This window comes from Paractinoplanes atraurantiacus, from assembly GCF_900215205.1.
GTDB classification, from domain to species: Bacteria; Actinomycetota; Actinomycetes; order Mycobacteriales; family Micromonosporaceae; genus Actinoplanes; species Actinoplanes atraurantiacus.
Window position 1 is genome coordinate 44,348 of sequence record NZ_OBDY01000004.1, and the last position, 56,337, is coordinate 100,684.

The window sequence follows — 56,337 nt, forward strand, 5'->3', positions numbered from 1 at the left end:
TCGGCCCAGGCACCGCCCTCGGCCCCCGCACCACCCTCGGCCCAGGCACCGCCCTCGGCCCCCGCACCACCCTCGACTCTCTCCACAACACCCTCGAGTCCGGCGCCGCCCTGAGCCCTTCCCTCGCCGCCCTCAGCCCTTCCCTCGCCGCGGTCAACCCTTCCCGCGCGGCTCCCAGCCCTTTCCGCGCGGCTCCCAGCCCTTCCCGAGCCGCGCTCAGCCCTTTCCGCGCGGCTCCCAGCCCTTCCCGAGCCGCGCTCAGCCCTTTCCGCGCGGCTCCCAGCCCCTCCCGCGCCGCCTCCAGCCCTTCCGACGCCGCCGAGTCGGGGCCAAAAGCCGCGGCCACGCTCACCGCCCGGCACGAAAAGGATATTTACGGATTTATCGCTTTTGGCACGAGCGAGGGCGGCGAGATCGGACGTGGAGGTGATAGCGCGAGCAGAGGTGGACGTGACAGCGCGAGCAGAGGTGGACGTGACAGCGCGAGCAGAGGTGGACGTGACAGCGCCAGCAGAGGTGGACGTGACAGCGCCAGCAGAGGTCGATGTGACAGCGCCAGCAGAGGTGGCGTCGAGAGCGCCGGAAGCGGGCGCGCCGGGGAGGCAGGACAGGACCTCGCGGGCGTGCGGGGCCACCGGGGACGTCCAGTCCTTCCAGCGGATCGGGCCGAGCTCGGGCATCAGGCGGGCTCCATTTCGCGCAGGAGGCCGTCGACGGCCCGGAGGTAGTCGAGGTGGTCCACTTCGAACCAATGGCGGCGGGACGGCACCACGCGGCGGCGCGACCACGACGTCAGCGGGCGGGCCGACTCCTTCTGTTGCACGGCGGCGGCCCGGGCCGGGTCGTCGATGCGCAGGCGCAGCCAGCGGGCCACCGCGACGCTCTGCCAGTGGGCCAGCGGGAACAGGCCCGCGTCGGCCTGGAGCAGGCCCACCACCGCCAGCGTCGGGTGCTTGCGGGCGAAGGCGTGCAGGTGCAGGTCGGGGCGGCCGGCGGCGTCGGTGTCGATCAGGCCGGGGTCGAGGAAGTCGAAACGCGGGCGGTAGCCGGTCGCCGTGATCACCAGGTCGGGTTCGATCGTGGTGCCGTCGGCCAGGCAGACCGCCTTGCCGTCGTACGCGGTCACGTCCGGCACGGGAGTGATCCGGCCGTGGGCCAGGTAGTACGGGAGCTGACTGTTGACGACCGGATGGCTCTCGTACGGCTTGTGATCGGGGACCGGGAGGCCGTACCGGGTCAGGTCGCCGACCGTGAGGGTCAGGATGCGGCGGTACAGCCATTGGCGTACGCGAAAAGGGACCTTGAATTTGATCTGATCGGCCGGGCGCCCCAGGACGTATTTCGGCCCCACCCAATAGCCGCGCCTCGTCGAATGCCAGACCGTCGTGGCCTGCTGGGCCGCCTCGACCGCGATGTCGCAGCCGGTGTTGCCCCCGCCGATCACCAGCACCTTCTTGCCGCGGAGCTGAGCGGGGTCCTTGTACGCGGCCGAGTGGATCACCTGGCCGCGGAAGTCGCCGGGGATCGCGGGTTTCGCGGGCGACCAGTTGTGGCCGTTGGCCACGACCAGTCCGGCGTACCGCTGAATCCTCTCCTCGGACCCGCCGCCGGTCGACCTGGTCGTCACGTCCCAGCGCCCGTCCCCGACGGGGACGGCCTTGACCACCTCGGTGCCGAACCAGACGTCGCCGGTGACCCCGAAATGCTCGGCGTAACGCTCCAGATAGGACAGGACCTGGCTGTGGTGGGGGTAGTCGGGCCAGGTGTCGGGCATCGGGAAGTCGGGGAACTCGGTGAGCGGCCGCGACGTGATCAGATGGGTGCCGGAGGAGACCGGGCTGCGGTCGTGACGCCAGTTCCAGGCGCCGCCGACGGCCGTCTCCCGCTCGTAGCAGTCGACCTCGAAGCCCTGCTCACGCAGGTTTTTGACGGCGGACAGGCCGCTGGCGCCGGCACCGACGACGCAGACGGCGTCTCGACGGTCGGCGATCTCGGTGTCGGGCACGGCCGAGATATTGCCAGACCGATGTGCCTACTCGGAAGGCAGAATCAGGTCGGCGACGACCGGAAGATGATCACTCGCGCGGCGGGCCCGGTCATTCTCGACGATCTCGTACTTGTCGATGGCTATGTCGGGGCTGACGAACAGGCCGTCGATGCGCCGGGCGGGCACGGTGGCCGGGAAGGTGGGCACGTTGCCGGCCGAGGTGACCAGTCCGTCCTCGACCGTGCGCCAGGCGCCGCCGCCCGGGCCCTCGTTGAGGTCGGCCGCGGCGATCAGCGGGCCGTCGACGGCGGTGAGCGCCTCTTTCCAGAGGGCGGCCTGCGCGGGCCGCTCGGCCGGGTCGGTGGCCAGATGGGAGCCGGCGACGGTGAACGTGCCGCCGCGCACCGACCCGCGGGCGAAGACGGCGCCGCGCAGGTGCCGGCCCGGGGTGAGCGGGTAGCGCATCACCCACGTGTCGAGCACCCGCACCCGCAGGTTGACCAGCAGCAGGTTGCCCAGGGCGGGCAGGCCGCCGGCGGCCACCACCATGCCGAGGTCGTCGGCCAGGGCGGCGCAGCGGTGCCGCCACCGGAAACGTCGCGGCGCCTCCTGCACGACCAGGACGTCCGGGGCGAGCTCGCGGACCAGATCCACGAGGGCGCCCCGGTCGTCCTTCAGGCCGTGAACGTTGTAGCTGATGACGCGCAGCGCGGCCCCGGTCATGTGATCAGGGACGCCGGGCCAGGTCGGCGGCGCCGACGACGCCGGCCGTGTTGCCGGTCTCGGCGGCGTGCAGCTCGGCGACCGGGAAGCGGCCGCGCTGCTTGAGCTGGTCGTGATAGGTGGTCAGGGTCGGCGTCATGAGCAGGTCACCGGCGTCGACCACGCCGCCGCCGACGACCAGGATCTCCGGGTCGAAGCTCTGCGCCAGGTCGGCCATGGCCACGCCGAGCCAGTAGCCGATCTGCCCGAACGCGTCACAGGCGACGCCGTCGCCGGCCCGAGCGGCCTCGGTGATCTGCCGTCCGGTGATCGCGAGTGCGTCGCCGCCGGCCAGCTCGAGCAGCTGGGCGGCCCGCTCGGGTTCCTGCCGGGCGCCGGCCCGGGCGAACCGGACGAGGGCGTTGCCGCTGGCGTACTGCTCGAGGCAGCCGAGCCGGCCGCAGCCGCAGGGGTGACCGTCGGGCACGGACTGGATGTGGCCGAGCTCGGCCGCGATGCCGTTGGCGCCGCGCCACAGCTTGCCGTCGAGCACGATGCCGCCGCCGATGCCGGTCCCCACGGTGATCATCACCATGGAGTCGGCGTGCCGGGCCACACCGAAGCGGAACTCGGCCCAGGCGGCCACGTTGGCGTCGTTCTCGAGCACGGTGGGCAGGCCGACGGCCTTGCTCACGTAGTCGCGCAGCGGCTCGTCACGCCAGGCCAGGTTCGGCGCGAACAGCACGGTCGAGCCGGCGGCGTCGATCCAGGCGGCGGCGCCGATGCCGATGGCGGTGGCCTCGGGATGGGCGACGGCGAGCTCGGCGGCGACCTCGACGATCGTGTCCCGGGTGCCGGCCGGGTCGTCGGCGGGCGTGTCCCGGCGGTTCGAAGCCAACACGGTGCCGTGCTCGTCGACCACCCCACCGGCAACCTTGGTGCCGCCGACGTCGACTCCGATGGTCAGCGTCACGCTGCCCGTCCCCTCTGTCCCATCACTCCGCGCCACCGTCCCGGGCGTCGCGGGTCCCACTCTCCGAGGACGCCTCCGCGCCCGCCACATCATGATCCACCGTCGCGCTCGGCGCCACGTCGCCAACACCCGCATCCGCGGTGGCCGCGGCCCATACATCAAACCTTCGGGGTGTACGGCTTTCCCGCCCCACCCCACCCGCAGTGTCGCCGGTCTCCCCGAGCCCGCGCCCACCGCCCCCGGACCGTCCCACACCAGCACGCGCCCCGGCCCCACCGGTCCCCGCGTCCGCGCTCGTTCCGGTCCCAGTGTGTGTGCTCCCGCCGGCCCCAACGTCCGTGCCCGCTCCGGCCCCAGCGTCCGCGCCGCGCCCGGCGGCTGCGGCTTCCCGCGCGGCTTCGGCATCGCGGCGCGCCCGAGCCTGCTCAGCGGCCTCGGCCACCCGCCGGGCCGCCTCGGCCGCCGCGCGCTGGGCGGCCTCCCGGCGAGCTTTGAGCTCTGCCGCGTGCTCAGCAGCGGCCGCCGCCGCACTCGCCGTCGTGGCCGCCGCCCAGGCATCCACCCCGGCTCCAGGAGAGGGCCGCGCGCCCGATCGGGCATCCGCCGCGCCGCCGGTCGCGGTCGATCGGGCGTCGCCCGCGGCCTTCACGTCCTCACCAGTCGAGGGCTGCGTGTTCGTCGTGGCCGACCAGGCCCTGTCCGCGGTGTTCCTGACGTTCGCCGAGCGGGTGGCCGAGGACCACGTCTGGTCGGCGTTGCCGGGGCGGGCCTCCTTCGGGGCCGGGCGGGCCGAAGGTCGGCGCCTCTCCCCCGTCATCGCCGAGACCGCGCGCATCAGATGGGCCACACCCGTAGCGATGTCGCCCGCGCTGCTCGCGAGGCGGGCCGCCGCCATCGGGCTCGGGTCGCGCGTCGCCGCAATCGCCTTGCACACCGGGCACACGCAGCACTCCGGGCTGCCCGTGGCCCAATGGCCGCCGCCGCGTGCATCCCGCTTCGCCCCGGTTTGCGAGCCTTCGGCGAGACCACCCAGGTCGCCGAGGCGGTCGCCCGCCGCGCGGATCGCCGCAGCCAGACCACCGCCGAGCCGCCCCCAGTCCGGCCCACCGCCCGAACCTCCGGCCCATCCACCACCGAAGCCACCGCTGGAGTCATCACCGCGACCGCCGGCCGAGCCACGCCCGGAGCCGCCGGCCCAGTCGCCACCACGGCCGCCGGTCGAGCCGCCGGAATCGCCGGCCCGGTCGTTGCCGTGGCCGCTGGTCGAGGCACCCGAGTCGCCGCTCGAGCCGCTGCCGTGGCCGCTGGGCGAGGCACCCGAGTCGCCGGCGCTCGTCGAGCCGGTGCCGGAGTCGTGCGGCGCTGCGGTGCCTGCGGGCGAGCCGATCGCGGTGGACAAGGCGGCCAGGGCCGTGGCGACCAGGCGCTCGGCCTCCTCTCGGGCGGAACCGGACATGTGGCGCTCCTCGGGTGGTGCCTCAGCTCGGCGGGAGGCTCTCGACGCGGCGCTTGAGCTGCTTCAGCGCCGTGTCCATGATCATCTTTTCCGCCTTGCGGCGGAACATGCCGAGCATGCCGATGGAGAGCTCCACCTCAAGTGTGTACGTCACCGTGGTGGTGCCGTCGCCACCGTCGGCAAGGTCATAGGAGCCGCGCTGGGATTTCTGCGTCTTCGAGGGCCGGACCAGATGCCACTCGATGCGCGAGAGGTCGTCGGAGTACGCGTATTCCAGGGTGTAGTCGTCAGCCATCACCCCGGCGTCGATCACGAACCGGACCGTTGCCGCATAACCGTCCTCGTACTCCTCGAGGACCTCCACCGTCTTCATCGCCTCGGCCCACTCGGGGTAGCGCGGGAAGTCGCTGATCACCGCGGCCACGCGGTCGAGGGGCGCATGGACCTGGATCGACTGCGTCGAGGTGTCCGCCATGCACGGGAGGCTACCCGCTCGGTACGACATTCCCGGCGACGGGCCCGCGCCGCGAGCCGCCCCGGGCCGGGGCGGCTACCATCCGTCAGGTGCCGGTCCTAGCCAGCGTCTCCGCGCGCGTCCAACCGCTTGCGGTGGCCGCGCGCATCGTCATGCTCGCGCTGGTCGCGGCGCTCACCCTGATCGCCACCGGCGAGGTTCGGCAGCTCGGCTGGATAGCCCTGCTCGTGGTCGCCGCCCTGCCCGCGTTCCTCGCCCCCGAACACCACCTGTTCGCGCCGCTCGGCCGGTTCGCCGAGGTCACGATCACCGGCCTGGCCGCGGGCTCGATCGCCGCGGCGGCCGACGCGCACGGCACTTTGGACGCGGGCTTCGGCGCCGAGGTCGTGTTGCCGTACCTCACGGTCCCGCTCTTGACCGCCGCCCTGCGCCGCCGCCCCACCGAGGGCGCCGCGCTGCTGGGTGTCGCGGCCGTCTCGCTGGTGGTCGGCGGCACCCTGATCGGCGAGGTCAGCCCGATCACCCAGCCGGGCTTCCTCGCGGCCGGTGGCCAGTGGCTGGTGCTCGGCGCGATCATCACGTTCGCGGCCGACACCATGCGGCAGCTGATGCAGCCCACGGAGCCCACCCCGCAGCCGTACGCCGAGGCCACCCGCCTGCTGACCCAGCTGCGCAGCGTGGCCCGCTCGCTTCCCGGCGCCACCCTCGACCCCGGTGGCATCTCCGAGCACCTGCTCGAGGAGCTGCGCCTGGTCACTCCCTCCGACCGGTCGGCCGTGCTGTCGGCCAGTGGCGGCGGCCGTCTCGTCGTGCTGGCGCAGACCGGCGCCGAGCGGGTCGACTGGGAGACCACGCTCGACGCCGACTCGGCCATCGCCGACGCCTGGGCCAGCCAGCAGCCGATGACCGCCAACCGGTCGCAGGCCCGTTCCGGCCGGCGTGGCGACACCTCGTCGCTGGTCGTGCCGCTCGTCGCCGGGGTGCGGACGATCGGGCTCGTCATCCTCGAGACGGATGTCGCAAATGCGTACCCCTCCAGCCTCGTCAGTGAAATCACCTGGGTGACCGACCCCGCCGCCTTGCGGCTGGAAGCCGCCCTTCTCTTCGACGACGTGCGGTCGCTGGCCACCAATGAGGAGCGTCAGCGCCTCGCCCGTGAGATCCACGACGGGGTCGCGCAGGAACTCGTCATGGTCGGATACGGGATTGACAACGCGCAGGCCACCCTGCCCGAGGGCGCCGACGAGACGGCCGAGGAGCTGCGGTCGCTGCGCAGCGAGGTCACGCGGGTGATCACCGAGCTGCGGCTGAGCCTGTTCGAGCTGCGCTCCGAGGTGGACCGCAACGGCGGTCTGGCCGCGGCGATCGCCGAGTACGCCCGGACGCTGGGCACCTCGGCCGGCCTGCGGGTGCACTTCACCTTCGACGAGTCGACGGCCCGGCTGCCCGCCGCGACCGAGGCCGAACTGCTGCGTATCGCCCAGGAGGCGATCACCAACGCGCGCAAGCACGCCGGAGCCTCTAATCTGTGGGTTACCTGCACCGTCGACCCCCCGTACGCCGAGATCGAGGTCTCCGACGACGGACGGGGCTTCGCGGACGACCGCCCGGACGGTCGTTATGGTCTGACCATCATGGCCGAGCGGGCGGAACGGATCCGGGGCCGACTCAAGATCACGCCGCGACACCCCAGCGGGACAACCGTTGCCGTAGTGCTCGGTTCTCCGGCCAGGCGCGATAGCGTGCGGGATAGCGTTTCCGCTCCAGAAGGGGAGTAACCCGAGCATGTCGACCAGTCCGGCGCCGACGACGCGCACCAAGGTCCTCCTTGTTGACGATCATGACTTGATTCGTAAGGGGCTGCGACACGCATTCGAGCGCGACCGTCAGTTCGAGGTCGTGGGTGAGGCGGCCACAGCCGCCGAGGCGGTCCGCCAGGCCGGTGCTCTGCAGCCGGACGTCGTGATCATGGACCTCCGCCTGCCCGACGGCAGCGGCCTCGAGGCCACCAAGGCCCTCCGCAAGAACAACGCCAACATGGGCATCGTCGTCCTCACCATGTACGCGGGTGACGACCAGCTCTTCGGCGCTCTCGAGGCGGGCGCCAGCGCGTTCGTCCCCAAGACGGCACCGGCCGACGAGGTCGTGGCGGCGGCCCGGCACGCCGCGTCGGCGCCGAGCGCGTTCACCGCGGCCGACCTGGCCGAGGCGATGAAGCGGCGCCTCGCCCCGTCCGGCCCGCAGCTGTCCCCGCGCGAGGGCCAGGTGCTGCGCCTGCTGGCCGACGGCATGAGCGTCGCCGGCATCGCCAAGCAGCTGTTCGTGTCCGAGTCGACCGCGAAGACCCACATCTCGAAGCTCTACGAGAAGCTGGGCGCGGCCAACCGGGCGCAGGCGCTGATGACGGCGCTGCGGCTGGGCCTGCTCGAGGCTCCGGACGCACCGAAGTTCTGAGTTCTTTCGTACGTATGCAGCCCGGTTCCCCCGCCGGGCTTTATGCGTTTCTGGCCGTGACTCGGCGGATCGCCACGTAGGCCTCGCAGCCCAAGCACAGGCCGAAGGCGGCATTGAGGAAGGCCGCGAGCAAGCCGAAGGCCGCGAAGACGACGCCCACCATGGTCACCCCGCTGAGGTAGCCGACACTCGCGACAGCCAAAAAGCTAAATCCGACTAACTGGGCAAATCGCACGGGCGCGGCCGGCTCCCGCTCCTTCGGCGGCCCGATCCGGGGCAGAATCAAGGCCCGATAGACGTACGAGTAAGGGCCGCGCCGCGGGTCGGCGGCGGTGACCGCGAAGATCACCGTCTGGACGAGCGCCAGCCATCCCCACCCGGTCGCCAGCACGACGGCGAGAACGATGCTGGTCAGCGTGGCCGCGAATCGCTGGCCACGGGGGTCGAGCTCCATGACCCGAAGCTTCGCACCCTCGGGGGCCGTCGGCCTCCGTGAGTAGCATCACCCACTAATCCGATCAACTTTCCAGATCGAGCAGCACCTTGCGGAGCAGGGCGTTCAACTGAACCAGCTCCTCGTGCGACAGGGCGCCCAGCGCCTTCTGATCGCGGGCCATCCCCTCGAAGATGTACTTGTTCCACGCCGCCCGCCCGGCCGCCGTGGGCCGGATGATCACCCGCCGCCGATCGGCGTCGTCGTGCTGCCGGGTGACCAGCTCGGCGGTCACCAACCGGTCGAGCCGGCTGGTCATCGCGGCCCGGGTCACGTTGGACGCCTCGGCGAGCTGGGCCGGCGTGGCCTCCACCGGCCACGGCTGAACCATCAGCACATGCAGCGTCTTGTAGTCCTCGAAGGTCAGCTCCTTGGACTCGGCGAACGCGGCCGCGTCGGCCCGGCGGATCTCACGCTGGATGTAGCTCATCCGCACCAGCGCCCCCTCGACCTCGGGGGCGAACGCGGGCTCGTCCTTCCAGAAGGCCGCCCACCGAGCCACGTGCTGGTCCACGCTGTCCCGCTCCTCCGCCATGCCGGCCATTCTGCCGCTCCGATCACCGCCACCCCGAGCCACCACCCATCAGCGCCACGCCGCTCACCCACGCCACGCCACGCCACCCACCCGTTGCCACGCCACCACCGGCGCCACGCCACGCCACCCACCCGTTGCCACGCCGCTACCGGCGCCACGCCACCCGTCCGCGCCATGCCGCACCGCATCGCCGGCCCACGCCGTCCACCCGCGCCACGGCACGCCATCCACCCGTTGCCACGCCGTCCACCCGCGCCACGCCGCCGGCCCACACCGCCCGACAGCCCGGCGCGCCGCCGGACAGCCCCGCAGCACCGACCCCGCCGCACAGCCTGACTGTGCCGCCCGAGCGCGGCACACGGTCGCACCGCGGAAGCCAGCGGCACCGCGCCGCCCGGCCCCGTCGGCACCGCGCCGCCCGGCCCCGTCGGCACCGCGCCGCCCGGCCCCGTCGGCACCGCGCCGCCCGACCCTCGTCGGCGCAGCCGTCCCGGCCGGTTGCGCTTCACCATCGTACGTCTAATTTTTTGATTGTGAATAGTTAGACGGTGAACTACTGTTCCGGGTCATGCGACGGATCAGTGATTTTCGGCTGCTGGTGAGTGGGCTGACGCTCTCCTGGGTCGGCAATGGGTTTCAGACGGTGGCGCTCGCCGTCGCGGTCGTCAAAGCCGGCGGCGGGCCCGGTGACCTCGGGCTGGTGATGGCGGCGTCGATCGTGGCGCGGCTCGCCTGCACGCTGTTCGGCGGTGTGTGGGCCGACCGGCTCCAGCCGCAGCGGGTCATGGTCGTCTCCGATTTGATCCGGATGCTCGCCGCGGCCGGGATGGCCGTCATGTTCTTCAGCGGCGGCTACCACCTGGCGCTGCTCTGCGCCCTGGCGGCGATCTCGACCGGGGCGGCCAGCTTCTTCGATCCGGCGTTCGGCGCGCTGCGGCCTCTGCTGGTCCCGGTCGAGAAACGGCAGTCGGCCAACGCCACGATCAGCATGCTCCAGACCGGCAGCCAGGTCGCCGGGCCCGCGCTCGGCGGTGTCACGGTGGCCGCGTTCGGCGCGTCGGCCGGCTTCACGGTCAACGCGCTCAGCTTCCTGGCCTCGATGATCGCCGCCCTGCTGTTGCGGGTCCGGGCCGAACGCGGGCCGCGCGCCTCGATGCTCAGCGAGCTGGGCGACGGCTGGCGTGAGATCCGCAAGCGGGACTGGCTGATGTTCGGCCTGTTCGGCGCGACCGTCTACCACATCGCCAACGGCATCATCCTGGTCCTCGTGCAGATCGTCGCCATCGAGCGCCTGGGCGGCCCCTCCGCGGCCGGCTTCATCGCCGCCGCCGAGGGTCTGGGCGGTCTCATCGGCGCGGCGATCGCGTTGCGCTTCAAGCCCCGCCGCCTGCTCCGGGCGGGCTGGCTGACGCTGCTGCTCATGCCGCTGTGGGCTTTGGCATACGTGTGGCCGGCCGAGCTCATTGCGGTGATCGCGGGCGCCATCGTCGGCTACGCGGGCCTGATCTTCTTCGACGTCGCCTGGGAGACCGCCATCCAGGACCAGGTGCCGCAGCGCATGCTGGGCCGGGTCTCCTCGTGGGACTACCTGACCTCGTTCATCGCCATGCCGATCGGCAACGTGCTGGCCGGGCCGCTCTCCGCCAAGTACGGCACGTCACCCGTCCTGACCGCCTGCGCGGCCGTGCTGTTCCTGTCGGCCGCCGCCCAGTTCCTGGTCCCGGGCACCCGCCGCCTGACCCGCCCGCAGGTCTCGCCCACCCCGGCCACTCGCAGCCCCGAGCTCGCCGAGGCGACCGGCTCCTGAGGTTTTCCACAGGCCACCGGGTTGTCCACAGGCCACCGCCGTGATCCCCGTTTTTCCGTCAGACTGGTCAGGACGGGGGCCCCCAAGGGAGGGCGGGGCCTGTGTTCGGGTGAGCTCAGGCGGTCAGAGCACGGCCCCCAAGGCGGCGATCAACTGCGGCTTTCCGGGTACGCCGGTGGCGCGCTTGGTCACCCGGCCCTCCCCGTCCAGCACGAGGAGGGTCGGGGTGCGCCAGATGCCGAGCGCCCGCACGGCGTCCAGGTGGCTTTCCGCGTCGACCTCGACGTGCCGTACCCCCGGGACCATCGCCGCCACCTCCGAGCTGACCCGGCGCACGGCCCGGCAGGGGGCGCAGAACGCCGACGAGAACTGCAACAGTGTCGCCTTCGCTTCCTCGACGCCCAGCTCGCGCAGCAGCTCCGGCTGGAGTCGCGCGCCTTCCGCGCTCAGGTCGGCGCCCGTTTCCTCGATCACGCCCGGCTCCTCCCGCGTATCAGGGACCACCCGTCCAGTCTCCGCCGCCGGGGCGACGTCTCGGAAGCGGCCCTCCACGCGGCGGCGCCACAGACCGACCGCGACGCCGATCAGCAGCACCGCGGCTACGGCTATCACGCCTATCGAATCCATAGGACTAGCGTGCCACGAAAGAGCGCCGGCGGCGATCAGGCCATCTGGTACGCGCTGGCCTGCAACGTGAACATCTGGGCGTAAATGCCGTCGGCCGCCATCAGTTCCTCGTGGTCGCCCTGTTCGACGATCGTGCCGTGGTCGAGGACGTAGATGCGGTCGGCCTCGCGGACACTCGCCATCCGGTGGGTGATCAGGACGACCGTGCGGCCCTCGGCCAGCTCGCGCAGGCGCTGGTAGACGTCGTGCTCGGCGCGGGCGTCCAGGTTCGCCGTCGGCTCGTCGCAGATCAGCAGGGGCGCGTCGCGGAAGAAGGCCCGGCTCACCGCCAGCCGCTGCCACTGGCCGCCCGACAGGTCGGCGCCGTCGATGAAATGGCGGGACAGCAACGTCTCGTACTGCCGGGAAAGCTCCATCACGAACTCGTGGGCGTTGCCGGCGCCGGCGGCCGCGCGCACCTCCGGCATCGAGGCGACCCGGTCGTGGCGGCCGATCGTGATGTTGGCACGGGCCGACAGCGGCCAGCGGGTCGGCTCCTGCATGACCACGGCCACTCGTTCCCGCACCGAGTCCGGGTCGAGGCGTTCCGCGTCGACGCCGTCCCAGAGGATCCGGCCCTGCTGCGGCCGGTGCAGCCCGGCCAGCAACGTGGCCAGCGTCGACTTGCCCGAGCCGTTCTCGCCGACCAGGGCGATCACCTCACCGCGGCGCAGGGTGAGGCTGACATCGCGTACGGCCGGATGGTCGGCGTCCGGATAGCGAAAGGTGACCGCCTGCAGGTCGATCTCCTGGAAGGAGGGCGGCGCCACGCCGCCCGGAGCCGGCTCGGCCCGCGAGCGCGACAGTTCGCAGAAGCCCTGGAAGTCGGCGAAGTACAGGCCCTGGTCGAAGACCCGGTTGGCCGAGAAGGCGATCTCGCTGAGCTTGCCGATACCCATGTTGATCGCGTACGCCGCCGCGCCGCCCGCCGCCAGCTCCATGCGGCCGGTCCAGAGGAGCCAGAGCAGCACCACGTACGCGAAGGCCGTCGCGAACCCGCTGAGGACCGTGCCGAGCAGCGTGGCCCGCACCTGCAGCACCGACACCCGGATCTCCTCGCTGGTGGAGATCGCCAGCAGCCGCCGCACCTCGCCCAGCAGGAACTTGCGCAGCGTGAAGGCGCGCAGCTCCGGCGCCGGCTCCCGGGCCGCGAGCAACTCGGCCAACATCCGCTGCCGCCGCCACACCGCGATCAGCCGCAGCATGCGCCGGTGCCCGAGCCGCGCCGACCGCACCGCCGCCCACCCGATCGGCACGACGGCCAGCACCAGCAGCGGCAGCAGGATCGGGTGCAGCACCGCGAGCACACCGGCCGCCGCGATCAGCCCGGTCAGGTTGGTCACCAGCTCGATGGCCCGGTTGACCAGCTGCTCGGCCGCGGCGATGCCCCGGTCGCGGGCCCGTTCCATGGCGTCCCGCCACTCGACGTTGTCGAATGTGGACAGCTCGACCTGGGTGGTCAACGTCAGCAGCCGCATCTCGGCCGCCTGATAGACCTTCGGCGCCAGCCGCCCGTTGGCCGCGGCCGCCGCCGACGTCAGCGCCCCGCGCACGGCCGCGGCTCCGATGACCAGGAGCAGCGAGGGCACGGCGGCACGAACACGATCCGGCGTCGGGACATCCTGCAGGAGCCCGTCGAACACACCGACCACGCTCATCATCCCGACCGCGCTGGCCACGCCGGCCGCGATCTGGCAGACGAGAAGAGCCGCGGTCGTACGGCGATCGGCCCGCCACGCGAGCAGCCACGCCTCCCGCAGCAGCCGCGGGAGTCGTTTGAGCATCTGCCAGAAGGACGTGTTGGCCGCCTCTTCGGTGCTGGTCAGCCAGTACGGGAGGGAGAGCTCACCATCCTCGAACTCGTCCTGGAGGTCTTCGTCGGCGGTGCCCTTGGTCGCGGTGGCGTTGTCTTTTTCCTGGCCGGAGTCGGCGTCCCGCATCGAAGCTCCATCTCGGACGTCCCTCAGCGCAGGCTCCGCGTCCGCGACCGGGCACGCGCAACGCACGGACGGCACGCCACAACGCACCGGAAGCCCTGCACTTTTCCTACGCCGTCCCACCGGCCCACGTCTGTACGATCACGGACAGTGATCCGTTCACTCACGCTCCCGAGGAGTGGAACCCCCAGCCGATCTCCAGCGCCCCACCCCTGTTGATCATCGCGGGGGATGCGGGGAGACCATGCCGGGTGTACGTCCGTCAGCCGCCCCCGCCACTTGGGGCTGGGCCGACAGCGGCCTGCGCCTGGACGCCTGGTGCGCCGGCTCCGGCGGCGACCACCCACCGGCCGCGGCCCGCCCGGACCTACGCCCATCCCCGCCCACGACGCGACCACCTGGCGCAACGTCACCGCGGTCGCAGCGTGCCGCTGCGAACTCCGCGACCTCGACATCGCCGGCGATCCGGCGCGCCCGTGCGCCGATCCTGGCCCCGCCACCATGAACGAACCCGAGCCGCGGCTGGTCTCCAGCCTCCGCCCTGGAGGGCGGCGCCGCCTCGCGCGCGATCCAGCAGATCGCCCAGTACCCACCGGCGGCGGCCCTGACCAGCAGGTCGAGCCCCGAGATCACCGCGAGCCCGCGGGCCACGGCCGACGCCGCCAGCGGTGTCGGCCCCGGGGACTGCGCCCATGAGGTGGCCTACGGAGCGGAGGCCATCGTTCTGATGGCTGAACGGGCCGAGGTCTTTCTCCGGCTACGCCGGCTGCGCGGGAAACGGCTTCGACGACGGCGCCCGGCGACGTCACCTCACCAAGAACGCCGCCGTTCCCTTCGCCGCCGGCTCCAACACGACGGAGCTGCCCAGCTGACAACAGCTCCAGCGACCAACGGCCACGGGTGCGAGGTGGGTGGTGTGAGGTGGACCCGGCGCACGGGTGCGAGGTGGGTGGGCTGGCGCAGGCCCGGCGCACGGGTGCGCGGTGGGAGGGCGAGGGCGGGTGGTGGTCAGGTCAGGTCTGGTCGAGCAGGTGGGTCAGGCGGGCGGCCTGGGACTCCCAGCGCCACTCCCGCTCGACCCAGGCCCGGCCGGCCTTGCCCATCCTGTCGGCCAGGGCCTTGTCGGTCAGGAGGTCGGTCAGGCGGGCCGCCAGCGCCGGGACGTCACGGCCGCCGACCACGTAGCCCGTTTCGCCCTCTCGCACGGCGTCGGGGGCGCCGCCCGAGTCGCCGCCCACCACCGGGAGGCCGGTGGCCGAGGCCTCCAGGTAGACGATGCCCAGGCCCTCGACGTCGAGGCCGGCGGCCCGGGTGCGGCACGGCATGGCGTAGACGTCGCCGGCCGCGTAGTGCGCCGGCAGCTCCGGCCACGGGACCGAGCCGGTGAAGACCACATCGGACTCCACGCCCAGCTCGCGGGCCAGGCGCTCGAGCTTGGCGCGGTACGGGCCGCCGCTGACCAGCAGCAACGCCGCGCCGGGGACCCGGCGGCGAATGGCCGGCAGGGCCCTGATCAGCATGTCCTGGCCCTTGCGCGGGACCAGGCGGGAGACGCAGACGATGACCGGGCGATCGGTCAGGCCGTGGCGGGCCCGGACCTCGCTGCCGTCGACGCCGGGGTGGAACGTGTCCACATCGACGCCGGGGGCCAGGCGCTCGAGCGAGGTCAGCCCGTGCAGGGCCTTGTCGAGCCGGGAACGCTGATATTCGCCCAGGTAGGTCACCACGTCGTTGCCGCGGGCGATGCGGCGCAGCAGTTGGCGGGCGCCGGGCAGGGCCGCCCAGCCGATCTCGTGGCCGTGGGTGACGGCCACCGCCCGCTCGATGCCGGCGTTGCGCCGCAGGCCGTCGGCGAGCAGGCCCAGCGGGGCGGCGGCGCCGAACCAGACGCGGTCGCAGTCGTTGGCGCGGGCGATCTGGGTGGCGCGACGAGCCACCGCGGGAGTGGGCAGCAGCATGCCGGTCGTCTCGCGGATCACCTCGAAGGGCTGCTCGGCGTCGAACTTCTCCGCGCCGCGCCACGTCGAGGCGTAGACGACCAGGGAGCCGGGCGGCCGGCGGACCGCCAGGTTGTGGATGAACTGCTGGATGCCGCCGGGGCGGGGCGGGAAGTCGTTCGTGATCAGCAGGGTGCGGGACATCAGCGCTCACCCCGGGCGTACGCGCGGGCCGCGGCCATGCGCTCCACGGTGGACGGATGTGAGGCGAACAAGGTGTGCTCCCAGGCCGGCGGATCGGGGTCGGACAGGTTGACCGTGCCGAGGCGGCGCTGCATCGCCTCGAAGGTGACCGCGTCGCCGGTCAGGTCGAGCGCGTGGGTGTCGGCCCGGGCCTCGATCCGGCGGCTGACGAAGGCCTGCGCCGGGCCGGCCACCAGGCCGGCCAGGGTGACCATGGCCAGCAGCAGGGCGATGGCGCGGGGCTCGCCGATCGAGTCGACGCCGGCCCGGTCGAGCAGCCACTGCCAGGAGCCGAGCAGGTAGAGCGCGATCACCGCCGCCGCCGTGCCCAGCGCGCCGAGGATGGTGCCGGTCAGCACGTCGCCGTCCTTGGCGTGGCCGAGCTCGTGGGCGGTGACCGAGACGACCTCGTCCGGCGTGGCCTCGGTCAGCATCGTGTCGTAGACGACGATGCGGCGGGTCGGGCCGATGCCGGAGACGTAGGCGTTCACGGCTTTCGTCCGCCGGGATGCGTCGGCCACCAACACGTCTTTCACCGGCACGCCGTCGCGCGCGGCCAGCTCCATGAGCGAGGTGCGCAGCGGGCCGTCGGCCATCGGGGTGAACTTGTTGAAGACCGGCTCGACCAGCACCGGCAGCACGAACGACAGCAGCACGACCAGCCCGGCCGCGCCGACCGCGCCGATCGCCCACCACCAGCGCGGCGCGAAGTGGGTCACCGTGTAGAACCCGGCCAGGGCCAGCCCGCCGATCACGGCGCCGACCGCCCACGACTTGAGCAGGTCGACCGTCCACGCGCCCCAGGTCTGCGTCGAGATGCCGTACTCCAGAAGGATGGACCGCCGCCAGGCGGCGAACGGCAGCGTCACGATCTCGGCCACCAGCACCACCGCGAAGCCGCCGAGCACGGCCTGGGCCAGCCAGTGGCCGCCGAACGGCCGCCCGGCCTGCGTCACGATCCACGCGCCGAGCGGCGTGAGGCCGAGGACCAGCGCGATGACCAGGCCGATCGCCATCGACCCGTAAGAACCGGGGCGCAGTGCCGAGTGGAAGGCCCGCGCCCGCGCCACCTGCTCGGCCGGGAAGTCGCGCAGGGCGAGCACCTGATCGGCGCGCGGGGCCGGCGACCGGTGCCACGGGATCGTCAGGGCCGCGACGACGGCCAGCCCGGCGAGCAGCACCAGAAGGGCGAGGAAAGCCCAGAGCCGCATCGCGAAGACCCCCTGACGAAGAAAAGCCCATCTTAGAGAGACGAACGATCACGCCACGTGACGGCCTCGCGGGTAGAGCGGGACGACCACCGGCGGTTCCGGGGTCTCGATCAGCTCGACCTCGAAGCCGGCGAGCTCGAACACCTCGATCGCGCGCAGCTCGCCGGGCGTCAGGTCCTCGATGCCCTCGGGGGTGTTGGCCAGTGCGGAGACCAGACAGCCGGAGCACTCGCCGGGGGCCCGGTCGCAGCGACCGCAGTCGATGATCATCACTCCTCCTCCCCTGCGGTGGCCGGGGGAAAAGACGACCACCATCAGTGACCATCACGGTACGAGGGGGGTATGACAAAAACGGGATACCGCAGGTCAGGACCGCGAAAGGCGCCGTAGCAGAGAGTCCGCACCCATCGGGTACGCCCCGTGCCGGCGCACGCCGTCGGCCACCTCACGGTCGGAGGAGATGACCACTATCGGGCGCCCGGACGGCTCGGCCCGCACCAGTTGGCGGATCAGCTCGTCGGCGGTGTCGCCCTTGCGGGAGAACAGCACGCGCACCCCGCGCGGCGCCGGCGGCAGCCCGTGCACCCGCTCGGCGCCGTCGAAGACGACGGTCACCTCGTCGCCGGTCTGTGCCGCGATGCCGCCGAGCCCGGTGATCAACCGCTTGCGCTGCTGCTCGAGCGACATCTCGGCGAAGCCGCGCTTGGTCACGTTGTAGCCGTCGACGATCAGGTGGGCCCGGGGCAGGGCGAGCAGCTGGTCGAGCCGGCCCGGGTCGTCGGTGTCCTGTGCCCGGGCCCGCGAGCGCTCGGGCGAGCCGGGCAGCTCGGCCGCGGTGTCGGCCACGAAGTCGGCCGGCAGCTTGTCGGCCGGGTTGAGCGCCAGCTCGCGGCGCAGGCCGGACGCGGCCTGCCCGATGGTCTCGAGCAGCAGCCACAGCCGGGCGTCGTCGACCGCGCGGGCGTCCTTGGCGCTCTGCTTGCCGGTGGCCGCGGCCGCCTCGGCCTCGGCCAGGCGGGTCTTGAGGCGGCGCACCTCGGCGTCGTGGTCGGCCGCCGTGCGGGCGATGCGGCCCTTCTCGGTGGCGAGCAGGTCGGTGGCCCGCTTGGTGGCGGCCTGGGCCTCGCGCAGCGCCTTGGCCGTCGACCGGGCCTCCTCACGCAGCTGGCCCATCTCCTCGCGGACCCGGGCCAGCTCGTCGCGGAGCTTGTCGGCCTCGACCTTGGCCACCGTGCGGTCGTGCTCGGCCCGGACGGCCCGCTGCTCGGCCTCGCGCAGCTGGGTGGCGACGGCGGCGCTGTCGGCCTCGGCGGTCACCGCGTGACCGGCCTGGTCGATCAGCTCACGCCAGCCCTCGGGGCGGGCCAGGTAGGCCAGGGCGGCCACCTCGACCGGGTCGGCGGCGGCCGGGGCCATGCCGCTCGCGACGGCGGCGCCCAGGTCACCGGTGTCGGCGACCACCCGGGTGCTGATCCGCTGGCGGAACAGCGGGTCGGCCGCGAGCTGGGCCGCGATCTCCCGGCCGCCGAGCCGGGCCCGGCGGTTGGGGGCGAACCGGGCGACCTTGCGCATCGCGACCGGGATCTCGTCGGCGGGCAGCGAAGGAAGGGCGGCTGCGGCTAGAGTCATGATCCGCTGCCGGACAGGCTCGGGCAGAGTCGGTTCGGGGGCGAAGTCCGCATCCTGGACAACCGCCTCCATATCGGGGCGGTCGTCGGAAGGCACTGGCGCGGACATCTACCTATTCTCACACCGCGGGCTGCGGAAAAGCTTGTCGAAGCAAGTGATCTTTTATTGGGCCCGGGCCGGAACATGTCGTACCCCCTCTTTAAAGTCCCCGGCGTGGCACAACCGGCATACGTCCAGGGCACTCTGGACACGCTCCTCAGCGCCGACGGCTCGGTCGAGCCGGCGGCGCTCTCGCTCGCCGACACGACCTTCGTCGTGCTCGACCTCGAGACGACCGGCGGCGCGGCCGACGGCGCCGGCATCACCGAGATCGGCGCGGTCAAGGTGCGCGGCGGCGCCGAGCTCGGCGAGTTCCAGACCCTGGTCAACCCGGGTGAGAAGCTTCCGCCGTTCATCACCGTGCTGACCGGCATCACCGAGGCCATGCTGGCGCCGGCCCCGCCGATCGAGTCGGTGCTGCCCAGCCTGCTCGAGTTCCTGCGGGGCGCCGTCCTGGTGGCGCACAACGCGCCGTACGACGTGGGGTTTCTGAAAGCCGCCTGTGCCCGGCACGGCTATGCCTGGCCCAACCCCCGGGTGCTCGACACCGCCGCGATCGCCCGGCGGGCGCTGACCCGCGACGAGGTGCCCAACCGCAAGCTCGGCACGCTGGCCCAGTTCTTCCGCTCGGCGGTCCAGCCCAACCACCGCGCCCTCGACGACGCCCGGGCCACGGTCGACGTGCTGCACGGGCTGATCGAGCGGATGGGCAGCTTCCGCGTGCACACGCTGGGTGACGCGATCGACTTCGCCCGCGCGGTCACGCCCACGCAGCGCCGCCAGCGCCATCTCGCCGACGGCCTGCCGCACGTGCCGGGGGTCTACGTCTTCCGGGCCGCCGACGACCGCCCGCTCTACGTGGGCACGTCGAAAGACATCGCGACCCGGGTACGGAGTTACTTCACCGCCAGCGAGAAGCGGGCCCGGATGTCCGAGATGATCGGCGCCGCCACCCGGGTCGAGGCGGTGGAGTGCGCCCACTCGCTGGAGGCCGAGGTCAGGGAGTTGCGGTTGATCGCGGCGCACTCACCGCCGTACAACCGCCGCTCGAAATATCCCGATCGCGTGGTCTGGCTGAAGCTGACCGATGAGCCTTATCCCCGGCTGTCGGTGGTCCGGTCGCTGGCCGACGACAACGCGGCCTATCTCGGCCCTTTCTCGTCGCGCCGCACGGCCGAGCTGGCCGCGGCCGGTGTCTACGACGCGGTGCCGCTGCGCCAGTGCACCCACAAGCTCTCGCTGCGGACGCCGATCGCCGCCTGTGCGCTGGCCGAGCTGGGCAAATGCCCGGCGCCGTGCGAACACAAGATCACCCCGGAGGAGTACGCGGCGAGCGCCGCCCTGCCCTTTCGCACGGCCACCCACGGTGATCCCGAGCCGGTGATCCGCGCCTTGGTCGACCGGATGGAGGCGCTGTCCGAGCGGCGGCGCTACGAGGAGGCGGCCACCCTCCGCTCGCGCCTCATCGCGTTACTGAGAGCGACCGTCCGCATGCAACGGCTGTCCGGTGTGACCAGGATCGCCGAGATGGTCGCGGCTCGGCGCAACGACGTCGGCGGGTGGGAGATCGTGGTCGTGCGGCACGGCCGGCTGGCCGCGGCGGCCACCTCCCCGCCGTACGAACATCCTCGCCCGACCCTCGACGCGGCCCGGATGACGGCCGAGACGGTCCTACCCGGACCGGGCCCGGTGCCGGCCGCCACGGCCGAGGAGACCGAGCGGATCCTCGCCTGGCTCGAGCGGCCCGACACTCGACTGGTGGAAACTTCCGGCGACTGGGTGTCACCGGTTCGTGGCGCCGCGCGCTTCACTGACCTGCTCAACCGGGCAGAAGCGGCAGCATCGGGCAAAGACTCGTCCGTTCGCTCATCCGTAACTGACCGTTCGGATGACGCTCGCTCGCTTAGGCTGTAAGGCAAGCGAAATCCCGGGCCTGGTTCGCGGGGCTTCGCGGCGATTTGGTTCGCGGCTCGCGGGCCACTGCGGTGAGGGGGTGTCCGGTTGGACGTCGACGCCGGCCACGGCGCCGCCCTGGGACGTGCCCTCCCGAAGCCTGCCTCCGAGTTGACGATCGGTCGCCGCCTGCGGTCCTTCCTGAGCTTTCAGGGCAACGACGACGACCCGGTGACCGTCCTCACGCGCACCCATCGCGCGATCCATCCCTCGGCCGACGCCGGCGTGCTCCGCCGCAGTTACGCCATCGCGGAGAACATGCACCGCGGCCAGATGCGCAAGTCCGGCGATCCGTACATCACGCATCCGCTGGCCGTCGCCCAGATCTGCGCCGACCTCGGCATGGACACGACCACCCTCGTCGCCGCGCTGCTGCACGACACGGTCGAGGACACGAGCTACACGCTGGAGGCGCTGCACGGCGACTTCGGCCCCGAGGTGGCCCACCTCGTCGACGGAGTGACCAAGTTCGACAAGGCGTTCTACGGCAAGGCGGCCGAGGCCGAGACGATCCGCAAGATGATCGTGGCGGCCGGCAAGGACGTCCGCGTCCTGGTGATCAAGCTGGCCGACCGGCTGCACAACATGCGCACCCTCGACGCGCGCTCCCCGGCCAGCCGGGCCCGCATCGCGACCGCCACCCTCGACGTGCTGGTGCCGCTCTGTGACCGCCTCGGCATCCAGGCCCTCAAGCGCGACCTCGACGACGTGGTGCTCTACCACCTGGAGCCCGACTCGTACGCGCGGATCGACGAGCACGTGCGCAACCGCCCGGGCTGGGACGACTACCTGTCCGAGGTGAAAGCCAAGGCGCAGACGGCACTGCGCCGCTCGCGGGTGTCGGCCGAGGTCACACCCCGGCCGAGGCACTACTACTCGATCTGGAAGGACACGGTCGCCGGCGGCCACAAGGTCCCGTTCGACCTGCCCCGCATCGCGGTGATCGTGGACGGCCCCGAGACCGACTGTTACGCGGCGCTCGGCGCCATCCACGGGCAGTGGCGCCCGGTCGCCGGCCGGTTCAAAGACTTCATCGCGTCACCGAAAAACAACCTGTACCGCTCGCTGCACACGACGGTGACCGGCCCGGACGGCCGGCTGGTCGAGGTTCTGATCCGCACCGAGACCATGCACGACTATTCGGAGTACGGCGTAGCCACCACCTACCGTTATCCGAAGTACGCGCAGGACGCCGAGGCCTCCGGGGCCGACCAGCTGACCTGGCTCAAACGGGTCCTCGACTGGCAGCAGGACACCACCGACGCCGCCCAGTTCCTCGCCTCGCTGCGATGTGACCTCGCCGAGGCCCAGATCACCGTCTTCGCCCACGGGCACGCGTTCGAGCTGCCCAGCGGCTCCACCCCCGTCGACCTGGCCTACGAGCTCGGCCCGCAAAAGGGCGACCAGTGCCTGGCGGCGACGATCAACGGCCGGCTGGCCCCGTTGAGCTCCCAGCTCCGGGACGGCGACGTGGTCGAGATCTTCTCCGAGACCGACGGGCACGTCGAGCTCGAGCCCAACGCCCCGCGCGGCCCCCGCAAGGAGTGGCTCGGCTTCGTCAAGTCCAGCCAGGCCCAGCTCCAGATCAACCGCTACTTCGACGAGAAGAACGAGCCCGGCATCAGCATCGCCGACAAGGTGCGACTGGGCCGGGCGACGATCGGGCTGACCCTGCGCAAACACGACCGGGGCCTGGCCAGCGAGGTGCCGCTGCGCCGCCTGGCCGAGGAGCTGGGCTACCCCGACCTCGAGACCATGCTGGTGGCGGTCTGCGAGCGCAACCTCGAGCCGGACGCGGTGGTCGAGCAGCTCATCGCCCTCGTCGACCACCCGGATTAAGGCCCAGTAGCCTTGCGCGTGTGAGTTTCCCTCGGGTCGTACGGGCGTACGCGTATCAGGCTTTCTATCGGCTGCCGAGCGCCGCCCGCCGCCGCATCGCCGGGCTGGTCGCCCCGAGATATCTGGTCGGCGCGGTCGCAGTGGTCCGCGACAGCGAGTCGAGCGACCCCGATCGCATCCTGCTGCTGCGCCAGCCGCCGAACCGGGGCTGGAGCCTGCCGGCCGGCCTGCTGAAAAAGCATGAGCGGGCGGAGATCGGCGCGGCCCGCGAGCTGTTCGAGGAGACAGGCGTCCGCATCGCACCGGGTGATCTGACACCGGGCAACCCGAACGCGATCATCCACCCGGTCGGCGTGGTCGACACGGTGTTCTTCGGCGCGGTCCCCGCCTCCACGACGAAGCTCGCGGTCGACGGCGGCGAGATCCTCGAGGCGGCCTGGTTCCCGGTCGACGACCTCCCCCGCCTGACCGTCAACACGGCCCACCTGCTGAGCCAGTACGGCATCGGCGGCAAGAAGACCGCCGCCCTGGCCGCCGAAAAGGTGGAAAGGGAAGCCGCCGTCTACGACAAGGCCGAGGCCGCCGCCGGGGCCGAGGGCGCCGACGGCGAGGGCGGGGACGCCGCCGGTGGAGCGGGCGGGGCCGGGGACAAGTGACCGAGGTCTGCGGTGTGGTGCTGGCCGCGGGTGAGGGGCAGCGGCTGCGGCCGCTGACCGAGATCCTGCCCAAGGCGCTCTGCCCGGTCGGCAACGTGGCCCTGCTTGATCGGGCGCTGGCCCGGCTGGCCGCCCTCGGGCTGGCCGGCACCGGGAACGCTGCCGTCAACGCGGCCTATCTCGGCGAGCGGGTCGTGGCGCACGTCGGTGAGCGGGCCCATCTCTCCGTCGAGCCGGACGGGCCGGTCGGCACCTCGGGTGGGGTGGGGCGGCTCAAGGGCTGGATCGACGGGCGGGGTGCGCTCGTCGGCAACGCCGACGCGTACCTCTCGGATCCCGGTCGTGAGCCGGGTAAGGACATCGCGGCGCTGCTCGACGGCTGGTCGGGCGAGACCGTGCGGATGCTGACCAAGACCAATCCGCCCGGGGCGACCGGCGGGTTCAGCGGGCGCCGGTTCGCCGGTTTCTCGCTGCTGCCGTGGCGCTACGTCCGCGACCTCTCGACCGAGATGAGCAACCTCGTGCGTACGGTGTGGCGCCCGGCCGAGGCTGAAGGCGCGCTCGAGCTGATCGACTACGCGGGTTCCTACATCGACACCGGGACGCCCGGCGACTACCTCACGGCCAATCTGCACGCCGCGAAGGCCCGCGCCCTCATCGACCCCTCGGCCACCATCACCGGAACCGTCACCGACGCCGTGGTGGGCGCCGGCGCCATCGTCCACGGCGAGATCGAGCGCTGCGTGGTGTGGCCCGGCGCCGAGGTCGCCGCCGGCGAGAAGCTGATCGACGTCATCCGCGCCCCGGGCCCGGTGACGGTCAGCGTGAGGGCCTAGTCGGCGTCGGGGAGGCCGATGGCGAAGGCGTCCTCCAGGTCGTGCTTGGAGTAGGCGCGGAACGCGATGTGCGACTCCGTGTTGACCACGCCGGGGGTCTTGGAGATCTTGCCGGCGATGACCTCGGCGATGTCGTCGAAGCGGGGCACCCGCACGATGGCGATGAGGTCGACGTTGCCGGCCACCGAGTACACCTCGCTGACGCCGTCCAGAGCCGCGAGCGCCTCCGCGACCTCGGGAATCGAGTCGGTGGCGCAGTCGATGTGCACGATCGCGGTGTTCACCAGCGGGCTCCTCGCCTCTGAGGGAGTGGACCGATCAATCTTAGATAGAGAAAGGGGCCCGCCGAAGCGGGCCCCTTTCCTCGTTTTACGTGACAGCGTGCCGGGTCAGCGACCGGACCCGATCTCCTCGCGGTCCTTGCCGGAGACCGGCGGCATACCGGGCGAGACCGGGGCCTCGGCCGGCTTCTCGACCGGGAAGAAGAAGCCCTTGATCGCCGGCGCGAGGGCGCCGACCCGGTTCATCTTCTTCGGGACGACCCAGCCGCCGTACTCCAGAGGCTCGGGGTGCCCGTGGTCGTCCACCGGGCCCAGCGGCTGGTGGACCTCGACGAACTGGCCGTTCGGCAGGCGGCGGATGATGCCCGTCTCCACGCCGTGCGCCAGCACCTCGCGATCGTGCTGCTGAAGGCCGAGGCAGATGCGGACGGCCACCCAGTACATCAGCGGCGGGCCGACGATCAGGCCGATACGGCCGGCCCAGGTCATCGCGTTCAGGCTGATGTGGAACTTGTCGGCGATCACGTCGTTGGCGCCGGAGATCGTGGCGACCAGGAAGAACGTGAACGCCATGGCGCCGATGCCGACCCGCTCCGGGTTGTCGCGGGGACGCTCGAGCAGGTTGTGGATCCGCTTGTCGCCGGACTTGCGCGACTCCAGCCACGGCCAGAGCAGCGGCAACGTGAAGATCACGCCGAGGCCCACGCCGGCCGGCCAGAACAGCGGCGGAATGCTGTAGTTGCCGATGTAGATCTGCCAGTTCGGCATGAGACGGACCAGGCCGTCCATGAACATGACGTACCAGTCGGGCTGCGAGGCCGAGGAGACCTCGGACGCGCGGTACGGGCCGAACAGCCAGATCGGGTTGATCTGGAAGAGACCGGCGAGCAGCGCGATCGTGCCGAAGCAGGCCATGAAGAAGCCGCCCTGCTTGAGCGCGTACCGCGGGAACATGCGCTCGCCGACCACGTTGGTGTTGGTCCGCATCGGGCCCGGCCACTGGGTGTGCTTCTGCTTGAACACCAGGGCCAGGTGGATGCTGATCAGCGCCAGCAGGCCGCCCGGGATGAGCAGCACGTGGGCGATGTAGAACCGGCCGATGATCAGGTGGCCCGGGAACTCGCCGCCGAAGACGGCGGCGGAGAGCCAGGTGCCGATGATCGGGAAGGACAGCATGATCGCCGACGCGATGCGGAGACCGGTGCCCGACAGGCCGTCGTCCGGCAGCGAGTAGCCGGTGAAGCCGGCGAAGAAGCCGAGGAGGAACAGGATGATGCCGATCACCCAGTTGATCTCGCGGGGCTTCCGGTAGGCGCCGGTGAAGAAGATGCGCGCCATGTGCACGACGATCGACGCCATGAACAGCAGCGCCGCCCAGTGGTGCATCTGCCGCATGAACAGGCCACCGCGAACCTCGAACGACAGCCTCAGCGACGACTCGTAGGCGGCCGACATCTCGGTGCCGCGCAGGGCCGAGTACGGGCCGTCGTACGCGACCTCCTTCATCGACGGGTCGAAGAAGAGGGTCAGGAAGACACCGGTCAGCAGCAGGACGATGAAAGAGAAGAGCGCGATCTCGCCGAGCAGGAACGACCAGTGGTCAGGGAACACCTTGTTGAGCAGGGCCCGCAGCGGGGTCGCCGCCTGGAACCGCTCGTCGGTGCCTCGCGCGACGGCCACCGGGGCCTGCGCGAGGTCTACTTTGCGCCGCTTCACGGCCGCTCCCAGAAGTCAGGTCCGACAGTGTCCTTGAAGTCGGACTTTGCCACGAAGTAGCCCTCGTCGTCCACGCCCAGCGGCAACATCGGCAGACGGCGGCTGGCCGGGCCGAAGACCGGCTGCGCGTTGCGGGTGATGAGGAACTGCGACTGGTGGCACGGGCAGAGCAGGCGGTTGGTCTGCTGCTCGTACAGGCTCGCCGGGCAACCGGCGTGCGTGCAGATCTTCGAGTACGCGACGTAGTCGCCGTACATCGAGCCGGCGTTGCGCCGGTCGGCCTCGGCGTTGCGCCGGGTCTCCTCGGCGTCGTCGGCCCGCAGGTGGATCAGCAGGGTCGGCGAGTCGGCGAACTCGTTGGTGGCGCCGTGCGGGATGCCCGGGAAGACGGTCGCCTGGCCACCGGTGCTGATGTCCTCGGGCCGGATCGGGGTGCCGTCCTCGCGGGCCAGCCGGACCGGCTGGCCGTTGTTGTGCACCGGGTTGAAGCCGGTCGAGAACAGCGGCGGCGGCGAGCCCTTGTGCGGGTTCTCGATGAGGCCACCGATCAGCGGGGCCGCGGCCACGATGCCCAACGGCGCGGCGGCGAGGCCGATCGCGCCCTTGAGCAGCGGGCGGCGCTGCACACCGCCGGCCAGCTCGTCGCCCACGAAGAGCGCGGTCTGCCCGGTGATCAGTTGCTCGTCGCTGGGCGACGCGCCGTCGTGCCGCGCCTGGATCGAGACCTCGTGCGGCAGCAGCTTCTTGGCCCAGGCCAGGATCGCGAAGCCGAGCGCGAACAGCGAGACGCCGAGGCTGATGCCGAGGATCGGCGTGTAGAAGTCGCTCATGGTCTCGCCGAGCTCGAACCGCCACGGCCACCAGATGTAGGCGGCCAGGAAGACGAGGGCGGCCAGGCCCGAGAGCATGAAGAGCAGCGCGATGTTGCGGACGACCCGCTTCTCCGCCTTCGAGTCGCGGCCCTGGAACTGCGACTCGTAGGTGATGATCTCGATCTCGTCGCGGCGCAGGCCCTCTTTGACGATGTCGAAACGCGTCATCTTCGGGTCGTGGACATCGACCGGCTGGGCCGGCTCGGTGTCGTGGTGCACAGTCGTCATGACTTCCCCGCAATCCACAGCGCCGTGAAGACCAGCAGCGTGATGCCGACCAGGAAGACGGCCACGCCCTCCGTCGACGGGCCGTAACGGCCGAGGTTGAACAGGCCACCCGGGTCACGGTCCTGCTGCAGCTGGAGCGTGATGTAGGTGATGATCTCGCGCTTCTCGTCCGGCGTGAGCTGGTTGTCGCCGAACACCGGCATGTTCTGCGGGCCGGTCAGCATGGCCGCGTAGATCTGCTCGGGCGTGGCGTCGTGCAGCGCCGGCGCGAACTTGCCGGACGACAGGGCGCCACCGCCACCGCCGAAGCCGTGGCACGAGGTGCAGTTGACCCGGAAGAGCTCGCCGCCGCGGGCCAGCGCCTCGGGGTTGGACTCGAGGTTCTCGACCAGCTCACCCTGCGGGATCTGGGGGCCTCCACCCAGCTCCTGGATGTACTGGGCGAGCTGCTTGGTCTGCGTCTCGTCGAACTGCGGCTTCTTCTGCTCGGCCTGAGCCTCCTGCCGGACCATCGGCATGCGGCCGGTGCCCACCTGGAACTCGACGGACGCGGCGCCGACGCCGATCAGGCTCGGTCCCTTGTCGTCGACACCCTGGGCGTCGCGGCCGTGGCAGCTGATGCAGCTGTTGTCGAACAGCTGCTTGCCCTCGAGCGCGGCGGCCGACAACTGCCGGTTGTCCTCGGCGAAGGCTCCCGGGGCGAAAGCGGTGTAGATGCCGCCGGCGAGCGCGAGGGCGGCGAGCATGCGCACCGCCGCGCCGAACCGCCGGCGCGCCCGGCTCGGCGCCTTGCGCCCCCGGGAGAACACCCTGAGACGCCGCTTGGCGGGGGTGTCTGAAGTCATGGGCTGAGTCCCTCTGGGTTTTGACCTGAAGCTCATGGACGGATGCGGGCTACTGAAGCCAATAGATCATGGCGAACAGCGCGATCCACACGATGTCCACGAAGTGCCAGTAGTACGACACGACGATCGCCGAGGTGGCCTGCGCCGGGGTGAACCTACCCATGGTCGTACGGATCATGTAGACGATGAACGCGATCAGACCGCCGGTCACGTGCAGGCCGTGGAACCCGGTGGTCAGATAGAACATCGAGCCGTAGCCGTCGCCGTTGAGCTTGATGCCCTCGTGGACGAGGTTGCGGTACTCGTTCGCCTGCCCGAGCACGAAGATCAGGCCCATCACGAAGGTGATGGTGAACCAGCGACGGAGCGCGAACACATCGCCCTTCTCCGCGGCGAACACGCCGAGCTGGCAGGTGACCGAGGAGAGAACCAGGATCACCGTGAACGTCGTCGCGTACGGAATCTCGAGGTGCTGCGTGTGCTCTTCCCACAACTCGGGCGCTGCCGCACGGATCGAGAAGTACATGGCGAACAACGCCGCGAAGAACATGAGTTCGCTGGAGAGCCACACGATCGTGCCGACGCTCACCATGTTCGGTCGCGTCAGCGAGTGGATCCTGCTCTTGTCGATGGCTGAGGCCGCTGTCACGAGGCTCATTATTGCCCCGCGATCAGTCCAAGGTGATGCGGGGGGTCGAATCCGTCATGAGATTCCAGCCCGGAAGAAGTGGTCCCGACCGGATGGGCCTAGCCTCGAATGGTGCACCTAGCCGAAACGCCCACACTCGCCGCGTCCAGCGGGGATACTGTCCTTCCGCCGTTCACCCCGGCCGCGATCTTCACCGAGATCCACATCGGGAGCCTGGTCGCACTGTTCCTCGTGGTGGCGGCGGCGCTGTACGGCTACGGCGTCTACCGGCTACGACTGCGCGGCGACCACTGGCCGGCGGGCCGCACGGTGGCCTTCGTCGCAGGTGGACTGGGGTCCATCGCGGCCGTCACGGTGACCGGCATCGAGAAATACGACACGGCGCTGCTCTCGGTGCACATGGTCCAGCACATGACGCTGTCCATGGTCGGGCCGATCTTCCTGGCCCTGGGCGCGCCGGTGACGCTGGCCCTGCGGGTGCTGCCCACGAGCCCGCGCAAGACGCTGCTGGCCGTGCTGCACAGCCGGGTGGCCCGCGTCCTGACGTTCCCGCTGGTCGCCTTCGGCATCTTCGTGGCCAACCCGTTCATCCTGTACTTCACCGACCTCTACCGGCAGACGCTGCTGCACCCGTGGCTGCACGAGTTCATCCACATCCACTTCATCGTCACCGGCTGCCTGTTCTTCTGGCCGCTGCTGGGCCTCGACCCGCTGCCCAACCGCTGGCCCTACCCGGGCCGCGCGCTGCTGATGGTGCTGTCGGTGCCGTTCCACACCGTCCTCGGTCTGACGATCATGCAGGCGAGCACGCTGCTGGCCGGCGACTACTACCCGAGCCTGGGCCTGAGCTGGGCCGATCCGAAGGCCGACCAGGTCACGGCGGGCGGCATCCTCTGGGCCGGCGGTGAGATCGTCAGCGTCACGATGCTGGGCATCCTGGTGTTGCAGTGGATCCGCCAGTCCGAGCGCGAGGCCCGCCGGATCGACCGCGCCCTCGACCGCCAGGAGGCCGAGGAGCGGGCGGCTGAAGCCAAGATCACAAACGTGGAAATCGCCGGGCGACCGGGGTCCGACACCGAGTAGTGAGGTCCGTTACGATCGGGCAGCACCTACGACGTGAACCGGGGCCACATTATGAGCGACGAGTACACGGTTTTGCTCTACAGCGACGATCCCGCGGTGCGCGACCGGATCCGGCTCGCCATCGGCGAACGCCCGGCGGCCGACCTCAAGGTCGAGTTCGCGGACGCCGCCACCTGGGAAGACTGCCGCAACCTGCTCGACAAGTACGAGATCGACCTGATGGTCCTCGACGGCGAGGCGGCGCCCGCGGGCGGCCTGGGCATCGCCCGGCAGACCAAGGACGAATACGCCACTCCCCCGCCGGTCTGCGTGGTCATCGCCCGCGCGGCCGACCGCTGGCTCGCGGCGTACTCGCAGGTCGACCAGACCCTGGTCGCCCCGCTCGACCCGGTGACCACCGGGCAGACCGTGGCCGCGATGCTCCGGGCCCGCCGTGACGGCGCGATCCCGCTGGGCACGCTCGGCAAGCTCGCCTGAGACATGGGCTCACGCACCTGGCCCAACCTGACCATGGCCCTGCTCCGCGGCGAGGAGCTGGCCTCGGCCGACACCGCCTGGGCGATGGGCGAGATCATGGCCGGCAACGCCACCCCGGCCCAGGTCGCCGGCTTCGCGATCGCCCTGCGGGCCAAGGGTGAGACGCCGGGCGAGCTGGCCGGCCTGGTCGAGGCCATGCTCGACAACGCCACACTGGTCCCGCTGCCCGACGACGTCCGCACCTCCGCGGTCGACGTCGTCGGCACCGGCGGCGACCGGGCCAACACTGTGAACATCTCCACCATGGCGGCGATCATCACGGCCGCTTCGGGTGTGACGGTGGTCAAGCACGGCAACCGCTCCGCCTCGTCCACGACCGGCACGGCCGATCTGCTCGAGCGCTTCGGCATCCCGCTCGACCTGGGCCCGGCCGGCGTGGGCCGCACGGTGTCCGAGGCCGGCATCGGCTTCTGTTTCGCCGCCCGGTACCACCCCGGCATGCGCCACGCGGCCGTGCCGCGCCGTGAGCTGGGCGTGCCCACGTTCTTCAACGTGCTCGGCCCGCTGACCAACCCGGCCCGCCCGACCTCGGGCGCCGTGGGCTGCTTCGACATCCGGATGGCGCCGGTGATGGCCGAGGTCTTCGCCCGGCGCGGCGACTCGGTGATCGTGATGCGCGGCGAGGACGGTCTCGACGAGTTCACCACCGCGGCGCCGACCCGGGTGTGGACGGCGAGCGGCGGCAAGGTCGAGGAGCTGGTGATCGACGCCGTCGAGCTCGGTCTGCCCCGCTCCGAGCCGGCCGCCCTGCGCGGTGGCGACTCGGCGTACAACGCCGACGTGGCCCACCGCACCTTCGCCGGCGAGCACGGCCCGGTCCGTGACGCCGTCGTGGTCAACGTGGCGGCCGCCCTGGCCGCGCAGAGTGGCTTCCCCGGCGACCTCAGAGACACGCTGCGGGCCGGAATAGCGCGAGCCCAGGAGACGATCGACTCCGGGGCGGCCACGGCGCTCCTGGAGCGCTGGGTGGCGGCCGCACAGGCGGCCAAGGCCGCCGAATAGGGCCGGACAAACGGATTCACAGGTAACACGCCGTCGCTAATCCGCCACGATGCCCCATTTCCGTGGCAGCGTCTGAATTGAATTCGGGTAAATCCACCTTCCGGCGAAGAGACGGCGAAGAGAGGAGCCCACCCGTGTCGGATCGCGAGATGCGCTGCGTCATCTGTGACGGCGACATGATGTTCGAGGTGCCGCCCTGCTCGGACGGCCACGACGACTGCCCCGAGATGATCTGCACCCGCTGCGGAGCGGCCGAGGTCGTCGCACCGATCGTCGTCCACTGGTACGGCGTCACCAAGCCCCGCAAGATAGCCCCGAGACAACGCCAGGCGGCATGAGAAAGGGCCCGCGGTCGATGACCGCGGGCCCTTTTCGTCAAGACCTCAATGCTCGGCGGGGTGCCTCGTGCCGGTGTAGTACTCGAAGATCATGGCGCTGGACGCGATGATCACGAGGATCAGGCCGACCACGACCAGCCACCACATCCAGAACGCCAGGCCGATGCCGGCCACCGTGGCCGACAGCGCGATGCCGAACGGCCAGTAGCTGCCCGGGCTGAAGAAGCCGATCTCGCCGGCGCCCTCGGCGATCTCGCCGTCCTCACGGTCCTCCGGGCGCAGGTCGATGCGCCGCGAGACGAACCAGAAGAAGCCGCCGCACATCGAGCAGAGCAGTCCGGAGAGGATCAGCGCGACCGTGCCGATCCACTCGACGTGGCCCTCGTAGCTCTGCGAGTAGAAGCCGTAGACGATCGCCGCGCCGAAGAGGAAGGCCGCGACCCCGACGAAGATCTTGTATTCGGTCTTCACGAGCCGCTCACTTCCCCGCGGTGGTCACGGCGCCGGCGCCCGAGGCGACGGAGTTGGTCTGGTTCCAGCTGTGGTTCTGCCGGCGCGTGTCGAACGGCTTGGTGGTCGTCGCGTACGCCTGGTCGCCGGTGTAGCCGATCGCCGCCATGCCCTCCTGGGTGGTGGCGCCGTTCTTGCGGGCCGTGAGGTACTGGTCGAACTTGTCGGGCGAGACCACGACGAGCTCGAACTGCATGAAGGCGTGGTACGTGCCGCAGAGCTCGGCGCACCGTCCGACATAGCGGCCCTCGCGGTCGAGGGTCACCTCGAACTGGTTGCGCACGTTGCCCGGGAAGACGTCGCGCTTGAACAGCATCTCGGGCACCCAGAACGAGTGGATGACGTCCTTGCTCGTCTCCTCGAACCGGATCTTCTCACCGGTCGGCAGCACCAGCAGCGGGATGACGTCGGACGAGCCGACCGTCGAGGCCACCGTGTTGGCGTCCTCGCCCAGCCCGTCGCGGTAGTTGAACTGCCAGTTCCACTTGAACGCGACGACCTCGACCACCTGGTCGGGGTTTTTCGACAGCTTGTCCACGTCGGTCTGCACGACCGCCGTGTAGTAGAAGAGCACCGCCACGATCAGCACCGGGGTGACCGTGTAAAGAACTTCCATCGGCATGTTGAACCGGGTCTGCACGGGCAGCTCGTCGCCGCGCTTGCGGTACCGGATGATGCACCAGAAGATCAGGCCCCACACGAAGATGCCGACCACGAGGGCCGCGACGACCGAGGCGATCCACAGGTCGTACATCCGGTGTGCCTGCAGGCTGATGCCGTTGCTCGGCCACCCGAAGTGGCTGAACGCGTCGCCGATGCCGTTCACCGAACAGCCCGAGAGCAGCAACAGCAGGGCCGACCCGCCGAGGCCGAGCCCGGCGAACCGGACTGCCGATCGCGGCCGTACGGCCGAACTCTTTGCGCCCACCTGCTTTTGCCTCCCTTAGCAGCGCCGCCCCGCCCGAAACCGGACACCGAGCGGCAAGGCGTCACCGTCGGTCGCAGATTACTCGACCTGGCCCTAACGTCCGGGCCGGGGGGTCGGATCTTCGACGGTGCACGGTTACCCCTCAACAACCGGACGATACCGTTCCCGAGTGGAATACATGGGCGTTCCTGGTGGTCCGGCGGCATACATGGACGCCGCGACCGCGGCTCCACTGCATCCGGTGGCCCGCGAGGCGCTGCTGGCGGCGCTCGACGATGGATGGGCCGACCCGGCCCGGCTCTATGCCGCGGGCCGGCGGGCGCAACAGCTTTCCGAGGCGGCGACGGCCGCGTTCGCCGAGTCATTGGGGGTACGCCCGGACGAGGTGTCCCTGTGGCCGTCGGGCACGGTGGCGGCGCAGGCGGCGGTGCTGGGTGCCCTCGGTGGACGGGCGCGGCAGGGCGACACGCTGGTGCATTCGGCGATCGAGCATTCGGCCGTGCTGCACGCGGCCCGCCGCGGCCAGGCCGTCGAGGTGGGAGTGGACCGTGAGGGCCGGCTCGACCTGGACGCCTGGGACGCCGCGGTGTCCACACCGGGCGTCGCGCTGGCCGCGCTGATCAGCGCGAGCCACGAGGTGGGCACGGAGCAGCCGGTCGCGGCGGCCGCGGGTTACTGCGACGAGGCGGGGGTGCCGTTGTTTGTGGACGCCGCCCAGTCGGTCGGGCGCGCGCCGGTGCCGCCGGGGTGGTCCCTGCTGAGCGCGAGCGCGCACAAGTGGGGCGGCCCGCCCGGGGTCGGTGTCCTCATCGTACGCAAGGGTGTGCGCTGGATCTCGCCGTTTCCCCAGGATGATCTTTATCGCCCGGGCGTGTCGGGCGCCCTCGATCTCCCGGCGGTGGTGGCCGCGGCGGCGAGCCTGCGGGCCGTGCTGTCCGAGGCACAGACCGAGGCGGTGCGCCTGTCGGCCCTGGTCGACCGGATCCGGGAGCGGGTGGCGGCGACCGTGCCCGACGTCGAGGTGGTCGGCGACCCGGTGAACCGGCTGCCGCACCTGGTCACCTTCTCCTGCCTCTACGTCGACGGCGAGGCGCTGCTGCACGCGCTGGACCGCGCCGGGTTCGCGGTCTCGTCCGGCTCGTCGTGCACGGCCTCGACGCTGAGGCCGAGCCACGTGCTCGAGGCGATGGGCGTGCTGAGCCACGGCAACGTGCGGATCTCGCTGCATCGCGGCACGAGCGAGGACGAGGTGGAGCGGTTCCTGGCCGTACTGCCGAAGATCGTCGAGGAGATCCGGAAGGAGGCGGGGATGTGATCGAGCTCGACTGCCGGGGCGAGAAGTGCCCCCTGCCGGTGATCCACCTCGCCAAGAAGATCAAAGATCTGGAGATCGGCGAGACCGTACGGGTGCTGGCCGACGACCCGGCCGCGGCCAACGACATCCCGGCCTGGTGCCGCATGAAGGATCAGGAGTACCTGGGCTCCCCCGGGCCGAACGCCTTCGACGTGCGACGGGTCAGCTGAGGTATTCGAGGATCGGGCTGACCGGGTCTTTGGCGAAGAAGGTGTCGACGACCAGGCGCGGGCCCAGGTAGGGCTCGTACTCCTTCTGCCGCTCCAGGACCCGTACCCAGTCGGGAATGCCATCGTGGTCGCGGGACTCGTAACGTTTCTCGACCCGGCGCCGATGCTCCGCGTCGTCGCCGCACACCACCTCGACGACGCGCAACGGCACGGCCAGGCGCTCGGCCAGGTCGACCCAGAGCTGGCGGGCCGCCTTCACCGGGTTCACGGCGTCGATGATCACGTGCTGGCCGTTGGCCAGCTGCACCTCGGCCAGGGCCGCCACCACGCCGTAGGCCGCGTAGCCCGGGCGGGGCTCGCTCACCTCGTACCGCTGAAGGGTGAAGTCGACGGTGTCGACGGCGAGCACGCACGCCGGCAGCTCGGTGGCCACCCTCGCGGCGAGCGTGCTCTTCCCCACGCCGGGCAGACCGGCAAAGACCGCCAACACCATGGCTCTTCCTCAGACGACCGGCAGGAACGACTTGATCTCGGCGGCGGCGTCGTCGCCGTACGAGTCGGCGAAGCGCTTGATGAAGTCGCCGGGGCGCACGTCGTACTCCTGGGCGCCGTCCGACTCGAGCACCAGCGCGGCCACCAGCGAGCCGACCTGGGCCGCCCGCTCCAGGCCGAGGCCCCACGAGATGGCGGCGAAGAAGCCGCCGCGGAAGCCGTCGCCGACGCCGGTCGGGTCGGCCGGGATGACGTCGCGGGCGACCGGCACGTGGATCCGCTCGATGCCGCGGCCGGTGATCTCGACACCGTCCTTGCCGAGCGTGGTCACCCTGATCTTGACCTGGTCGAGGACCTCGTCGGCGGTCAGGCCGGCCTTGGTCTCCAGCAGCGAGCGCTCGTACTCGTTGGTCAGCAGGTATTCGGCGCCGCTGATCAGGGTCAGCACGTCGCTGCCGTCCATGCGGGCGAGCTGCTGCGACGGGTCGGCCGCGAACTTGAAGCCCCGCGCGCGGCACTCCTGCGAGTGGCGCACCATGGCCGCCGGGTCGTTGGCGGCGATGATCACCAGGTCGAGGCCGCCGGCCCGGGCGTCGACCGGTGCCAGCTCGATGTTGCGGGCCTCGGCCATCGCGCCCGCGTAGAACGAGGCGATCTGGTTGAGGTCCTCGTCGGTCGTGCAGACGAACCGCGCGGTGTGCGCGACGTCGCTGACGTGCACCGAGTCGCAGTCGACGCCGTGCCGCTCGAGCCACGAGCGGTAGTCGGCGAAGTCGGCGCCGACCGCGCCCACCAGGATCGGGTGCAGACCGAGCTTGCCCATCCCGTACGCGATGTTGGGGGCCACGCCGCCGCGCCGGACCACGAGGTCGTCGACGAGGAAGCTGAGCGACACCTTGTGCAGCTGGTCGGCGATGAGCTGGTCGGCGAACCGTCCCGGGAAGTGCATCAGGTGGTCGGTGGCGATCGAGCCGGTCACGGCGATCTTCATGATGGGCCCTTGGGTTGGGAGAAACGGGGGGCTTACGTACGCAGCCTACCGGCTGGGTAACGCACAGCAGGCCGCCCCGTTAACGGGACGGCCTGCTGTTTACCGAACGATCAGTGGAACGAGTCACCACAGGCGCAGGAGTTCTGCGCGTTCGGGTTGTCGATCGTGAAGCCCTGCGCGTCGATGCGGTCCGCGAAGTCGATCGTGGCACCGGCCAGGTAGGGCGAGCTCATCCGGTCGACCACGACCTCGACGCCGCCGAAGTCGCTGACGACGTCGCCGTCGAGCGAGCGCTCGTCGAAGAAGAGCTGGTAGCGCAGGCCGGAGCAGCCACCGGGCTGCACGGCGATACGCAGGCGCAGGTCGTCGCGGCCTTCTTGCTCGATCAGGGCCTTGACCTTCACCGCGGCGACGTCGGTCAAGAGGACGCCGGTCGGGGCGGCAGTCGCCTCGGTCGACGGGGTGTGCGCTTCAGCAGTCACTGCGTATCTCCCTGCAGGGTCCTGGACACGGTTTGACCTTCTGTTTTCCGCTGCGGGAAAACTCAGTCAGGTGCAGTACTTGCCAACGCTAACCCCATTCCCTGAGATTCCCAATTGGGGTGGCTTACTTCACCGGCTCCACTGGGAAGCCAGCCGCGCGGAGAGTTCTCGCAGGCCACGGGCGGGCTCCCGCAGGGCGATTTCCTCGCTGTCGAAGTGCTCGGTCAGGGAGTACGTCTCGGTGACGCCGGCCGAGGCGGCCTCGCGGAAGCCTGTCTCGTTCCGCCCGCAGAGCACCACGCAGGGCAGTCCGCGGTCCCGGGCGCCGCCCGCGATGCCCGCCACCACCTTTCCGCGCAGCGACTGGTGGTCGAAAGATCCCTCTCCCGTGATCACCAGGTCGGCCGCGTCCAGCTCCTTCTCCAGGCCGATCGCGGTCGAGACCAGGCCGATACCGGACACCACACGCCCGCCGAGGGCGATCAGCGCGGCCCCGATGCCACCGGCCGCTCCCCCACCAGGGGCGACTTCGAGATCGGTCAGATCAAAGGCCCTTTCCAGTACGCCGGCGAACTGCTCCAGCGCCGCGTCGAGCCGATAGACGTCCTCCTCGCTGGCGCCCTTCTGCGGCCCGAAGATCTTGCTGGCCCCGTGCAGCCCGGTCAGCGGGTTGTCCACATCCGTGGCGGCGATCAGGCTGACCTGGCGCAGCCGCGGCGCTCCGCCGAGCGCGGCCGCCGCGTTGAGATAGGCACCGCCGTAGGGCAGGGCGTACCCGGCCACGTCGACCGGCGGGGCGCCGAGCGCGGCCAGCATCCCGGCGCCGGCGTCGTTGGTGGCCGATCCGCCGAGCCCGACGACGACCTCGGCCGCACCCGCCTCGACGGCCGCCAGGAGCAGCAGGCCCAGCCCGTACGAGCTGGTGGTGTTGGGGTCCCGCTCTTGTCTGGTCAAAAGGTGCAGGCCACAGGCTTGAGCGCTTTCCACGTACGCCGTGGAGCCGACCAGAAGGATCTCCCCCGGAACCGGACGGCCCAGCGGGTCGACGGTGTCGACCGGGATCCGGCGGCCGCCGAGCGAGCCGGCCAGGACCTCGATGAAGCCCGGCCCGCCGTCGGCGATCGGACGGCTGATCAGCTCGTCCTCGCCGGTCCAGCCTTCCACCACCGCCTCGGCGACCTCGGGAGCGGACAGCGTGCCGGCGAATTTGTCGGGGCAGATCAATACGCGCACGTGATGAGTGTGGCAGCCCACTCCCTGAGGAAGCGATGACCGTCTCGCGCTGTGCGACGATGACCGACGTGACGTCGACCTGGACCGAACCCTCGAACACCGCCACCGCACTGCTGCTGCTCGGCCGGGGCAGCGACCCCGCCTCCGAGCGGGGCGTCGACTGCCCGGGCGACCTGCCCGCACCCAGCGACCCCGACCTGGTCGCCCGCGCCACGGCCGCCAAGGCCGCGCTCGGCGACCGCGTCTTCGTGCTCGGCCACCACTACCAGCGCGACGAGGTCATCCAGTTCGCCGATGTCACCGGCGACTCGTTCAAGCTCGCCCAGCAGGCCGCGGCCCGGCCCGGCGCCGAGTTCATCGTGTTCTGCGGCGTGCACTTCATGGCCGAGAGCGCCGACATCCTCACCAAGCCCGAGCAGAAGGTGATCCTGCCCGACCTCGCGGCCGGCTGTTCCATGGCCGACATGGCCGTGCTGGGCCAGGTCGAGACCGCGTGGGAACGTTTCGAGGACCTCGGCATCGCGGGCGACGTCGTCCCGGTCACCTACATGAACTCGTCGGCCGACATCAAGGGCTTCGTCGGGCGCAACAAGGGCGTCGTCTGCACGTCGTCGAACGCCAAGCGTGCCCTGGACTGGTCGTTCGAGCAGGGCAGCAAGGTGTTCTTCCTGCCGGACCAGCACCTGGGGCGCAACACCGCCGTACTCGAAATGGGCTTCGATCTCGATGATTGTGTCCTTTACGACCCGCACAAGCCGGGCGGCGGGCTGACCGACGAGCAGCTCCGCAGCGCGCGCATGATCCTGTGGCGGGGGCACTGCTCGGTGCACGGGCGCTTCACCATCGACAGCGTGCGCGAGGTCCGCGAGCGGGTGCCGGGCGTCAACGTGCTGGTCCACCCCGAGTGCCGGCACGACGTGGTGCGCGCGGCGGACTACGTGGGCTCGACCGAATACATCATCAAGGCCCTGGACGCGGCGCCGGCCGGGTCGGCGTGGGCGGTCGGCACCGAGCTCAATCTCGTACGCCGCCTGGCCCTGGCCCACCCCGACAAGCAGATCATGTTCCTCGACCGGACGGTCTGCTACTGCTCGACGATGAACCGCATCGACCTGCCGCACCTGGTGTGGGCGCTCGAGGAACTCGTCGCCGGCCGGGTGCCGAACGTGATCACGGTCGACGAGGACACGGCGCACAACGCGCGTGTCGCGCTGGACCAGATGCTCGCATTGCCGTAGTGACTCTGGGTAGTCGTCAAGATCCGCAGCGCGTCCGGGATTCTTAACTCTGTCCTATTTACCGTCCGCTGGGCGTTGTGATGGCTTCCTAATTTGTCACTCAGCGCTATGCTTCCTCGGTTGCAGAAGCGGGTACCCCCATCCGGCTCCTGCCCCCTCGATCATCTCGGGCGCCCCAACGCCCGCCAGCTGGAGGTTACGTTGACCGACGACGTCCTGGTCGTGCACGGCGGTACGCCGCTGCAGGGTCAGATCCGGGTCCGTGGCGCCAAGAACCTCGTCTCCAAGGCGATGGTCGCCGCCCTGCTGGGTGAGTCACCGAGCCACCTGTACGACGTGCCGCGCATCCGCGACGTCGAGGTCGTCCGCGGCCTGCTCGCCCTGCACGGGGTCAAGGTCAGCGACGGCGCCGACGACGGCGAGATCGTCATGGACCCGACGAACGTCGAGAGCGCCAGCACCGACGAGATCAACGTGCACGCGGGCTCCAGCCGCATCCCGATCCTGCTGTGCGGTCCCCTGCTGCACCGCCTCGGGCACGCGTTCATCCCGGACCTCGGCGGCTGCCACATCGGCCCCCGGCCCATCGACTTCCACATCCAGGCGCTGCGCGAGTTCGGCGCGGTCGTCGACAAGGCGCCCGAGGGCATGCACCTGAGCGCGCCCAACGGCCTGCACGGGGCCAAGCTGGAGCTGCCCTACCCGAGCGTCGGCGCGACCGAGCAGGTGCTGCTCACCGCCGTACGGGCCGAAGGTGTGACCGAGCTGCGCAACGCGGCCATCGAGCCCGAGATCATCGACCTCATCTGCGTCCTGCAGAAGATGGGCGCGATCATCACGGTGCACACCGACCGGGTCATCGAGATCCAGGGCGTGCGCAAGCTGCACGGCTACAAGCACAAGCCGATCCCCGACCGGATCGAGGCGGCCAGCTGGGCCGCGGCCGCCCTGGCGACCAAGGGCGAGATCGAGGTGCTGGGCGCCCGCCAGGCCGACATGATGACGTTCCTGAACGTCTTCCGCTCCATCGGCGGCGAATGCGAGATCACCGACGACCGGGTGGCCCGCGACGGCGTGACCGCTGTCGAGGGCGGCATCAAGTTCTGGCACCCCGGCCACGAGCTGCAGGCGGTGGCGCTGGAGACGGACGTCCACCCGGGCTTCATGACCGACTGGCAGCAGCCGCTGGTGGTCGCGCTGACGCAGGCCCGCGGCATCTCGATCATGCACGAGACGGTGTACGAGCAGCGGCTCGGCTACACCGACGCGCTGAACCAGATGGGCGCCACCATCCAGGTCTACCGCGACTGCCTGGGCGGCACGCCGTGCCGCTTCGGCCGGCGCAACTTCATGCACTCGGCGGTCATCGCCGGCCCGTCCAAGCTCCACGCGGCCGACCTGGTCATCCCCGACCTGCGGGCCGGCTTCGCCCACCTGATCGCGGCGCTGGCGGCGGAGGGAACCTCCCGGGTGTACGGGGTGGACCTGATCAACCGGGGTTACGAGGACTTCGAAGGCAAGCTGGCGGCGCTCGGCGCGCACGTCGAGAGGCTGTAACAGGCTCCGGTTTCATCACTATCAGCGGCGCGGTGTGAAACACACCGCGCCGCTTGGCTACTCTCTGAGCGTGCCCTCGCTTTTCCGCCGCAAGCAAGACGACACCCCCACCACCGAGGTCGTGGAGGAGGTGACGCCTGAGACGACGCGCCCGAAGAGCTACACACCCAGCAAGAAAGAGCTGGGGGTGGCCACGCCCAAGAGGACGAGCACGGGGCGCCGCGTGGCGGAGCCGACGCCGACCAACCGCAAAGAGCAGCTCAAGCAGATGCGCGAGCGCCAGCGCGAGGAGCGCGCGGAGGCCTCGGCCGGCATGAAGGCGGGCGACGAGCGTTATCTCCTGGCCCGCGACCGTGGGCCGGAGCGGTCCCTGGTCCGCGACATCGTCGACGCGCGCCGCACGGTGGGCACGTGGTTCTTTGGCGGGGCGCTGATCGTGCTGATCGGTTCGACGGTGCAGATCGCGGCGGTGCAGCTGGCCAGCAACGTCCTGTGGCTGCTGCTGGCCCTGGGCGTGATCGTGGACAGCATTCTGATCTCGCGCAAGGTGAAGAAACTCGTCAACGAGCGCTTCCCCAAGCACACGCAGCGGATGGGGTCGCTCCAGCTGTACGGCGTGATGCGTGGTCTCACGTTCCGCCGCATGCGGGTCCCCAAGCCCAAGGTCGACCTCGGCCAGAGCGTCTGACGGCTCACAGGTAGCTGACGCCGGTCAGAGTTTCGGCTGCTGCCCAGAGGCGTTCGCCGATGACCGGGTCGGTGGCGTCCCGGCTTGCGCGGGCCTCGGTGACGCGGCCTCGCGTCTCGCCCATCCGGGCGGGGCCGAAGAACTGGCCGCCGCGGGCGGTGGGGTCGGTGGCGGCGCGCAGTTGGGGCAGGGCGCCCTGTCCCACCGGCTGGGTGGCCAGCAGGCCGGCCCAGGCGATGATCCGCCCGAGGCGGGGGCGGTGCTCCCAGGCGCGCGGGGTGAGGTTGGTGCGCGTCAGGCCGGGGTGGGCCAAGGTGCTGACGACCGTTGAGCCGGCGGCTCGCAGGCGGCGGTCCAGCTCGAAGCCGAAGATCGTGGTGGCCAGTTTGGAGCGGCCGTAGGCGGGCGCCGCACGGTAGTCCCGCTCGTACATGAGGTCGCCGAAGTCCAGGTGGGCGTTCTTGTGGGTGATCGAGCTCAGGCTGACCACCCGGGCCGCCGGGGCGGCGGACAGGGCGTCCAGGAGCAGGCCGGTCAGGGCGAAGTGGCCCAGCATGTTGGTGCCCAGCTGAAGTTCGAAGCCGTCGGCGGTGGTACGGCGAGGGCCCAGCAGGACCAGGCCGGCATTGTTGATCAAGAGATCGATGGCGGGATGGTCCGCGGCCAGCTTGGCGGCGAAGGCGCGCACCGAAGACAGGGAGGCCAGGTCCAGTTCGCGGACCTCGACGTCGCCGCCGATCCGGCGGGCGGCCTCCCGGCCGGCGGCGAGGTTGCGGACGGCCAGCACCACGTGGGCGCCGCGGTGGGCCAGCTCGGTCGCGGTGACCAGGCCGAGGCCCGAGTTGGCGCCGGTCACCACGGCGGTGCGGCCGTGCTGGTCGGGGATGCGGTCGGCGGTCCAGACGGTCATGGGTGCTCCTCGGATGAGTGCGGTCACCGGGGACGCTAGGGGCGGCGGGCCGGAGTTCCGTCGTACTGCGAGACCTACCCTGGTGGTCACGCCAGGCGGGACACTTGCGGCATGACCCATCCGTACGCCCGGGAACTGGGCGACTTCCTGCGCGCCCGGCGCAACCGGCTCAGCCCGCGCGACGTCGGCCTCGAGCCGGGCGGGCGGCGCAAGGTGGCCGGGCTGCGCCGTGAGGAACTGGCCCTGCTGGCCGGGTTGAGCACCGACTACTACCAGCGGATGGAACAGGGCCGGGAGGTGCACCCGTCGGACGATGCCCTGGACGCCATCGCGGGGGCGCTGGCGCTCGACGACCAGGAGCGCCGGCATCTGTTCACCCTGGCCCGGGCGGCCCGCCGGCCGATGCCGGCCCGGGTCGACCACGCCGCCGAGCGTGTGCCGGACAGCACCCGGCGGCTGCTGCGGGTGCTGGACACGCCGGCCGTGGTGCTCGGCCGCCACCTGGACCTGCTCGACTGGAACCGGATGGCCGAGGCGCTGCTCGGTGACCCGGACGGCTGTCCGGCCGACCGGCTCAACATGCTCCTGCTGATGTTCGACGACACGCTGACCAGCCAGCGCAGCTGCCCGGACTGGGAGCAGCAGGCACTGGACTACATAGGCATGATGCGCGCCGCGGTGGCGACCGACCCGGCCCATCCGAGGGCGACCGCGATCGTCGGCGAGCTGAGCATCCGAAGCGCCGAGTTCCGCCGGTTGTGGGGCCGCCACGACGTCCGCGAGCGGGTGTCGGGCAGCAAGACGTTCCGGATCCCGCAGATCGGAGACATCGACCTGGCCTGGGACACCTACCCGCTGCCGGGCAGCCCGGGCCCGTTCCTGCTGGTCTTCACGGCCGAGCCGGGCAGCCCCGACGCCGAGAGGCTCCAGCTCCTCGCGTCATTGCACGCCCCGGTCGTCTAGGGGGCTCCTGCCGCGCGTAGCGCGTCGTGCAGTGAGTCGAAGCGGCGGATGACGGCGAGGCCACCGTCACGGGTCTTGAACAGCGTGGCCACCGGAGTGGGAGCGTCGGCGTTGTCGGGCCAGGTGGCCTCCTGCTCGATGACCATGGTGACGTCGTCGACGGGATGTGCCGACAGCGGGCGGAGCCGGATACCGGACCTGATGATCCAGTCGGCGAACTCCTCAGCGGTGATCGTGTGGGTGCCGCGCGGGCCGGAGACCTCCACCGGATCGGTGACCGTCGCCGCAGCGGCGGCGAGGTCGCGGTTGTTGACCGCGTCGTGCCAGGCGTTGATCAGGGTCTCGACCGTGGCATCCTTCTCGTATGCGCTATGCATACGGCCATCGTATGCGAAATGCATACAGCGGAGGGTGCTTGTGAGGGGTCAGGCGTTGTTCGCGTTCGTCCGCTTCTGGTCACGGCGCTGGACGGGCGCCGAGACGCAACGCGGCCGCGATGTGATGGTTGTCGAGGCCGTTCATGCCCTGAGCGGACGCAGCCGGCCCACCTCCATCAACGATGTGGCGCGCGAGCTGGGCCTCGATCAGTCCGGCGTGAGCCGGATGGTGACCCGCGCGGAACAGCAGGGCTTCGTCGTCCGGCGTGCGGCGGGCCGGATCGGCGCGGCATCCGTGATCACGAACACCGACGCCGGTGAGGAACTGCTCCGGCAGGCACACGCGTGGCAGGACGAGGTGCTGCGGGCGTTGACCGCCGACTGGCCGGCCGAGGACGTCGAGAGCCTCATGACGCTCATGGAACGTCTGGTGCGGGCGCAGTCAGGGGAGGCCGGCCAGACGCAGTAAGGCGGCGGACCCGGCGGCGGCCACGACGACCACGACGAAGGGGGCTCGGCGCCACGCCAGGAGGGCGCCGACGGCTACGCTTGCGGGGCGGGCCAGGCCGGCGAAATCGCTTCCGGCCATGATCGTGGAGGTGGCGGCCAGGGCCGCCAGCAGGGCCGCGGCCGACATGGGTAACAGGCGCTGGACGGTGCCGGAGAGGTGAAGGCGTTCCCGGAGCAGGACGCCGCCCAGGCGCATGGTGTAGGTGCCCACGCCCAGGATGACGACGGCGGCGATCAGCATCGGAGCTCCTCCGCGGGTTCAGCTGGGCGGGTGGGGCGGCGCAGCAAGGTGAGCAGGCCCAGCAACGCGCACAGGATGGGCAGGCCGGCCGGGAGCACGGGGGTCAGGGCCACGGCGATCACGGCGCCGGTCAGGGCGACCAGGCGGGTCGGCCGGTCTTTCAAGGACGGCAGGATCAGGGCTATCAGGGCGGCCGGGAAGGCGGCGTCGAGGCCCAGGGCGTCGGTGTCGGAGACGGCGCCGCCCAGGAGGACACCCAGGGCCGTGCCGATGTTCCACGAGGTGAAGAGCGTTATGCCGATCAGCCAGTAGGTGTGGCGGCGGCGGGCCGGGTCCTTCTCGGCCAGGGTGAAGGCGACCACCTCGTCGGTCATCACGTGGCTGCCGATCAGGCGGTCCCGCCGGCGGGTGCCCATGGCCGTGCCGATCGCCATGCCGAACGGCAGGTGGCGAGCGTTCAGGAGCAGGCCGGCCAGGACGGCGGCCAGCGGGTTTCCGGCCGCGAACAGGCCCACGGCCAGGAACTGGGACCCGCCGGCGAAGACCACTGTCGACATGGCGAAGGGAAGCCAGGTGGGCAGTCCGTAGGCGATGGTGATGGCGCCGAAGGAAGCCCCGACGGCGATCATGGCGGCGCCGATGGCGGCGGCGTCCCGGAGCAGCGTCGTTCGCTGTAACGTACGCATGGTTCAAAATAGTGAACGATGGCGGTTGCGTTCGTCAAACCGAACGATTCGATCGATGGAGCGAACATGCACGAATCGGCGCCGCCGCTCGCGACCATCGCGGCCGCTCTGCGGCGGGAGCGGGAGCGGGCGGGGATCTCGCTGGCGGAGCTGGCCCGGCGGGCGGGGCTGGCCAAGTCGACGCTGTCGCAGCTCGAGGCGGGGACGGGGAACCCGAGCATCGAGACGTTGTGGTCGCTCGGGGTGGCGCTGGGCGTGCCGTTCAGCCGCCTGGTCGAGCCGCCGCCGGCGCGGGTGCGGGTGATCAGGGCCGGCGAGGGACCCCGGGTGCAGTCGGACCGGGCCGATTTCGTGGCCACGCTGCTGGCCGCGGGGTCGGCGCACGCCCGGCGCGACCTCTACGTCATGGAGCTGGAGCCGGGTGAGCCGCGAGAAGCCGCCGCGCACATTCCGGACAGCGTCGAGCATCTGGTGGTCGCGGCCGGCCGGATCCTCGCGGGGCCGGCCGGCGAGCAGGTGGAGCTGGGGCCCGGGGACTACGTGTCATTCCCGGGCGACGTGCCGCACTACTACGAGGCGCTGGAGCCGGCCTGGGCCGTGCTCGTCATGGAGCATCGCTAGGCGCGGCTGGAGATCTGCTGCACGGCCCAGCCGTTGCCGTCGGGGTCGCTGAAGAAGACGAAGCCGACGTTGTCCAGCGGGTCCGGCACGGGGTTCGGGTTCTGCCCGAGGGTCTGCACCTCGGTGCACTCGACGCCGCGCTCGACCAGCTCGGCGTGGGCCTTGCGGATGTCGGGGACGACCAGCTGAAGGCCTTTCAGCGAACCGGGCGGCATCTCGGGCACGGCGCCCTTGCCTATCACGACCGAGCAGCCGGAGCCGGGCGGGGTCAGCTGGATGATGCGGACGTCCGCGCCGAAGCGGGTGTCGTGGTCGACGGTGAAGCCGAGGCGGTCGGCGTAGAACTCCTTCGCGCGGTCCAGGTCGGTGACCGGGACGACGACGACTTCCAGGGTCCAGTTCACGATGTTCCTCCAGTGAGCAGTGCGTCGAGTCGTTCGAATCCTTCGCCGATGCCGCGGGCCATGGGGTAGGAAAGCGCACGTTCCCGGCCGGCGGGGGTGGCGTAGCGGACGATGGTGGTCAGCACGGTTCCGGCGCCCTCGGCGCGGAACTCGTGGCTGATCAGGGTGTCGCCGGGATAGGACTGGTCGTCGAAGCGTTCGGTGTGCAGCAGCCGGTGCGGTGGGTCGACGACGCGGTAGGTGCCGCGCTGGGTCATCCGGTTGCCGGCCGGGCCCTCGCTGACGAAGCGATAGGCGCCGCCCACCCGCAGGTCGATCTCGCATTCGACGAGATTCCAGCCCCGGGCGCCGTACCAGCGGGTCAGCAGGGCGGGCTGGGTCCAGGCGGCGAAGACCCGGGCCGGTGCCGCCGCGAAGGCGCGGGTCAGCACGATGTCGCGGTCGCCGGGCGCCGAGACGTCGAGGGTCACGGCTCCTCCTCACCGGAGGCCAGCACCTCGTCGAGTCGCTGGAAGGACTCCTCCCAGTACGACCGGTAGTCCTGCAACCAGTCGACAGCGGTGCGCAGCGGTCGCGCCTCCAGGCGGCAGGGGGCACGCCGGTTGCCCGGCTCCCGCGAGATCAGGCCGGCCCGTTCGAGGACCTTGAGGTGCTTGGTGATCGCCGGCTGGGTCATGGCGAACGGCTCGGCGAGCTGGGTGACGGTCGCGGAACCTTGGGCGAGGCGGGCCAGGATGGCACGCCGCGTGGGGTCGGCCAGCGCGGCGAAGGTGACGTCCAGATCAGTGTTCATAACCGATTGGTAATCTACGACGCGCCCCACCCCGCGTCAAGCGGGCACGCCTCCGCGCCAGATCGAGATCGGGCCCACGGTCATCGTGCGGGCGGAGAAGGCCGGCGTCGCGTCGCCCGCGACGGCCACGTTGAGCAGCATGAACTGCGGCTTGGCGAACGGCCAGGTGCGGCCGGAGGCGGTGACGTCGGAAGCCCACAGGACCATGGTCGGCTTGCGGTCGACGAAGAAACGCACGGTCTTCGCGTCGAAGTAGACGCCGAAGCGGTGGCTGCCCGCGTCCAACGGCACACCCAGATCGGTGGTGCCTTCGCTCCAGTCGTACGACCGGCCCGCGAGGTGCACGGCCGACTTGGCCCGGGTGGGCTCGCTGCCCGTGCCCTCGAAGACGTCGAGCTCGCCGCAGGCCGGCCAGCCGACGGCCGGCATGTTCGCCCCGAGCAGCCAGAACGCCGGCCACACGGCCTCGCCGGTGGGCGCGGTGATCGATGCTTCGACGTACGAGCCGGGCGCGACCGTCACCTTGCCCTCGGTGGTCAGCCGCGCGCTCGTGTAACCGCCGTCGCCGGTCCGCAAAGCTGTGATCTTCAACTTCCCCGAACCGTCGACCTGCGCGTTCGCCGTACTGCTGGTGTAGACCTGCCGTTCGCCGTTCCCCCAGCCGCCGCCACCGGTCTGCCGGTTCCAGACCGTCGCGTCGGGCGCGGTGCCTTCGGCGCCGGAGAATCCGATGGTCCGGGTCGGTGCGCTTCGCACGCTTCTTGGGGTGTACGCCGTGACGGCCCGCACCGAAGCATCGGCGATCTGCACCGTGAACGCGCCCGAGGCCGGCAGCGCGAAATACAGACCGGTGTCGGCGGCACCAGGCGCCGTGGCCATGAAGGTGCGCGTGATCCGCTGCCACCCGGCGTTCGCCGGGCTCACGTACTCCGAGACCGTGGACGGCCGATGCTGCCACGCCCCGTTGGCGAGCAGCATCCCGTACCGCCGGCCCGCCCCGCCGAGATCACGCAGGTAGGCCGTCATCCGATAGGTGCGGCCGACCTCGAACGTCATGCCCTTGACCGTGCTCAACGCGTACACCCAAGAACCGGAACCACCCGGACTCCGCACCTCGACCGCGGTCTTCGCGGGCCCGCCCTTCAGGGCGGTGACCTGCCGCAGCGTGACCGAACCGCTCTGCGAGGCCACCGACCAGCCGGAAAGATCGGAGGGCGCCGCGGACGCCGGCACGGGCGCCGCCAACAGCAGAGCCGCGGCGGTGGCGGCGATCAACGACCTCATGGTGAGACGTGATCGGCCGCGCGCCGCCGATCATTAGCGCGGCGCGGTGTAGAGCTTGGCCACGACGTCCTCGATGTCGGGCTCGACCACCGAGAGATCGCGCACCGCGGCCGCGCCGACCAGACCGGCCACCGCGGCGCCGGCGGCGATCGTGTCCAGGGTGAAGGTCACCCGGTGCCCGTCCGCCTCGGTGCCGGTCATGGTCGCCCCGGGGAGCGTGAAGCCCGGCGGCAGCGGCGTGTCCAGGTCGACCACCAGGCGCCGCCGGGAGCCGTACCGCGCGTGGAGCTCCTCGATCGTGCCGTCGTGCACGACGCGGCCGTGGTCGATCACCACCAGGCGGCGGCACAACCGTTCGATGTCGGCCAGATCGTGGGTGGTAAGCACCAGCGTCACGTCACCGCCGCGGCCGAGCTCGCCCAGGAACGAGCGGACCGCCTGCTTGCTGACCACGTCGAGGCCGATCGTCGGCTCGTCCAGGAAGAGCACCTCGGGGCCGTGCAGCAGGGCGGCGGTGAGCTCGCCGCGCATGCGCTGGCCGAGCGAGAGCTGCCGGACGGGAGTGTCCATGAACTCGTCGAGGTCGAGCAGCTCGCGGCACCGTTTCAGCCGCTCGCGATGGGCCGCCGGGTCGACCCGGTAGATGTGCCTGAGCAGCCGGAACGACTCACCGAGGGGCAGGTCCCACCAGAGCTGCGAGCGCTGGCCGAAGACGACGCCGATGCGAAGGGCCAACTTCGTTCTCTGGGGTACGGGCTCGAGCCCGCACACCCGCACGTCGCCACTGCTCGGGCTCAGCACGCCGGTGAGCATCTTCAGCGTCGTCGACTTGCCGGCGCCGTTCGGGCCGATGTACCCGACCATCTCGCCCCGCTCGATGGCCAGGCTCACCCCGTCGACCGCGCTGACCGTGCGCTTCTCGCGTCTCAGGCGGCCGGCCTTCACGCGTACGACGAAATCTTTTCGCAGGTCCCGCATGTCAATCATGAGCCGGTGCTCCGGTAGCGACGGACGCCGGTGCGCCACACCAGCCCGGCGATCGCCGCCGCGGCCAGCGCGACCAGCGGCGCGGTGTAGCCCGCCCAGGCCGGCAGGCCCAGCGGATCGGGACGGCCCAGGATCACCAGGGCCGGTTGGTAGGCGACGAAGGCGAAGCCCAGGGTGTACGCGAAGACGGTCCGGAACCAGCCGTCGTAGACGGTGATCGGGTACGACGCGAAGTCGCGGCCGCCGTAGGTGAAGCCGTTGCCGACCTCGCCCGACTCGACCCACCAGAACGAGAAGCTGCCGGCGATCACGAAGAGCGATCCGAAGAAGACGCCGGCCGTGACGGGGGAGATCACCAGCAGCAGGACCCGGGCCGGTGTCCAGTCGATGTCGTTCATGGCGACCGCGGCCACCAGCACGGAGATGCCGACGAACAGGCGCATCAATTTGCGGATGGGCAGGTCCATGCAGATCAGCTGCGGCAGCACACCGAGCGGGCGGACCAGGACGGCGTCGAGGGTGCCCGTACGGACGTACCTCTTCAAATCGTCGATGTTGCCGACCGTCATGTCGGCCAGGACGAAGCCGGCGCTCGTGATGCCGGTCATCATGAGCGCCTCGGCCAGGGAGAACTCGCCGATCGTGGTGGCCGCCCCGAACAGCACGAAGACGGTGGCGACGTCGATGACCGTGCCGGCCGCGTTGGTGATCAGCTCCATGGCGAAGCTGGCCCGGTAGCTGGCCATCGAGCGCAGCTTGGCGCCGAGCAGAACCACATAGGGGTTAGCCACCCTGGATCATCAACTTCCGCTCAGCGCGCCTTTGTACGATTTGCGCTGCCTTGAGGATGATCATGGCCCAAATCGCCTGCAAGACGACCAGACCCGCCTGCACTGCCGGGCCGTCCCGCTCGACCAGCACATCCAAGGGCGTCTGCAGCAGGCCGGGCAGCGGAGTGGACACCCAAAGGGTGACCGTGAGCCAGTCCGGAAGCAGGCGCAGCGGGAAGTAGAGGCCGGCCAGCACGCCGCTGGCCAAGGTCCAGAACCCCAGAGGACCGCGGGCGTCATGCAGCCAGTACGCGGTGGCGTTGACCAGATAGCGGCACCCGAAACAGCCGACCACCGCGAAGACGATCGAGAGCGCGAACAGGGGCACGGTCTGCCAGCGCTCCGGCTCACGGAGACCGAAGAAGACCGCCCCCGCGACCACCGGCGGGACGAACCGGGTCAGGAGGCCGTGCAGGCCACGGCCCAGATCGGCGGCCAGATAGGCGGTCACCGGCGGGATCGGTCGTAACAAGTCGGCCGCGACATCACCCGTACGGATCCGGTCGGAAAGGTCGGTCCATCCCCAGATGCCCACCACGGCGAGTAACCCCTGGCCCACCCAGACGAACGTGGCGAGCTGCTCGGTGTCATAACCGCCGGGCCGGCCGCCCGGTGCGCCGGCCGCGACGGCCAGGAGCACGTAGCAGCGGAGAAAGCCAAAGACTATGTTGGTGAACGCTCCGGCGGCGGTGGCCTGGCGATAGGTCGCGTACCGCCGGAAACCGGACCAGACCAGTGCACCGAACGTAGCGATGGAGGCCCTCGACCCCGAGCCGGGAGAGATCGTCAGCACCCTGGCGTCAGTCCCGCTCACGCCGTTAACCTCCTAGTGCCCTTTTTCCTTTTCGAAGGCCGGGCGACCTTACCCGGAACCCCGGACGGCTGCCTCAGAATTACGACCAGAAGTGGATCTCGCCGTGACGGAGCGTCGCCAATGAAGGGCTGGGGCTCTTCGGACTCCTCCTCCTCGGGCGGCGCCAGCAGCTGGGGCGCCTGGGCCGACGAGCCGGCATGGGTCTACGAGATCACCTGGGAGTGGGAGCCGGTGCCGGGCCAGCGCTACCCCGGCGACCCGGGCCGCCGAAAGGCCGTGCACACACCCGTCTACGAGGCTTCCGACGGCGCGTCACCGGCGTCGTGGTCGAGCCCGGAAGATCAGCCCCCGACAAGGTACGCACACAGACCAGTGCAGAACGACGACCCTCAGCCCCCGTACCCCGGCCCGCAGGCAGGCGCGCCCGGCCGTGGGCGCCCGCAGCAGGGCAGCCCCGAGAGCGCTCCCCGCCCTACGTGGGACAGCACTCCGCGCCAGCTCGGCCCCGTTGGCAGCCCGCAGCACGGCGGCCCGGTTGGCGCCCCGCAGCACGGCGGCCCGGTTGGCGCCCCGCAGCACGGCGGCCCGGTTGGCGCCCCGCAGCACGCCGGCCCGGTTGGCGCCCCGCAGCACGCCGGCCCTGTTGGCGGCCCGCAGCACGCCGGCCCTGTTGGCGGCCCGCAGCATTCCAGCTCGCACGGCACGCCGCCGCAGGGGTCGCCCGAGCGCACCCAACCCTTGTGGAACCGCCCCGCCCAGAGCCACCCGATGCCGCCCCGCGAGCCCGACCCTTACCGCCCCGACCAGGGCACCGCGTCACCCCGCCCGCCGATGGACGGCAACCCCACGCCGGACCAGCGCCGAGGATCGGCCCCCGTCTACGGCCGGCCCGCCGCCGCTGCCCGCCCCCAGTCCCCCGCCGGCGGCGAAGGCTGGAACGCCCCGGACCAGCCCTCCCGCGACCCCCGAGGCCCGTCACCGTCGGACCCGTCCCGCAGCGACCTGCCGCAGCGACACACCCAGCGCCCACAGCCCGACTTCCCGCAGCGCAACCAGCCCCAGGCCGACCTCCCGCAGCGCAACCAGCCCCAGGCCGACCTCCCGCAGCGCAACCACCCCCAGACCGGCTACCCGCAGCGCGACGCCCGCGACCTGCCCCAGCGAGGCGCTTCGCAGCCCGCCGCGCAGCAGGGCGGCCTGCCGCAACGCGAAGCCCAGCGCGACCTGCCTCCGCGGGATCTCCCGCAGCGCGGCGCCGCTCAACCCGCGGCCCAGCAGCGCGACCTGCCGCCACGCGACGCTTTCCGCGCCGCCGTAGTGCCGCAGCCTCCCTACCCGCCCGGCGTCCAGCCTCCCGGCGACCCCTACTCTTCGGCCGCCCCTCGCAACCCGCAGCCGGTCAACCCTTACGCGGCCCCGGCTTCGGATGCCCCCGCCCGGCCTGCTCCCACCCAGGCCTCCGGCTCCACCGGCCGAGCCACCTCTCCCGGCGTGTACGGCGCCGCCCGCCCACCGGCCGCCGCCTCGTCCGCCCCCGGCGCCTACTACGGCCGCCGCCAGGCTCCCGACGACGAGCAGCAGCCGCAGGACACCCCGCGCCAGGTCTCCCCCGCCGCCTACGGCAACGCCCGCCCGGCCCCCGCCGACGCTTTCCCGTCCCGCCCCGGCCAGCGCCCCGCCCCCGGCCAGCGCGACGGCCGCGACTCCGACACACCCTTCGACCTGCGCCCGGCCCCCCAGGACCGCGGCACCCCCGCACAGTCCCGCCCGGCCCCCCAGCCGACCCGCGTCACACCCCAGCGCCCAGCCGACCCAGCGCCGCTCTATCCCACGGCCCCCGGCTCAGCCATCCCCGCCCCAACCCCGGTCCGCCCGGTCTCGGCCCCCACACCGACCCATCAGGTCTCGGCGCCCGGCCCCATCCACCCGGTCTCGGCCCCCGGCCCCATCCACCCGGTCTCGGCCCCCGGCCCCATCCACCCGGTCTCCGCCCCCGCCCCGACCCAACCGACCTCAGCGCCCGCACCCCTCCATCAGGTCTCGGCGCCCGGACCCATCCACCCGGTCTCGGCCCCCGCCCCGACCCAACCGGCCTCGGCGCCCGCACCCCTCCATCAGGTCTCGGCGCCCGCGCCCATTCATCCGGTCTCGGCTCCTGGCCCGATCAACCCGGCCTCTGCCGGAGCCCCGCCCCGCCCGGTTTCCGCGCCCGCACCGACCCACCCGGTCTCGGCTCCGGCTCAGCCGCCCGTGGTCCCCCTGCAGCCCGCGGCTTCAGCAAGTCCGGCGTCGCCACCGCCGTACCCCACTTCCGGCACCACCCACCCGGCCTCGGGTCCGCCGCAGCCCACCGCCGGCACATCTCACCCCGTGTCCGGCCCGGCCCACTCAGGCGAACAGACGTGGCCCACAGCGGGCCCGACCAGGCCATCGGTCATTCCCGGACAAACCGGCCCAACCGGACCGACCCATCCGGCCTCCGGCCCAGCTGGCCCGGGCCCCGACCCGCTTCGTCCGATCTCCGGCCCCGCGCATCCTGGTTCCGCACGGCCCGTTTCCGCGACGGCCGATCCCGGCGCTTCGGCCTGGCCGCCCCCGGGCACGGCCCAGCCACCCACAATCCCGGCGCAGCAGGCGCACACAGGACCGGCATTCCCCGTCTCCTCCCCCGCCCAGCCCGCCGAATCGGCCTGGCCGACGGCAGGAACGACCCCACCGCCGTTCGTTCCCGGCCAGACCGGTCACACCGAGCAGGCCTCTCCCGTCTCGGGCCCCGCCCACTCGGTCTCCGGAACTGCGGGACCCGCTTACGGATCCACCCAGCCCGCGTCCGGGCCTGTCTATCCGGCTTCTGATCCCGCCCAGCGTGGGTCTGAGCCCACTCACCCGGTCTCCGGGCCTGCACAGCCCGCCTACCAGCCCGCCCAACCCACGTCCGGAGCCGCTCACCCGACCTCCGGCCCCGCACGGCCTGCCTATGGGCCCGCCCAACCCACGTCCGGAGCCGCTCACCCGACCTCCGGGCCCGCACAGCCCGCCTACGGGTCTGCCCAACCCACGTCCGGAGCTGCGCGTCCGGCCTCCGGGCCCGCACAGCCCTGGTCGGAAGCCGCTCGGCCGGTCTCCGGGGATGGGCAGCCTGCCTTCGGAGCCGCTCGGCCCGCTTCGGGGCCCGCTCGGCCTGGGGAATCCGTGTGGCCGGGGTCGGGTGCTGTGCAGTCGGGTTCGGCCTGGGGCGATCACCCGCGCGTCGGGGAACCGCACGCGTACCCCTCGTCCGCTCGGCCGGAAGGCTCGGCGCATCCGGTTTCCGGTGTGGCGCCTGGTCAGCCGACTGCGGGAGCGCATGCTTCGCCTGTCCACCCGGTATCCGCGCCCGGCGATTTCGACGCGAGCGGTTCGCAGGGCGGGGTGGTGTCCGCCGAGTTCCGGCAGGGCGGGTACTACGAGCCGGAGCCGTCCTACCAGCCGCACCCGGATCAGGGGATCACGCCCGGGCCTGACGCCGCCGCGTACGACCGGCCCGAGCCCGTCACCGCGCCGCCCTATCTGGTCGCTGACGGCAATGCCGGTTCGGCCGGCACCGAGCACTTCGACCCGTCGGTCAGCCCCATCTCGTCGCTGCCCGCCGACCACCCGCTGCCGACCGGCCCGGTCGCCGGCCACCGCAACGAACCGGTCTCCGCTCCGCAAGGCGCCGGACTGCCCGTCGAAGAGGCGCCCACCACCGAAGGGCTGCCGGCCGAGACGCCCGCTGCCGGGACGCCCGCCGTTGACGCGCCGGTGGCCGAACAGCCCCGCGGGCTCGGCTGGCTGCTGTCTCAGAGCGGCCTCGGCGCGATCACGCCGCTTCCCCCGCCGGAGCCGCTCCTGGCAATGATCGAGCAGCCCGTGGCTCAGCCTGAGCCCGAAGAGGTCCGCCCGGTCAGCGCCGTGCCCGAGAAGCCGAACTGGTTCGTCCAGCCCGCCGACGACGAGCTCGCCGAGGACGCGACCGCAGCCCAGGACGAGCTTCAGGCCACCTCCGAGCAGCCCGAAGCCGACCAGGACACCGTCGCTCCTTCCACGCCCGAGCAACTCCCGGAAGAGGATTCCGTCGTCCAGCCGGTCCTCCCCGAGGACTCTCTGGAAGAACCCGACGCCTACGCGCCCTCCACCGACCACACGGCCGCAGAGCTGCAGTCCCACGAGCTCCCCACCGACCACCCGGCCCCGGCGCCGCAGGACCACCAGCCCATCGCCGACCACCCGGTCTCGGAGCCACAGGACCATCAGCTCGCCACCGACCAGCCCGTCTCGGAGCCACAGGACCACGAGCCCTCGACGGACAATTGGGGCGCGGCCGAGGCGTACACGCACGTGCCTGACCAGCCGGCTCAGGATCTCGACACCCACCCGGTCACGGAGTCCGAGGTCCACCAGGCCGCCGCCGGCCAAACAGCAGCGGACCCGCGGCCGGCAGAAGATCTCGACATCTACCCAGCCACCGAGTCCGAGGTCCATCAGGCTGCCGCGGATCACACAGCTGCGGAGCCGGAAGCGGCAGAGGATCTCGAGACCCACTCGGCCCCAGAGTCGCAGGCTGCACAATCCGCCGTTGAATACCCGGCCGTGGAACCGCAGGCCGCATCGGCTGGCGTCGACCTGCAGGCAGTGGAGTCGGAGGCGGACCAGCCTGCCGTCGAGCACGAAGCCACGGAGCCTCAGGAACACCAGCCCGCCGTCGCAGGGCCGTCGGCCGAACAAGCCGCAGTCGAGGTCCAGGACGCGGAGCCGGGCGCGGAACAACTCGTGGCCGAGGAGTGGGGAGCCGAGCAACTGCCTCACCAGATTCAGGATGCGGAGCCGCCGGCCGAGCGGGAGGACGCGGTCGACCACTCGGTGGATGAGCCCGCCGACCAGCCGGAGCGGCCGGTCGTGGAGCCTGAGGCTTCCGAAGACCACGCTCACCCGGCTGACGAGTTCGACGCTGGCGAGCCCGACGCCGGGCCGGACCCGGCGGAAGAGGCCGGCGTTTCTCCGCACTCGGTCGAGGCGGAGCAGGTCGAGGGCATGGAGCCGGCCTTCGGGGAGCAAGCGTCGCAGGTGGCGGAACCAGCCCTTGTCGAGGCGAGCGTCCCGGACGAGCCGGTGGTCTCTGCGCAGGACGACGGATTCGGTGAGGTTTCGAGCGAGCCCCTCCGAAACGAAGACCCGGGCAACGCGGATGAAGGCGCGCCTGAGGTCGAGGCGCCGCACATCGAGATCGAGCTGGGGCCGGAGTGGGCTCAGGTCGAGGATGAGGCTGCGCCTGCTGTCGACGAGCTGCTCGAGGTGGCCGAGGCGCCTTCGGCCGAGTTCGGTGTGGCGGAGCCGGCCGGCGAGGAAGCTGTCGAGGAAGCGGTCGATGTCGAGCTTCTGGAGCTCGCGCCCGAACCCGTGGCCGACGAGCCGGTGGAAGAGATCGTCGACGTCGAGCTGGTCGAGGACTCGCGGCCGGAGCTCGTCGCCGCAGTCGAAGATCCCGAGCCGGCCCCTGACGATCCCGAGCCCGTCGACCTGACTTCCGGGCCGGCCGAATCCGAGGCCGAGGAGTCCGCGGTCGAGGCGGAGACCGCAGAAGCCGAGCCGGAAGTCGTGGCCGCGGCGCCCAGTGTCGTTGCGGTTCCCCGGGTGCCGGCCGCGCCCATTCGGCAGCGGGGTGACAAGGTGCAGCCTCAGGATCGGCGCGCCGACCCTGAGCAGGTGCTCTCGGCGTACCCCTGGGTCTTCGATCCGGCGACCCTGCGTGAGCGTATCGAGGAGACCGACCCCATGGGGGTCGTCATCGACCGGCTCACCGACAAGTTGGAGTAC

Annotated in this window: 56 protein-coding genes and 1 pseudogene (1 of these 57 running past the window's edge); 20 read left to right on the forward strand and 37 right to left on the reverse strand. The window is 71.2% G+C overall.

Annotated elements, in window-relative coordinates; translation table 11 throughout:
- Positions 1–679: 679 nt before the first annotated feature.
- From CRP55_RS12085 to CRP55_RS12105, 5 genes are read right to left on the reverse strand one after another with little or no spacing between them, the layout of a single operon-like run.
- On the reverse strand, positions 680–2,005 hold the full coding sequence (locus CRP55_RS12085) for a flavin-containing monooxygenase (RefSeq protein ID WP_097319962.1): 1,326 nt from the start codon (positions 2,003–2,005) through the stop codon (positions 680–682).
- 27 nt (positions 2,006–2,032) lie between these two features.
- Positions 2,033–2,710, reverse strand: a complete 678-nt coding sequence (locus CRP55_RS12090) for an endonuclease/exonuclease/phosphatase family protein (protein WP_097319963.1) — start codon at positions 2,708–2,710, stop codon at positions 2,033–2,035.
- 4 nt (positions 2,711–2,714) lie between these two features.
- Complete coding sequence (locus CRP55_RS12095; protein ID WP_097319964.1) at positions 2,715–3,662, reverse strand: ROK family glucokinase; 948 nt, start codon at positions 3,660–3,662, stop codon at positions 2,715–2,717.
- A 22-nt stretch (positions 3,663–3,684) separates the two neighbouring features.
- On the reverse strand, positions 3,685–5,118 hold the full coding sequence (locus CRP55_RS12100; protein ID WP_097319965.1) for a hypothetical protein: 1,434 nt from the start codon (positions 5,116–5,118) through the stop codon (positions 3,685–3,687).
- 22 nt (positions 5,119–5,140) lie between these two features.
- Positions 5,141–5,593 (reverse strand): SRPBCC family protein, encoded by a 453-nt coding sequence (locus tag CRP55_RS12105; protein WP_097319966.1) that lies wholly within the window; start codon positions 5,591–5,593, stop codon positions 5,141–5,143.
- Positions 5,594–5,682: 89 nt separating this feature from the next.
- Between CRP55_RS12105 and CRP55_RS12110 the strand changes: the two genes are divergently transcribed.
- Both CRP55_RS12110 and CRP55_RS12115 read left to right on the forward strand, forming a co-directional pair.
- Positions 5,683–7,371 (forward strand): sensor histidine kinase, encoded by a 1,689-nt coding sequence (locus CRP55_RS12110; RefSeq protein WP_438865782.1) that lies wholly within the window; start codon positions 5,683–5,685, stop codon positions 7,369–7,371.
- A 7-nt stretch (positions 7,372–7,378) separates the two neighbouring features.
- Positions 7,379–8,047: a response regulator transcription factor gene (locus CRP55_RS12115; protein ID WP_020512124.1), complete on the forward strand. Its 669-nt coding sequence runs from the start codon at positions 7,379–7,381 to the stop codon at positions 8,045–8,047.
- Between the two features lie 40 nt (positions 8,048–8,087).
- Here CRP55_RS12115 and CRP55_RS12120 read toward each other — a convergent pair whose 3' ends face one another.
- Positions 8,088–8,501, reverse strand: a complete 414-nt coding sequence (locus CRP55_RS12120) for a DUF4395 domain-containing protein (RefSeq protein WP_097319967.1) — start codon at positions 8,499–8,501, stop codon at positions 8,088–8,090.
- Between the two features lie 64 nt (positions 8,502–8,565).
- Positions 8,566–9,075: a MarR family winged helix-turn-helix transcriptional regulator gene (locus CRP55_RS12125; protein WP_097320325.1), complete on the reverse strand. Its 510-nt coding sequence runs from the start codon at positions 9,073–9,075 to the stop codon at positions 8,566–8,568.
- 568 nt (positions 9,076–9,643) lie between these two features.
- Here CRP55_RS12125 and CRP55_RS12130 point away from each other — a divergent pair.
- Positions 9,644–10,882: an MFS transporter gene (locus CRP55_RS12130; protein WP_097319968.1), complete on the forward strand. Its 1,239-nt coding sequence runs from the start codon at positions 9,644–9,646 to the stop codon at positions 10,880–10,882.
- 123 nt (positions 10,883–11,005) lie between these two features.
- On the opposite strand, the gene CRP55_RS12135 is transcribed toward CRP55_RS12130, so the two are convergent.
- From CRP55_RS12135 to CRP55_RS12160, 6 genes are all read right to left on the reverse strand, one after another.
- Positions 11,006–11,509: a thioredoxin family protein gene (locus tag CRP55_RS12135; RefSeq protein WP_097319969.1), complete on the reverse strand. Its 504-nt coding sequence runs from the start codon at positions 11,507–11,509 to the stop codon at positions 11,006–11,008.
- Between the two features lie 35 nt (positions 11,510–11,544).
- Positions 11,545–13,488 carry an ABC transporter ATP-binding protein gene (locus tag CRP55_RS12140; protein WP_097319970.1) on the reverse strand — a complete coding sequence of 648 codons (1,944 nt, stop codon included), beginning with the start codon at positions 13,486–13,488 and terminating at the stop codon, positions 11,545–11,547.
- Between the two features lie 1,010 nt (positions 13,489–14,498).
- Positions 14,499–15,626: a glycosyltransferase family 4 protein gene (locus CRP55_RS12145; protein ID WP_097319971.1), complete on the reverse strand. Its 1,128-nt coding sequence runs from the start codon at positions 15,624–15,626 to the stop codon at positions 14,499–14,501.
- A complete protein-coding gene (locus CRP55_RS12150) occupies positions 15,626–16,876 on the reverse strand; it encodes a M48 family metallopeptidase (RefSeq protein ID WP_097319972.1) in 1,251 nt (416 codons plus the stop codon). Before CRP55_RS12150 ends, CRP55_RS12145 begins: the two co-directional genes overlap by 1 nt.
- Positions 16,877–16,924: 48 nt before the next feature.
- Positions 16,925–17,146, reverse strand: coding sequence for a hypothetical protein (locus CRP55_RS12155; protein ID WP_097319973.1), 222 nt, complete (start codon positions 17,144–17,146; stop codon positions 16,925–16,927).
- 96 nt (positions 17,147–17,242) lie between these two features.
- A complete protein-coding gene (locus tag CRP55_RS12160) occupies positions 17,243–18,613 on the reverse strand; it encodes an NYN domain-containing protein (protein WP_097319974.1) in 1,371 nt (456 codons plus the stop codon).
- 105 nt (positions 18,614–18,718) lie between these two features.
- Here CRP55_RS12160 and CRP55_RS12165 point away from each other — a divergent pair, with 105 nt between their 5' ends.
- The 4 genes and pseudogenes from CRP55_RS12165 (at position 18,719) to CRP55_RS12180 (ending at position 23,888) form a co-directional block, all read left to right on the forward strand.
- Positions 18,719–20,518 (forward strand): DEDD exonuclease domain-containing protein, encoded by a 1,800-nt coding sequence (locus CRP55_RS12165; protein WP_245922945.1) that lies wholly within the window; start codon positions 18,719–18,721, stop codon positions 20,516–20,518.
- An 87-nt stretch (positions 20,519–20,605) separates the two neighbouring features.
- Complete coding sequence (locus tag CRP55_RS12170; protein ID WP_097319976.1) at positions 20,606–22,396, forward strand: RelA/SpoT family protein; 1,791 nt, start codon at positions 20,606–20,608, stop codon at positions 22,394–22,396.
- Positions 22,397–22,416: 20 nt separating this feature from the next.
- A pseudogene (locus CRP55_RS12175) lies at positions 22,417–22,905 on the forward strand (NUDIX hydrolase); the annotation flags it as partial.
- A 143-nt stretch (positions 22,906–23,048) separates the two neighbouring features.
- On the forward strand, positions 23,049–23,888 hold the full coding sequence (locus CRP55_RS12180) for a nucleotidyltransferase family protein (RefSeq protein ID WP_097319978.1): 840 nt from the start codon (positions 23,049–23,051) through the stop codon (positions 23,886–23,888).
- Here the strand turns inward: CRP55_RS12180 and CRP55_RS12185 are convergent.
- The 5 genes from CRP55_RS12185 to ctaE all read right to left on the reverse strand — a co-directional run bounded on the left by CRP55_RS12185 (position 23,885) and on the right by ctaE (position 28,479).
- Positions 23,885–24,172, reverse strand: a complete 288-nt coding sequence (locus CRP55_RS12185; protein WP_097319979.1) for an Lrp/AsnC family transcriptional regulator — start codon at positions 24,170–24,172, stop codon at positions 23,885–23,887. The genes CRP55_RS12180 and CRP55_RS12185 overlap by 4 nt on opposite strands.
- A 105-nt stretch (positions 24,173–24,277) precedes the next feature.
- Positions 24,278–25,885: a cytochrome bc1 complex cytochrome b subunit gene (gene qcrB, locus CRP55_RS12190; RefSeq protein WP_097319980.1), complete on the reverse strand. Its 1,608-nt coding sequence runs from the start codon at positions 25,883–25,885 to the stop codon at positions 24,278–24,280.
- Positions 25,882–26,985, reverse strand: coding sequence for a cytochrome bc1 complex Rieske iron-sulfur subunit (qcrA, locus tag CRP55_RS12195; RefSeq protein WP_097319981.1), 1,104 nt, complete (start codon positions 26,983–26,985; stop codon positions 25,882–25,884). The genes qcrB and qcrA overlap by 4 nt, the downstream gene beginning before the upstream one ends.
- Positions 26,982–27,830: a cytochrome bc1 complex diheme cytochrome c subunit gene (gene qcrC, locus CRP55_RS12200; protein ID WP_097319982.1), complete on the reverse strand. Its 849-nt coding sequence runs from the start codon at positions 27,828–27,830 to the stop codon at positions 26,982–26,984. The genes qcrA and qcrC overlap by 4 nt, the downstream gene beginning before the upstream one ends.
- A gap of 49 nt (positions 27,831–27,879) precedes the next feature.
- A complete protein-coding gene (gene ctaE / locus CRP55_RS12205; protein ID WP_097320326.1) occupies positions 27,880–28,479 on the reverse strand; it encodes an aa3-type cytochrome oxidase subunit III in 600 nt (199 codons plus the stop codon).
- Positions 28,480–28,587: 108 nt separating this feature from the next.
- Between ctaE and CRP55_RS12210 the strand changes: the two genes are divergently transcribed.
- The 4 genes from CRP55_RS12210 to CRP55_RS12225 all read left to right on the forward strand — a co-directional run bounded on the left by CRP55_RS12210 (position 28,588) and on the right by CRP55_RS12225 (position 31,439).
- Positions 28,588–29,562, forward strand: a complete 975-nt coding sequence (locus CRP55_RS12210; RefSeq protein WP_097319983.1) for a cytochrome c oxidase assembly protein — start codon at positions 28,588–28,590, stop codon at positions 29,560–29,562.
- A gap of 51 nt (positions 29,563–29,613) precedes the next feature.
- Positions 29,614–30,039 (forward strand): hypothetical protein, encoded by a 426-nt coding sequence (locus CRP55_RS12215; RefSeq protein ID WP_097319984.1) that lies wholly within the window; start codon positions 29,614–29,616, stop codon positions 30,037–30,039.
- A gap of 3 nt (positions 30,040–30,042) precedes the next feature.
- Positions 30,043–31,101, forward strand: a complete 1,059-nt coding sequence (gene trpD / locus CRP55_RS12220) for an anthranilate phosphoribosyltransferase (protein WP_097319985.1) — start codon at positions 30,043–30,045, stop codon at positions 31,099–31,101.
- 134 nt (positions 31,102–31,235) lie between these two features.
- Positions 31,236–31,439 carry a hypothetical protein gene (locus CRP55_RS12225; RefSeq protein WP_097319986.1) on the forward strand — a complete coding sequence of 68 codons (204 nt, stop codon included), beginning with the start codon at positions 31,236–31,238 and terminating at the stop codon, positions 31,437–31,439.
- A 45-nt stretch (positions 31,440–31,484) separates the two neighbouring features.
- Here CRP55_RS12225 and CRP55_RS12230 read toward each other — a convergent pair whose 3' ends face one another.
- Complete coding sequence (locus CRP55_RS12230) at positions 31,485–31,910, reverse strand: cytochrome c oxidase subunit 4 (protein WP_097319987.1); 426 nt, start codon at positions 31,908–31,910, stop codon at positions 31,485–31,487.
- Positions 31,911–31,917: 7 nt separating this feature from the next.
- Positions 31,918–32,877, reverse strand: coding sequence for an aa3-type cytochrome oxidase subunit II (gene ctaC, locus CRP55_RS12235; RefSeq protein WP_097319988.1), 960 nt, complete (start codon positions 32,875–32,877; stop codon positions 31,918–31,920).
- A 178-nt stretch (positions 32,878–33,055) separates the two neighbouring features.
- On the opposite strand from ctaC, the gene CRP55_RS12240 reads away from it, so the two are divergent.
- Together CRP55_RS12240 and CRP55_RS12245 are read left to right on the forward strand one after the other, a co-directional pair.
- Positions 33,056–34,192, forward strand: coding sequence for a cysteine desulfurase family protein (locus tag CRP55_RS12240; RefSeq protein WP_097320327.1), 1,137 nt, complete (start codon positions 33,056–33,058; stop codon positions 34,190–34,192).
- Positions 34,189–34,401 carry a sulfurtransferase TusA family protein gene (locus CRP55_RS12245; RefSeq protein WP_097319989.1) on the forward strand — a complete coding sequence of 71 codons (213 nt, stop codon included), beginning with the start codon at positions 34,189–34,191 and terminating at the stop codon, positions 34,399–34,401. Before CRP55_RS12240 ends, CRP55_RS12245 begins: the two co-directional genes overlap by 4 nt.
- Here the strand turns inward: CRP55_RS12245 and CRP55_RS12250 are convergent.
- From CRP55_RS12250 to CRP55_RS12265, 4 genes are all read right to left on the reverse strand, one after another.
- Positions 34,394–34,894, reverse strand: coding sequence for a P-loop nucleotide/nucleoside kinase family protein (locus CRP55_RS12250; protein WP_097319990.1), 501 nt, complete (start codon positions 34,892–34,894; stop codon positions 34,394–34,396). The genes CRP55_RS12245 and CRP55_RS12250 overlap by 8 nt on opposite strands.
- 9 nt (positions 34,895–34,903) lie before the next feature.
- Complete coding sequence (locus CRP55_RS12255) at positions 34,904–35,884, reverse strand: carbohydrate kinase family protein (RefSeq protein ID WP_097319991.1); 981 nt, start codon at positions 35,882–35,884, stop codon at positions 34,904–34,906.
- 110 nt (positions 35,885–35,994) lie between these two features.
- Positions 35,995–36,366 carry an iron-sulfur cluster insertion protein ErpA gene (erpA, locus tag CRP55_RS12260; RefSeq protein WP_097319992.1) on the reverse strand — a complete coding sequence of 124 codons (372 nt, stop codon included), beginning with the start codon at positions 36,364–36,366 and terminating at the stop codon, positions 35,995–35,997.
- A gap of 129 nt (positions 36,367–36,495) precedes the next feature.
- Complete coding sequence (locus CRP55_RS12265) at positions 36,496–37,599, reverse strand: glycerate kinase family protein (RefSeq protein ID WP_097319993.1); 1,104 nt, start codon at positions 37,597–37,599, stop codon at positions 36,496–36,498.
- A 59-nt stretch (positions 37,600–37,658) separates the two neighbouring features.
- Here CRP55_RS12265 and nadA point away from each other — a divergent pair, with 59 nt between their 5' ends.
- From nadA to CRP55_RS12280, 3 genes are all read left to right on the forward strand, one after another.
- Positions 37,659–38,837, forward strand: coding sequence for a quinolinate synthase NadA (nadA, locus tag CRP55_RS12270; RefSeq protein ID WP_097320328.1), 1,179 nt, complete (start codon positions 37,659–37,661; stop codon positions 38,835–38,837).
- 201 nt (positions 38,838–39,038) lie between these two features.
- Positions 39,039–40,394, forward strand: a complete 1,356-nt coding sequence (murA, locus tag CRP55_RS12275) for a UDP-N-acetylglucosamine 1-carboxyvinyltransferase (protein WP_097319994.1) — start codon at positions 39,039–39,041, stop codon at positions 40,392–40,394.
- Positions 40,395–40,464: 70 nt separating this feature from the next.
- Positions 40,465–41,082, forward strand: coding sequence for a DUF3043 domain-containing protein (locus tag CRP55_RS12280; RefSeq protein ID WP_097319995.1), 618 nt, complete (start codon positions 40,465–40,467; stop codon positions 41,080–41,082).
- Positions 41,083–41,086: 4 nt separating this feature from the next.
- On the opposite strand, the gene CRP55_RS12285 is transcribed toward CRP55_RS12280, so the two are convergent.
- Positions 41,087–41,992 carry an oxidoreductase gene (locus CRP55_RS12285; RefSeq protein ID WP_097319996.1) on the reverse strand — a complete coding sequence of 302 codons (906 nt, stop codon included), beginning with the start codon at positions 41,990–41,992 and terminating at the stop codon, positions 41,087–41,089.
- Between the two features lie 111 nt (positions 41,993–42,103).
- Here CRP55_RS12285 and CRP55_RS12290 point away from each other — a divergent pair, with 111 nt between their 5' ends.
- The gene (locus CRP55_RS12290; protein ID WP_097319997.1) at positions 42,104–42,955 is read left to right on the forward strand and encodes a helix-turn-helix transcriptional regulator; all 852 of its coding nucleotides are present in this window, start codon (positions 42,104–42,106) and stop codon (positions 42,953–42,955) included.
- Here CRP55_RS12290 and CRP55_RS52920 read toward each other — a convergent pair.
- Positions 42,952–43,332 carry a hypothetical protein gene (locus tag CRP55_RS52920; RefSeq protein WP_179855137.1) on the reverse strand — a complete coding sequence of 127 codons (381 nt, stop codon included), beginning with the start codon at positions 43,330–43,332 and terminating at the stop codon, positions 42,952–42,954. The genes CRP55_RS12290 and CRP55_RS52920 overlap by 4 nt on opposite strands.
- Before the next feature lie 55 nt (positions 43,333–43,387).
- Between CRP55_RS52920 and CRP55_RS52925 the strand changes: the two genes are divergently transcribed.
- Complete coding sequence (locus tag CRP55_RS52925) at positions 43,388–43,801, forward strand: MarR family winged helix-turn-helix transcriptional regulator (RefSeq protein WP_179855138.1); 414 nt, start codon at positions 43,388–43,390, stop codon at positions 43,799–43,801.
- Here the strand turns inward: CRP55_RS52925 and CRP55_RS12300 are convergent.
- Both CRP55_RS12300 and CRP55_RS12305 read right to left on the reverse strand, forming a co-directional pair.
- Positions 43,775–44,083 (reverse strand): AzlD domain-containing protein, encoded by a 309-nt coding sequence (locus CRP55_RS12300; RefSeq protein WP_097319999.1) that lies wholly within the window; start codon positions 44,081–44,083, stop codon positions 43,775–43,777. The genes CRP55_RS52925 and CRP55_RS12300 overlap by 27 nt on opposite strands.
- Positions 44,077–44,769, reverse strand: coding sequence for an AzlC family ABC transporter permease (locus CRP55_RS12305; RefSeq protein WP_097320000.1), 693 nt, complete (start codon positions 44,767–44,769; stop codon positions 44,077–44,079). The genes CRP55_RS12300 and CRP55_RS12305 overlap by 7 nt, the downstream gene beginning before the upstream one ends.
- A gap of 66 nt (positions 44,770–44,835) precedes the next feature.
- Here CRP55_RS12305 and CRP55_RS12310 point away from each other — a divergent pair, with 66 nt between their 5' ends.
- Positions 44,836–45,390, forward strand: coding sequence for a helix-turn-helix domain-containing protein (locus CRP55_RS12310; protein WP_097320329.1), 555 nt, complete (start codon positions 44,836–44,838; stop codon positions 45,388–45,390).
- Here the strand turns inward: CRP55_RS12310 and CRP55_RS12315 are convergent.
- The 9 genes from CRP55_RS12315 to CRP55_RS12355 all read right to left on the reverse strand — a co-directional run bounded on the left by CRP55_RS12315 (position 45,387) and on the right by CRP55_RS12355 (position 51,765).
- Positions 45,387–45,794 carry a VOC family protein gene (locus tag CRP55_RS12315; protein WP_097320001.1) on the reverse strand — a complete coding sequence of 136 codons (408 nt, stop codon included), beginning with the start codon at positions 45,792–45,794 and terminating at the stop codon, positions 45,387–45,389. The genes CRP55_RS12310 and CRP55_RS12315 overlap by 4 nt on opposite strands.
- Positions 45,791–46,264: an SRPBCC domain-containing protein gene (locus CRP55_RS12320; RefSeq protein WP_097320002.1), complete on the reverse strand. Its 474-nt coding sequence runs from the start codon at positions 46,262–46,264 to the stop codon at positions 45,791–45,793. The genes CRP55_RS12315 and CRP55_RS12320 overlap by 4 nt, the downstream gene beginning before the upstream one ends.
- Positions 46,261–46,587, reverse strand: a complete 327-nt coding sequence (locus CRP55_RS12325) for an ArsR/SmtB family transcription factor (protein WP_097320003.1) — start codon at positions 46,585–46,587, stop codon at positions 46,261–46,263. The genes CRP55_RS12320 and CRP55_RS12325 overlap by 4 nt, the downstream gene beginning before the upstream one ends.
- A 36-nt stretch (positions 46,588–46,623) precedes the next feature.
- Positions 46,624–47,871 (reverse strand): glycoside hydrolase family 16 protein, encoded by a 1,248-nt coding sequence (locus CRP55_RS12330; protein WP_097320004.1) that lies wholly within the window; start codon positions 47,869–47,871, stop codon positions 46,624–46,626.
- 33 nt (positions 47,872–47,904) lie between these two features.
- Entirely contained in the window at positions 47,905–48,858 is a 954-nt protein-coding gene (locus CRP55_RS12335) for an ABC transporter ATP-binding protein (protein ID WP_097320330.1), read from the reverse strand.
- Positions 48,855–49,649: an ABC transporter permease gene (locus CRP55_RS12340; protein ID WP_342751543.1), complete on the reverse strand. Its 795-nt coding sequence runs from the start codon at positions 49,647–49,649 to the stop codon at positions 48,855–48,857. Before CRP55_RS12340 ends, CRP55_RS12335 begins: the two co-directional genes overlap by 4 nt.
- Positions 49,642–50,502, reverse strand: coding sequence for an ABC transporter permease (locus CRP55_RS12345; protein WP_097320005.1), 861 nt, complete (start codon positions 50,500–50,502; stop codon positions 49,642–49,644). Before CRP55_RS12345 ends, CRP55_RS12340 begins: the two co-directional genes overlap by 8 nt.
- A 312-nt stretch (positions 50,503–50,814) precedes the next feature.
- Complete coding sequence (locus CRP55_RS12350; protein WP_179855139.1) at positions 50,815–51,201, reverse strand: hypothetical protein; 387 nt, start codon at positions 51,199–51,201, stop codon at positions 50,815–50,817.
- A 276-nt stretch (positions 51,202–51,477) separates the two neighbouring features.
- Entirely contained in the window at positions 51,478–51,765 is a 288-nt protein-coding gene (locus tag CRP55_RS12355) for a hypothetical protein (protein ID WP_097320007.1), read from the reverse strand.
- Between the two features lie 2,151 nt (positions 51,766–53,916).
- On the opposite strand from CRP55_RS12355, the gene CRP55_RS54500 reads away from it, so the two are divergent.
- Positions 53,917–56,337 carry the 5' portion of a WG repeat-containing protein gene (locus CRP55_RS54500; RefSeq protein ID WP_245922946.1) on the forward strand. It continues 828 nt past the right edge of the window, so the window shows 2,421 of its 3,249 coding nt (coding positions 1–2,421); it begins with the start codon at positions 53,917–53,919; its stop codon lies beyond the right edge, outside the window.

Excerpts from the sequence above, each read along its gene's own strand:
- CRP55_RS12090 (WP_097319963.1), bottom strand. The coding sequence starts at position 2,710 with ATGACCGGGGCCGCGCTGCGCGTCATCAGCTACAACGTTCACGGCCTG.
- CRP55_RS12100 (WP_097319965.1), bottom strand. The coding sequence starts at position 5,118 with ATGTCCGGTTCCGCCCGAGAGGAGGCCGAGCGCCTGGTCGCCACGGCC.
- CRP55_RS12105 (WP_097319966.1), bottom strand. The coding sequence starts at position 5,593 with ATGGCGGACACCTCGACGCAGTCGATCCAGGTCCATGCGCCCCTCGAC.
- CRP55_RS12115 (WP_020512124.1), top strand. The coding sequence starts at position 7,379 with ATGTCGACCAGTCCGGCGCCGACGACGCGCACCAAGGTCCTCCTTGTT.
- CRP55_RS12120 (WP_097319967.1), bottom strand. The coding sequence starts at position 8,501 with ATGGAGCTCGACCCCCGTGGCCAGCGATTCGCGGCCACGCTGACCAGC.
- CRP55_RS12125 (WP_097320325.1), bottom strand. The coding sequence starts at position 9,075 with ATGGCGGAGGAGCGGGACAGCGTGGACCAGCACGTGGCTCGGTGGGCG.
- CRP55_RS12130 (WP_097319968.1), top strand. The coding sequence starts at position 9,644 with ATGCGACGGATCAGTGATTTTCGGCTGCTGGTGAGTGGGCTGACGCTC.
- CRP55_RS12135 (WP_097319969.1), bottom strand. The coding sequence starts at position 11,509 with ATGGATTCGATAGGCGTGATAGCCGTAGCCGCGGTGCTGCTGATCGGC.
- CRP55_RS12140 (WP_097319970.1), bottom strand. The coding sequence starts at position 13,488 with ATGCGGGACGCCGACTCCGGCCAGGAAAAAGACAACGCCACCGCGACC.
- CRP55_RS12145 (WP_097319971.1), bottom strand. The coding sequence starts at position 15,626 with ATGTCCCGCACCCTGCTGATCACGAACGACTTCCCGCCCCGCCCCGGC.
- CRP55_RS12150 (WP_097319972.1), bottom strand. The coding sequence starts at position 16,876 with ATGCGGCTCTGGGCTTTCCTCGCCCTTCTGGTGCTGCTCGCCGGGCTG.
- CRP55_RS12155 (WP_097319973.1), bottom strand. The coding sequence starts at position 17,146 with ATGATCATCGACTGCGGTCGCTGCGACCGGGCCCCCGGCGAGTGCTCC.
- CRP55_RS12160 (WP_097319974.1), bottom strand. The coding sequence starts at position 18,613 with ATGTCCGCGCCAGTGCCTTCCGACGACCGCCCCGATATGGAGGCGGTT.
- qcrA (WP_097319981.1), bottom strand. The coding sequence starts at position 26,985 with ATGACGACTGTGCACCACGACACCGAGCCGGCCCAGCCGGTCGATGTC.
- qcrC (WP_097319982.1), bottom strand. The coding sequence starts at position 27,830 with ATGACTTCAGACACCCCCGCCAAGCGGCGTCTCAGGGTGTTCTCCCGG.
- CRP55_RS12210 (WP_097319983.1), top strand. The coding sequence starts at position 28,588 with ATGGTGCACCTAGCCGAAACGCCCACACTCGCCGCGTCCAGCGGGGAT.
- CRP55_RS12215 (WP_097319984.1), top strand. The coding sequence starts at position 29,614 with ATGAGCGACGAGTACACGGTTTTGCTCTACAGCGACGATCCCGCGGTG.
- trpD (WP_097319985.1), top strand. The coding sequence starts at position 30,043 with ATGGGCTCACGCACCTGGCCCAACCTGACCATGGCCCTGCTCCGCGGC.
- CRP55_RS12240 (WP_097320327.1), top strand. The coding sequence starts at position 33,056 with ATGGGCGTTCCTGGTGGTCCGGCGGCATACATGGACGCCGCGACCGCG.
- CRP55_RS12250 (WP_097319990.1), bottom strand. The coding sequence starts at position 34,894 with ATGGTGTTGGCGGTCTTTGCCGGTCTGCCCGGCGTGGGGAAGAGCACG.
- CRP55_RS12255 (WP_097319991.1), bottom strand. The coding sequence starts at position 35,884 with ATGAAGATCGCCGTGACCGGCTCGATCGCCACCGACCACCTGATGCAC.
- nadA (WP_097320328.1), top strand. The coding sequence starts at position 37,659 with ATGACCGACGTGACGTCGACCTGGACCGAACCCTCGAACACCGCCACC.
- CRP55_RS12285 (WP_097319996.1), bottom strand. The coding sequence starts at position 41,992 with ATGACCGTCTGGACCGCCGACCGCATCCCCGACCAGCACGGCCGCACC.
- CRP55_RS12290 (WP_097319997.1), top strand. The coding sequence starts at position 42,104 with ATGACCCATCCGTACGCCCGGGAACTGGGCGACTTCCTGCGCGCCCGG.
- CRP55_RS52920 (WP_179855137.1), bottom strand. The coding sequence starts at position 43,332 with ATGCATAGCGCATACGAGAAGGATGCCACGGTCGAGACCCTGATCAAC.
- CRP55_RS12300 (WP_097319999.1), bottom strand. The coding sequence starts at position 44,083 with ATGCTGATCGCCGCCGTCGTCATCCTGGGCGTGGGCACCTACACCATG.
- CRP55_RS12305 (WP_097320000.1), bottom strand. The coding sequence starts at position 44,769 with ATGCGTACGTTACAGCGAACGACGCTGCTCCGGGACGCCGCCGCCATC.
- CRP55_RS12310 (WP_097320329.1), top strand. The coding sequence starts at position 44,836 with ATGCACGAATCGGCGCCGCCGCTCGCGACCATCGCGGCCGCTCTGCGG.
- CRP55_RS12325 (WP_097320003.1), bottom strand. The coding sequence starts at position 46,587 with ATGAACACTGATCTGGACGTCACCTTCGCCGCGCTGGCCGACCCCACG.
- CRP55_RS12330 (WP_097320004.1), bottom strand. The coding sequence starts at position 47,871 with ATGAGGTCGTTGATCGCCGCCACCGCCGCGGCTCTGCTGTTGGCGGCG.
- CRP55_RS12335 (WP_097320330.1), bottom strand. The coding sequence starts at position 48,858 with ATGATTGACATGCGGGACCTGCGAAAAGATTTCGTCGTACGCGTGAAG.